The 53,007-nt window shown below is 38.8% G+C and carries 63 protein-coding genes; 48 read left to right on the top strand and 15 right to left on the bottom strand.

The window, feature by feature from the left end:
* Positions 1-503: 503 nt before the first annotated feature.
* The 3 genes from rhuM to K0A91_RS05955 are packed head-to-tail and all read left to right on the top strand — an operon-like array spanning position 504 to position 3,094.
* Positions 504-1,376, top strand: a complete 873-nt coding sequence (gene rhuM / locus K0A91_RS05965; protein WP_295008965.1) for a RhuM family protein — start codon at positions 504-506, stop codon at positions 1,374-1,376.
* The gene (locus tag K0A91_RS05960; RefSeq protein ID WP_295008963.1) at positions 1,366-2,370 is read left to right on the top strand and encodes a virulence RhuM family protein; all 1,005 of its coding nucleotides are present in this window, start codon (positions 1,366-1,368) and stop codon (positions 2,368-2,370) included. Before rhuM ends, K0A91_RS05960 begins: the two co-directional genes overlap by 11 nt.
* Positions 2,371-2,383: 13 nt before the next feature.
* The gene (locus K0A91_RS05955; RefSeq protein WP_295008961.1) at positions 2,384-3,094 is read left to right on the top strand and encodes a Sir2 family NAD-dependent protein deacetylase; all 711 of its coding nucleotides are present in this window, start codon (positions 2,384-2,386) and stop codon (positions 3,092-3,094) included.
* Here K0A91_RS05955 and K0A91_RS05950 read toward each other — a convergent pair.
* A complete protein-coding gene (locus tag K0A91_RS05950; protein WP_295008959.1) occupies positions 3,091-3,366 on the bottom strand; it encodes a helix-turn-helix transcriptional regulator in 276 nt (91 codons plus the stop codon). The genes K0A91_RS05955 and K0A91_RS05950 overlap by 4 nt on opposite strands.
* 274 nt (positions 3,367-3,640) lie before the next feature.
* On the opposite strand from K0A91_RS05950, the gene K0A91_RS05945 reads away from it, so the two are divergent.
* Both K0A91_RS05945 and K0A91_RS05940 read left to right on the top strand, forming a co-directional pair.
* Entirely contained in the window at positions 3,641-4,531 is an 891-nt protein-coding gene (locus K0A91_RS05945) for a GGDEF domain-containing protein (protein WP_295008958.1), read from the top strand.
* Between the two features lie 99 nt (positions 4,532-4,630).
* Positions 4,631-4,864, top strand: a complete 234-nt coding sequence (locus K0A91_RS05940; protein WP_295008956.1) for a hypothetical protein — start codon at positions 4,631-4,633, stop codon at positions 4,862-4,864.
* Here K0A91_RS05940 and K0A91_RS05935 read toward each other — a convergent pair.
* Complete coding sequence (locus K0A91_RS05935; protein WP_295008954.1) at positions 4,861-6,096, bottom strand: dicarboxylate/amino acid:cation symporter; 1,236 nt, start codon at positions 6,094-6,096, stop codon at positions 4,861-4,863. The genes K0A91_RS05940 and K0A91_RS05935 overlap by 4 nt on opposite strands.
* Positions 6,093-6,986, bottom strand: coding sequence for a tRNA (adenosine(37)-N6)-dimethylallyltransferase MiaA (gene miaA, locus K0A91_RS05930; RefSeq protein ID WP_295008952.1), 894 nt, complete (start codon positions 6,984-6,986; stop codon positions 6,093-6,095). Before miaA ends, K0A91_RS05935 begins: the two co-directional genes overlap by 4 nt.
* Positions 6,987-7,053: 67 nt before the next feature.
* Between miaA and mqnP the strand changes: the two genes are divergently transcribed.
* The 18 genes from mqnP to argS all read left to right on the top strand — a co-directional run bounded on the left by mqnP (position 7,054) and on the right by argS (position 22,261).
* Positions 7,054-7,914, top strand: coding sequence for a menaquinone biosynthesis prenyltransferase MqnP (gene mqnP, locus K0A91_RS05925; protein WP_295008950.1), 861 nt, complete (start codon positions 7,054-7,056; stop codon positions 7,912-7,914).
* Positions 7,911-8,432, top strand: coding sequence for a hypothetical protein (locus tag K0A91_RS05920; protein ID WP_295008948.1), 522 nt, complete (start codon positions 7,911-7,913; stop codon positions 8,430-8,432). The genes mqnP and K0A91_RS05920 overlap by 4 nt, the downstream gene beginning before the upstream one ends.
* Entirely contained in the window at positions 8,429-8,953 is a 525-nt protein-coding gene (locus K0A91_RS05915) for a hypothetical protein (RefSeq protein ID WP_295008946.1), read from the top strand. The genes K0A91_RS05920 and K0A91_RS05915 overlap by 4 nt, the downstream gene beginning before the upstream one ends.
* A gap of 4 nt (positions 8,954-8,957) precedes the next feature.
* Positions 8,958-10,121, top strand: a complete 1,164-nt coding sequence (locus K0A91_RS05910) for an FtsW/RodA/SpoVE family cell cycle protein (protein ID WP_295008944.1) — start codon at positions 8,958-8,960, stop codon at positions 10,119-10,121.
* 21 nt (positions 10,122-10,142) lie between these two features.
* Positions 10,143-11,165, top strand: a complete 1,023-nt coding sequence (gene murG, locus K0A91_RS05905; RefSeq protein WP_295008942.1) for an undecaprenyldiphospho-muramoylpentapeptide beta-N-acetylglucosaminyltransferase — start codon at positions 10,143-10,145, stop codon at positions 11,163-11,165.
* Complete coding sequence (locus K0A91_RS05900; protein WP_295008941.1) at positions 11,158-11,766, top strand: DedA family protein; 609 nt, start codon at positions 11,158-11,160, stop codon at positions 11,764-11,766. Before murG ends, K0A91_RS05900 begins: the two co-directional genes overlap by 8 nt.
* Entirely contained in the window at positions 11,763-12,230 is a 468-nt protein-coding gene (locus K0A91_RS05895) for a DUF420 domain-containing protein (RefSeq protein WP_295008939.1), read from the top strand. The genes K0A91_RS05900 and K0A91_RS05895 overlap by 4 nt, the downstream gene beginning before the upstream one ends.
* 27 nt (positions 12,231-12,257) lie before the next feature.
* The gene (locus tag K0A91_RS05890; protein ID WP_295008938.1) at positions 12,258-12,848 is read left to right on the top strand and encodes a cytochrome b/b6 domain-containing protein; all 591 of its coding nucleotides are present in this window, start codon (positions 12,258-12,260) and stop codon (positions 12,846-12,848) included.
* 16 nt (positions 12,849-12,864) lie between these two features.
* Positions 12,865-13,335: a thioredoxin-dependent thiol peroxidase gene (gene bcp / locus K0A91_RS05885; protein ID WP_295008936.1), complete on the top strand. Its 471-nt coding sequence runs from the start codon at positions 12,865-12,867 to the stop codon at positions 13,333-13,335.
* Positions 13,336-13,669: 334 nt separating this feature from the next.
* On the top strand, positions 13,670-14,449 hold the full coding sequence (gene rpsB / locus K0A91_RS05880) for a 30S ribosomal protein S2 (protein WP_295008935.1): 780 nt from the start codon (positions 13,670-13,672) through the stop codon (positions 14,447-14,449).
* A gap of 2 nt (positions 14,450-14,451) precedes the next feature.
* Positions 14,452-15,504, top strand: coding sequence for a translation elongation factor Ts (gene tsf / locus K0A91_RS05875; protein ID WP_295008934.1), 1,053 nt, complete (start codon positions 14,452-14,454; stop codon positions 15,502-15,504).
* Between the two features lie 89 nt (positions 15,505-15,593).
* Positions 15,594-16,790 carry an FAD-dependent oxidoreductase gene (locus tag K0A91_RS05870; RefSeq protein WP_295008932.1) on the top strand — a complete coding sequence of 399 codons (1,197 nt, stop codon included), beginning with the start codon at positions 15,594-15,596 and terminating at the stop codon, positions 16,788-16,790.
* Positions 16,791-16,808: 18 nt separating this feature from the next.
* A complete protein-coding gene (locus tag K0A91_RS05865) occupies positions 16,809-17,453 on the top strand; it encodes an ABC transporter ATP-binding protein (RefSeq protein WP_295008930.1) in 645 nt (214 codons plus the stop codon).
* A 21-nt stretch (positions 17,454-17,474) separates the two neighbouring features.
* Complete coding sequence (gene fliR / locus K0A91_RS05860; RefSeq protein WP_295008968.1) at positions 17,475-18,239, top strand: flagellar biosynthetic protein FliR; 765 nt, start codon at positions 17,475-17,477, stop codon at positions 18,237-18,239.
* Between the two features lie 48 nt (positions 18,240-18,287).
* Positions 18,288-19,733: a hypothetical protein gene (locus K0A91_RS05855; protein WP_295008929.1), complete on the top strand. Its 1,446-nt coding sequence runs from the start codon at positions 18,288-18,290 to the stop codon at positions 19,731-19,733.
* Positions 19,733-20,353, top strand: a complete 621-nt coding sequence (gmk, locus tag K0A91_RS05850; RefSeq protein WP_295008928.1) for a guanylate kinase — start codon at positions 19,733-19,735, stop codon at positions 20,351-20,353. Before K0A91_RS05855 ends, gmk begins: the two co-directional genes overlap by 1 nt.
* Before the next feature lie 63 nt (positions 20,354-20,416).
* Complete coding sequence (locus K0A91_RS05845; RefSeq protein WP_295008926.1) at positions 20,417-20,662, top strand: twin-arginine translocase TatA/TatE family subunit; 246 nt, start codon at positions 20,417-20,419, stop codon at positions 20,660-20,662.
* A gap of 3 nt (positions 20,663-20,665) precedes the next feature.
* Positions 20,666-22,261, top strand: a complete 1,596-nt coding sequence (gene argS / locus K0A91_RS05840) for an arginine--tRNA ligase (protein ID WP_295008924.1) — start codon at positions 20,666-20,668, stop codon at positions 22,259-22,261.
* A 1-nt stretch (position 22,262) separates the two neighbouring features.
* Here the strand turns inward: argS and K0A91_RS05835 are convergent, their stop codons facing one another.
* Positions 22,263-22,943 carry a L,D-transpeptidase family protein gene (locus K0A91_RS05835; RefSeq protein WP_295008922.1) on the bottom strand — a complete coding sequence of 227 codons (681 nt, stop codon included), beginning with the start codon at positions 22,941-22,943 and terminating at the stop codon, positions 22,263-22,265.
* A 64-nt stretch (positions 22,944-23,007) separates the two neighbouring features.
* On the opposite strand from K0A91_RS05835, the gene K0A91_RS05830 reads away from it, so the two are divergent.
* On the top strand, positions 23,008-23,631 hold the full coding sequence (locus tag K0A91_RS05830) for an acyl-CoA acyltransferase (RefSeq protein ID WP_295008921.1): 624 nt from the start codon (positions 23,008-23,010) through the stop codon (positions 23,629-23,631).
* Here K0A91_RS05830 and K0A91_RS05825 read toward each other — a convergent pair.
* Positions 23,614-23,871 (bottom strand): hypothetical protein, encoded by a 258-nt coding sequence (locus K0A91_RS05825; protein ID WP_295008920.1) that lies wholly within the window; start codon positions 23,869-23,871, stop codon positions 23,614-23,616. The two genes, K0A91_RS05830 and K0A91_RS05825, sit on opposite strands and share 18 nt — an antisense overlap.
* A 1-nt stretch (position 23,872) precedes the next feature.
* On the opposite strand from K0A91_RS05825, the gene K0A91_RS05820 reads away from it, so the two are divergent.
* Entirely contained in the window at positions 23,873-25,015 is a 1,143-nt protein-coding gene (locus tag K0A91_RS05820; protein ID WP_295008919.1) for a Na+/H+ antiporter NhaC family protein, read from the top strand.
* Here K0A91_RS05820 and K0A91_RS05815 read toward each other — a convergent pair.
* Positions 25,004-25,747 (bottom strand): 3'-5' exonuclease, encoded by a 744-nt coding sequence (locus K0A91_RS05815; protein WP_295008918.1) that lies wholly within the window; start codon positions 25,745-25,747, stop codon positions 25,004-25,006. The genes K0A91_RS05820 and K0A91_RS05815 overlap by 12 nt on opposite strands.
* Before the next feature lie 115 nt (positions 25,748-25,862).
* On the bottom strand, positions 25,863-26,240 hold the full coding sequence (locus K0A91_RS05810; protein WP_295008916.1) for a hypothetical protein: 378 nt from the start codon (positions 26,238-26,240) through the stop codon (positions 25,863-25,865).
* An 86-nt stretch (positions 26,241-26,326) separates the two neighbouring features.
* Here K0A91_RS05810 and K0A91_RS05805 point away from each other — a divergent pair, with 86 nt between their 5' ends.
* The 9 genes from K0A91_RS05805 (at position 26,327) to K0A91_RS05765 (ending at position 32,670) form a co-directional block, all read left to right on the top strand.
* Positions 26,327-26,992, top strand: a complete 666-nt coding sequence (locus K0A91_RS05805; RefSeq protein WP_295008914.1) for a peptidoglycan recognition family protein — start codon at positions 26,327-26,329, stop codon at positions 26,990-26,992.
* Positions 26,976-28,118, top strand: coding sequence for a DUF819 family protein (locus K0A91_RS05800; RefSeq protein WP_295008913.1), 1,143 nt, complete (start codon positions 26,976-26,978; stop codon positions 28,116-28,118). The genes K0A91_RS05805 and K0A91_RS05800 overlap by 17 nt, the downstream gene beginning before the upstream one ends.
* Before the next feature lie 54 nt (positions 28,119-28,172).
* Positions 28,173-28,415 (top strand): CopG family transcriptional regulator, encoded by a 243-nt coding sequence (locus K0A91_RS05795; RefSeq protein ID WP_295008912.1) that lies wholly within the window; start codon positions 28,173-28,175, stop codon positions 28,413-28,415.
* Entirely contained in the window at positions 28,393-28,752 is a 360-nt protein-coding gene (locus K0A91_RS05790) for a type II toxin-antitoxin system PemK/MazF family toxin (protein WP_295008910.1), read from the top strand. The genes K0A91_RS05795 and K0A91_RS05790 overlap by 23 nt, the downstream gene beginning before the upstream one ends.
* Entirely contained in the window at positions 28,752-29,765 is a 1,014-nt protein-coding gene (locus tag K0A91_RS05785; protein WP_295008909.1) for a virulence RhuM family protein, read from the top strand. The genes K0A91_RS05790 and K0A91_RS05785 overlap by 1 nt, the downstream gene beginning before the upstream one ends.
* Positions 29,766-30,016: 251 nt before the next feature.
* Complete coding sequence (locus tag K0A91_RS05780; RefSeq protein WP_295008908.1) at positions 30,017-30,415, top strand: outer membrane protein assembly factor BamE; 399 nt, start codon at positions 30,017-30,019, stop codon at positions 30,413-30,415.
* Between the two features lie 46 nt (positions 30,416-30,461).
* Positions 30,462-30,944, top strand: coding sequence for a hypothetical protein (locus K0A91_RS05775; protein ID WP_295008906.1), 483 nt, complete (start codon positions 30,462-30,464; stop codon positions 30,942-30,944).
* Between the two features lie 491 nt (positions 30,945-31,435).
* Entirely contained in the window at positions 31,436-31,612 is a 177-nt protein-coding gene (locus K0A91_RS05770; protein WP_295008905.1) for a hypothetical protein, read from the top strand.
* A gap of 20 nt (positions 31,613-31,632) precedes the next feature.
* Positions 31,633-32,670, top strand: coding sequence for a dipeptide epimerase (locus tag K0A91_RS05765; RefSeq protein ID WP_295008904.1), 1,038 nt, complete (start codon positions 31,633-31,635; stop codon positions 32,668-32,670).
* Here K0A91_RS05765 and K0A91_RS05760 read toward each other — a convergent pair.
* Both K0A91_RS05760 and nhaA read right to left on the bottom strand, forming a co-directional pair.
* The gene (locus tag K0A91_RS05760) at positions 32,660-33,769 is read right to left on the bottom strand and encodes a multiheme c-type cytochrome (RefSeq protein WP_295008903.1); all 1,110 of its coding nucleotides are present in this window, start codon (positions 33,767-33,769) and stop codon (positions 32,660-32,662) included. The two genes, K0A91_RS05765 and K0A91_RS05760, sit on opposite strands and share 11 nt — an antisense overlap.
* A gap of 36 nt (positions 33,770-33,805) precedes the next feature.
* On the bottom strand, positions 33,806-35,146 hold the full coding sequence (nhaA, locus tag K0A91_RS05755; protein ID WP_295008901.1) for a Na+/H+ antiporter NhaA: 1,341 nt from the start codon (positions 35,144-35,146) through the stop codon (positions 33,806-33,808).
* 66 nt (positions 35,147-35,212) lie between these two features.
* Between nhaA and K0A91_RS05750 the strand changes: the two genes are divergently transcribed.
* The 3 genes from K0A91_RS05750 to K0A91_RS05740 are packed head-to-tail and all read left to right on the top strand — an operon-like array spanning position 35,213 to position 38,475.
* On the top strand, positions 35,213-36,385 hold the full coding sequence (locus tag K0A91_RS05750; protein ID WP_295008899.1) for a hypothetical protein: 1,173 nt from the start codon (positions 35,213-35,215) through the stop codon (positions 36,383-36,385).
* Positions 36,382-37,377 carry a MoxR family ATPase gene (locus K0A91_RS05745; protein ID WP_295008898.1) on the top strand — a complete coding sequence of 332 codons (996 nt, stop codon included), beginning with the start codon at positions 36,382-36,384 and terminating at the stop codon, positions 37,375-37,377. The genes K0A91_RS05750 and K0A91_RS05745 overlap by 4 nt, the downstream gene beginning before the upstream one ends.
* Positions 37,378-37,380: 3 nt before the next feature.
* Complete coding sequence (locus K0A91_RS05740) at positions 37,381-38,475, top strand: VWA-like domain-containing protein (RefSeq protein ID WP_295008896.1); 1,095 nt, start codon at positions 37,381-37,383, stop codon at positions 38,473-38,475.
* Here K0A91_RS05740 and K0A91_RS05735 read toward each other — a convergent pair.
* Positions 38,472-39,716 (bottom strand): diguanylate cyclase, encoded by a 1,245-nt coding sequence (locus tag K0A91_RS05735; RefSeq protein WP_295008894.1) that lies wholly within the window; start codon positions 39,714-39,716, stop codon positions 38,472-38,474. The genes K0A91_RS05740 and K0A91_RS05735 overlap by 4 nt on opposite strands.
* A 49-nt stretch (positions 39,717-39,765) precedes the next feature.
* Between K0A91_RS05735 and K0A91_RS05730 the strand changes: the two genes are divergently transcribed.
* Complete coding sequence (locus K0A91_RS05730) at positions 39,766-41,025, top strand: AAA family ATPase (protein WP_295008892.1); 1,260 nt, start codon at positions 39,766-39,768, stop codon at positions 41,023-41,025.
* On the opposite strand, the gene K0A91_RS05725 is transcribed toward K0A91_RS05730, so the two are convergent.
* Together K0A91_RS05725 and K0A91_RS05720 are read right to left on the bottom strand one after the other, a co-directional pair.
* Positions 41,020-42,930, bottom strand: a complete 1,911-nt coding sequence (locus K0A91_RS05725) for an HD domain-containing phosphohydrolase (RefSeq protein ID WP_295008890.1) — start codon at positions 42,928-42,930, stop codon at positions 41,020-41,022. The genes K0A91_RS05730 and K0A91_RS05725 overlap by 6 nt on opposite strands.
* A 159-nt stretch (positions 42,931-43,089) precedes the next feature.
* Positions 43,090-43,686, bottom strand: coding sequence for a peroxiredoxin (locus K0A91_RS05720; protein ID WP_295008888.1), 597 nt, complete (start codon positions 43,684-43,686; stop codon positions 43,090-43,092).
* 121 nt (positions 43,687-43,807) lie between these two features.
* Between K0A91_RS05720 and metK the strand changes: the two genes are divergently transcribed.
* The 7 genes from metK to K0A91_RS05685 all read left to right on the top strand — a co-directional run bounded on the left by metK (position 43,808) and on the right by K0A91_RS05685 (position 48,628).
* A complete protein-coding gene (metK, locus tag K0A91_RS05715) occupies positions 43,808-44,983 on the top strand; it encodes a methionine adenosyltransferase (protein WP_295008886.1) in 1,176 nt (391 codons plus the stop codon).
* Between the two features lie 150 nt (positions 44,984-45,133).
* Entirely contained in the window at positions 45,134-45,418 is a 285-nt protein-coding gene (locus K0A91_RS05710; RefSeq protein ID WP_295008884.1) for a 4Fe-4S dicluster domain-containing protein, read from the top strand.
* A gap of 142 nt (positions 45,419-45,560) precedes the next feature.
* The gene (ndk, locus tag K0A91_RS05705) at positions 45,561-45,974 is read left to right on the top strand and encodes a nucleoside-diphosphate kinase (RefSeq protein WP_295008882.1); all 414 of its coding nucleotides are present in this window, start codon (positions 45,561-45,563) and stop codon (positions 45,972-45,974) included.
* 9 nt (positions 45,975-45,983) lie between these two features.
* Positions 45,984-46,364, top strand: coding sequence for a hypothetical protein (locus tag K0A91_RS05700; protein ID WP_295008881.1), 381 nt, complete (start codon positions 45,984-45,986; stop codon positions 46,362-46,364).
* Positions 46,365-46,475: 111 nt separating this feature from the next.
* Entirely contained in the window at positions 46,476-46,625 is a 150-nt protein-coding gene (gene rpmF, locus K0A91_RS05695; RefSeq protein ID WP_294880190.1) for a 50S ribosomal protein L32, read from the top strand.
* Between the two features lie 3 nt (positions 46,626-46,628).
* Entirely contained in the window at positions 46,629-47,627 is a 999-nt protein-coding gene (plsX, locus tag K0A91_RS05690) for a phosphate acyltransferase PlsX (protein ID WP_295008879.1), read from the top strand.
* Positions 47,627-48,628, top strand: a complete 1,002-nt coding sequence (locus K0A91_RS05685) for a beta-ketoacyl-ACP synthase III (RefSeq protein WP_295008877.1) — start codon at positions 47,627-47,629, stop codon at positions 48,626-48,628. The genes plsX and K0A91_RS05685 overlap by 1 nt, the downstream gene beginning before the upstream one ends.
* 276 nt (positions 48,629-48,904) lie before the next feature.
* Here K0A91_RS05685 and K0A91_RS05680 read toward each other — a convergent pair whose 3' ends face one another.
* Positions 48,905-49,270: an HIT domain-containing protein gene (locus tag K0A91_RS05680; protein WP_295008875.1), complete on the bottom strand. Its 366-nt coding sequence runs from the start codon at positions 49,268-49,270 to the stop codon at positions 48,905-48,907.
* Positions 49,271-49,375: 105 nt separating this feature from the next.
* On the opposite strand from K0A91_RS05680, the gene K0A91_RS05675 reads away from it, so the two are divergent.
* Entirely contained in the window at positions 49,376-49,675 is a 300-nt protein-coding gene (locus tag K0A91_RS05675; RefSeq protein ID WP_295008873.1) for a monooxygenase, read from the top strand.
* Between the two features lie 26 nt (positions 49,676-49,701).
* Here K0A91_RS05675 and K0A91_RS05670 read toward each other — a convergent pair whose 3' ends face one another.
* Both K0A91_RS05670 and K0A91_RS05665 read right to left on the bottom strand, forming a co-directional pair.
* Entirely contained in the window at positions 49,702-50,103 is a 402-nt protein-coding gene (locus tag K0A91_RS05670; protein WP_295008871.1) for a response regulator, read from the bottom strand.
* A 166-nt stretch (positions 50,104-50,269) separates the two neighbouring features.
* Complete coding sequence (locus K0A91_RS05665; protein ID WP_295008869.1) at positions 50,270-51,844, bottom strand: DEAD/DEAH box helicase; 1,575 nt, start codon at positions 51,842-51,844, stop codon at positions 50,270-50,272.
* Positions 51,845-52,105: 261 nt separating this feature from the next.
* On the opposite strand from K0A91_RS05665, the gene K0A91_RS05660 reads away from it, so the two are divergent.
* Positions 52,106-52,318, top strand: coding sequence for a hypothetical protein (locus K0A91_RS05660; protein ID WP_295008867.1), 213 nt, complete (start codon positions 52,106-52,108; stop codon positions 52,316-52,318).
* Positions 52,315-52,698, top strand: coding sequence for a DoxX family protein (locus K0A91_RS05655; RefSeq protein ID WP_295008866.1), 384 nt, complete (start codon positions 52,315-52,317; stop codon positions 52,696-52,698). Before K0A91_RS05660 ends, K0A91_RS05655 begins: the two co-directional genes overlap by 4 nt.
* Positions 52,699-53,007: the final 309 nt, after the last annotated feature.

The raw sequence follows: 53,007 nt of genomic DNA, 5'->3' as shown, positions 1-53,007 counted from the left end.
TTAAACTTAAGTGTCGGTTTTTACTCCAAAGTGTCCGAATCATTTCCGACACCACTGTCCGATTAGAACCGACATCACTGTCCGAACTCAACCGACATTAGTGTCCGATTTGAACCGTTTTTTGCAGTTTATGATTTTAACAATGATGAAATTTTTAAAGATATTAATAAGTGGTCTCAATAAATAAAAGATATAAAGGCATTAAAAATTAAGGTCTGATGGAGAAAAACAGATGGCAAAAGTTTTGATTTTAAGCGGTGCGGGAATAAGCGCTGAGTCGGGAATGGATAAAGCGGGTCAGAGTTTCACTTTTTACTACATATAGAAAAAATCATTGCAAAATGTCATATTTTTAAATGAATTTTTATTTTTACGCCATGATAAATAAAAGTATCTAGGATTGGTTATGCATAAAATATCAGTTATTAATGAAGAGACTATAAAAAAACTATTTCTACATGTCGTAAGTTTTGATGAGAACGGGAATAAAAGGAACAAAGTAAATGGATAAACTAAATAAATCAGATTTGATTATTTATAATGACGGTGAGCTTGAGCTTGATGTGTCTGTTAAAAATGATACGGTATGGCTCAATAGACATCAAATTTCAGAGCTATTCGGTAGAGATGTAAAAACCATAGGGAAGCATATCGGCAATGTATTTAGTGATGGGGAACTTGAAAAGTTTTCAGTTGTCGCAAATTTTGCGACAACTGCTCATGATGGCAAAACATACAATGTTGAATACTATAGTTTGGATGTCATTATTTCAGTGGGCTATCGGGTAAAATCGCAAAAAGGGGTACAGTTCAGACAATGGGCAACAAAAGTACTCAAAAATTACATTACCGACGGATATGTAATAAACTCCGAAAAAATAACAAACCAAAGATTTAAAGAGCTTGAAAATGAGGTGGTGCTTTTAAAGTCAAAAGTAGAAAATATCTCAAATTCACTTGAAAGCACAACGCTAAAACAAAAACAAGGAATACTTTTTGACGGGCAGATGTATGATGCCTATATTTTTGTGAACGATTTGTTAAAAAGTGCAAAAGATGAAGTGGTTATTATAGATAACTACATAGACGATACGGTTTTTACACTCTTTAGTAAATACCAAAATTTAAAGATAAAAATCTACACTCAGAGCATTTCAAAACAGCTGCGTTTGGATTTTCAAAAATACAATTCCCAGTATCAAAATATAGAACTATATGAGTTCAAAAAAGCTCACGACAGATTTTTGATACTTGATGAAAAAGAGATTTACCACATAGGAACAAGTCTCAAAGACCTCGGCAAAAAGTGGTTTGCATTTTCTAAGTTTGAGATGGAAGCTTTGGAGATTTTACAGAGGTTGAAGCATGAAAAATAAAATGAACTCACAATCAAACATCCTCATCTACCAAACCGAAGACGGGCAGACCAAAATCCAAACACGACTTGAAGATGAAACTGTTTGGATAAATATAGACCAAATGGCAGAACTTTTTCAAAAAAGCCGCTCAACAATTAATGAACATATTTTAAATATTTATAAAGAAGCTGAGCTTGAAAAAGATGAGAGCATGAGAAAAATCGGAAATTCCGATTTTTCTACAAAACCTACTAACTTCTACAACCTAGATGTCATCATCTCCATAGGCTACAGAGTAAAATCGCTTCAAGGTACGAAGTTCCGTCAATGGGCAACAGCACGGCTCAAAGAGTACATCATCAAAGGTTTTACTATGAATGATGAACTCTTGAAACAAGCAGGTGGCGGAAACTATTTTGAAGAACTTTTAGAACGCATCCGAGATATACGAAGCAGTGAGAAAGTATTTTGGAGAAAGGTACTAGACATCTATGCCACAAGTATAGACTACGACCCAAAAGCGGAGAGTTCTATGCTCTTTTTTCAAACGGTGCAGAACAAAATGCACTGGGCAGTTCATGGCAACACGGCAGCGGAGATAGTTTATCAAAGAGCAGACAGCACAAAGCCAAATATTGGGCTTACCAACTTTAAAGGCAGCAAACCAACAAAACAAGAAGCAGAGATAGCCAAAAACTATCTGAATGTTGATGAACTAACTCTTTTAAATCGTATGGTAACGGCATATATAGAGATGGCAGAGATTCAAGCGATGAGTAAAACCCCGATGTACATGAAAGACTGGATAGCAAGATTGGATGATTTTTTGAAAATGACGGGTAAAGATATACTCTCTCACGCTGGCACAATCAGCCATGAAAAAGCTATAGAAAAGGTAAATAAAGAGTACATGTCATACAAAGAAAAAACAAAAAATGAACTCTCAAAAGTAGAAGAAGATTTTATAGAGCATTTAGAGGCTACGGCGAAGATGTTAAAAATTAAGGTCTGACGGAGAAAAACAGATGGCAAAAGTTTTGATTTTAAGCGGTGCGGGGATAAGTGCTGAGTCGGGCATAAGTACATTTAGGGACAGCGGCGGGCTTTGGGATGAGTACGATGTCAGCGTTGTTTGCAACTACGACAGCATGCAAAAGCACGAAGATGCAACCATAGAGTTTTACGACAAAAGAAGAGCGGAGCTAGAGAGCAAAGAGCCAAACTACGCACACAAAAGAGTAGCCGAGCTAAAGAACATGTACAAAAAAGAGATAGCGGTTATTACTCAAAACGTGGACAATCTTTTTGAAAAAGCAGGGCTTAAATCCGAGGATGTTATTCATCTGCACGGTTTTTTGACACAGCTTAGATGTCAAAACTCAAACTGCGGAAAAGTTTTTGACATAGGTTATAAAAATCAAAATGAGTTTAACGGCGGAAGATGTCTTACATGTAACTCAAAACTTAGACCAAACATCGTCTTTTTCGGCGAAGCAGCGCCCATGTATGAGGAGCTAAACAGACATATTCAGGATTGTGAGCTTTTCGTCGTCATCGGCACAAGCGGCAATGTCATTGGGGTAAATACAATGGCGCAGTTTGCTACAAGGTCGATTTTAAACAACTATGAGCCTAGCAGTGCCATAGATGATGCCTACTTCTCAAAAGTGCTCTACAAAAAAGCGACCGAAGCCGTTGATGAGATATTGCAGGAGATAGAGAGTTTTTTAAGTTAGGGATCTTCTTTTATAGTACTGATACCGTTAAAAAACTCTAAAATATCAACATTGAGTGCGACCGCTATTTTATATATATGCTCTAGGTTAAAATGGTGATTATCTTTTAGATTTTCGCATTTACTGTAAAATGATATTGATCTAAGACCCATCTCTAAGACCAAATCAAGCTGAGGCTTATTTCTCTGTTTTCTTATTGCTCTGACATTTTCAGAGACTGTTTTATAGAAATCTCTTAGTTCTTCTTCATCGGTTATGGAAAGTTTTTTCATTTCAACTACTTTTTAACGTTAATATTAAACTTTTTAAGTTTACAAATATATAATTACAACTGGCTAGAATTATAATATTTTATAATCATAGATAACAATATTATATATAGTATTACTATATATAGTATATTTTACATGAAAGGAGATTGCAAGGGTGATTACAGAGACAGCTTTACTTTTATTGATTATATTAGTTTTATATTTATTACAAAAAAGTAAATTTTACAGTAATAGTTTGAATAATAGATTACGTCACCAGTTACAAAACAATTTATTGTTAGATGCGGTAGGTTATGGTGTCTACACTGTTGATAACAATGGAAACTGCTTATCCATAAATGAGACTGCTCTTGAGATGTTAGATATGCTAAAACACGAGGTCTTAGGTAGAAGCGTTGAGACTATGTTTTATGATGGTGCATTAAAAAATCACACATATGCAAAAGAGACATGCCCGGTATCTAAAACTATAAAAGATAAAAAAAAGAGAGTTGTAAAAAAGCAAATTACTAAAAAAGATGGAACTTCAATCCATCTTAGCCTTAGCATCTCCCCTTTTGAAGACGATGGAGCTGTAGTTGTCTTTAAAGATATTAGTACGGAAGTCGCAATGCTGCAAGAGTTAAATCAAAGGAATGTTGAACTTGACAGACTTGCTACTACGGATGGATTGAGCGGTTTGTATAATAGAAGATATTTCGATGATAATCTGCAGATTGAATATGACAGAGCATCGAGGGGTGGTACCAGTTTTACATTGGGTATATGCGATATAGATAATTTTAAATTGTATAACGATAACTATGGTCATATAAAAGGAGATGAGGCAATACGCTCCGTAGCCAATGTTTTAAAACAGACTTTCAACCGACAAACAGATATTGTAGCTAGATATGGAGGAGAGGAGTTTGTTTTCATTTTGATTGTAACACCTAAAGATAGTGCGTTAAAGCTTGTTCAAAAAGCAAAAAAAGATATAGAGGAACTGAATATAGAACATTCGTTTAGTGATATATCAAAATTTATAACTATGAGTTTTGGTGTTGTTCATGTGGATATATTAAGAAGAGAAATTGCTGTTCGAGAGCTGTTAAATATTGCTGATTCGGCTCTATATAAAAGTAAAAAAAACGTAAAGAATACGATTACTTTTGAGAATGTATAGAAGATAGTATAAGTTCTTCCAAATCCTCAAGCGGCGCGCTGATGATATTTTCAAACTGAGTGCGGTTGAACGTCTGCTGTCTCTTTGCAAGCTGCGTCCATGTACGAGGAGCTAAACAGACATATTCAGGATTGCGAACTCTTTGTCGTTATCGGCACAAGTGGCAATGTCATAGGCGTAAACACAATGGCGCAGTTTGCTACAAGGTCGATTTTAAACAACTATGAGCCAAGCGTTGCCATAAACGACGCCTACTTCTCAAAAGTGCTTTACAAAAAAGCGATCGAAGCCGTTGATGAGATAGCGAAGGAGATAAAAGTTTTTTTAAATTAAGAGGCGGTGCTTGAGAGCGTGCGGCCTCTTTTTTCATACTCATCGACAATCTTTGTCACAACCAAATCAGAAGTGACATTTAGCGAAGTTCTGCACATATCTAAAATTCTATCCACCGCGACAATCAGGGCGATATACTCAACAGGCAAACCAACTTGATTTAAAATAACAACCAGCATAACCAAAGAGGCACTAGGCAGTGCTGCAACACCTATACTCAAAGCTACAACGGTAACTCCAAGCAAAACCTGCTCGCCAAAAGCAAGCTCCACACCTGCAAGATTTGCGATGTATAGTACTGCAACACAGAGATATGCAGCCGTTCCGTCCATAGAAACTGTAGCACCCAAAGGCAGAACAAAAGAGGCAGTTTTTCCATCTACTCCACCCATCTCTTTAACTACTTTCATAGACACGGGAAGTGTAGCCGCTGAAGAAGCGGTTGAAAATGCCATAATGGAAGCTTCTCGTACGTCTGAGAGATAGCGGTAAGGATTGACTTTCGCCAAGTATGCCAAGAGTGCGGGAAGAGTAATGAGCGCGTGAAAAACGATGACACCAACAACTACCAGCATGTATTTCCACAAGCCCAAAACAACATCTATTCCCTGCTGGGCTATGACGTAAGAGATTAGACTAAAAACGCCGATGGGTGTCAGAAGAATAATCCACCCTGCTATTTTCAACATGGCGCCATTTAGTGCTGAGAAAAAATCAAACATAGATTTTTGCTCACTTGGTTTTAGGTAAAGCGAAGCAACTCCAAGCAGTATTGCAAACACTATGATTTGCATCATAGAGCCCTCGCTCAGAGCTGAAAAAATATTTGTCGGGATAAAACTAAGCACCATAGCCGAGAGAGAAAAAGGCTCTATCGCGGCTGCTTTTTCATAGCTAAGTCCTGCACTCTCTACACTTTCTCCCACTGAAAAAATATTCATAGCAACAATAGCCGCCAAAACTGCCAGAGATGTTGTAAAGATGTAGAGCAGAAGTGTTTTAAGAGCGATTTTTTTGAGATGCTCCAGAGAGCCAAGCCCTATAATGGCCGTAAAAATGCTTGCAAAAACGAGCGGAACAACCAGCATTTTTAAAAACGAAATAAATATAGAACCTATGATTTTTTGCTCCAAAGCCAGCTCTGGGAAGAAAACTCCAAAAAGCGCGCCAGAGAGAATGGCAAGAAGAACCAAACTGTTTGTGGTTGTATATTTTTTTACTCTCTTTATCAACTTATACCCCAGATTTGCTTATTTGAGAACTCTTCAAGCGGCGCGCTGATGATATTTTCAAACTGAGTGCGGTTGAACGTCTGCTGTCTCTTTGCAAGCTGCGCCGTGTGAGTTGAGATATTTCCAATCATCTGCTCAAGTGTCACTTTGCCATCAAGATACTCCAAAACTTCCACTATCCCGATGGAGTTCATGGAGTGAGGAAGCCTTGTGTAGCGCTGCTCTAGTCGGCAAACTTCATCTATTAAACCAGACTCAACCATCTTTAGAGTGCGTTTTTTAATCCTCTCTTTTAAAACTTCTCTCTCAACTTCTATATTGTAGATAGGGAGGTTTTCTATTGTCGGTTTTGGAGGATTTAGCCTAAACCATTCGCTTGGAGGAAGCCCAGAAGCCTCATAAATAAGGAGCGCTTTTTCTATTCTGTATCTGTCGGATGGCGATATGTTTTTCACATACTCTTTGTCCAAGTTATATAAAATCTCCCAACACCCGTGCAAATCTTTGAGTTTTTTTTCTACATGTAAAGATATCTCTTTGGTTATTTTTGGAATCTCTGAAAGCCCGCTAACGAGCGATTTTAGGTAAAAAGATGTGCCTCCGACGATGATGAGGTTCTTTTTATTTTTTTTACATGTAGAAATTACATCTTTGTATAGATTTATAAAAATATCAACGCTGAAGTACTCATCAGGATTAAGCAGGTCTATGCCGAAGTGTTTAACCTCTCTTAGCTCTGCTTTAGAGGGTTTGGCGGATACTATGTCAATCTCTTTGTATATGCTTAGTGAATCTATGGAGAGAATGTAGGCATCTATTTTTTTGGCGATTTTAGTTGCTAAATCACTTTTTCCTGATGCTGTAGGACCTATAAGTGCGAGTTGAGTCATGGCAAAATTATAGCAATTTTAAATCAACTTTGGGTAAAATCAAACAAAAATAATTCTAAGGTTTAATTTGAAGCGATATATAAACAAACTCAGAGATTTTAATGAACTAGTGATGTTTGAACACTCTATTTTTTCGCTTCCTTTTATCTTTATAGCCATGGTAGTCGCAGCCGATGGATGGTTCGGCACAATGCTCCTTGTTTTAGGCGTTTTTGCAGCAATCAGTGCCAGAAATTTCGCGATGGGGCTTAACAGATTTGCCGACAGAGACATTGACGCGCAAAATCCAAGAACACTCTCAAGACCAAATGTTGACGGAAGACTTGATGCAGGCTCGATTCTCATATTTACCGCTGTTAACGCTTTTGTTTTTGTTGGGGCTGCATATTTGATAAACCCGCTTGCTTTTGCTCTAAGCTTTCCTATCCTTCTTGTTTTGGGCAGCTACTCCTACTTCAAGAGATTTTCATCGCTTGCACACGTTGTTTTGGGCATATCGTTGGGACTTGCCCCGATAGCGGGAGTTGTTGCGGTAAGTGCCGAGATAACACCGTGGTCGGTTATGTTAAGTCTTGGCGTAATATTTTGGGTGGCTGGGTTTGACCTATTGTACTCATTACAGGATATGGAGTTTGACAAAGAGAGAGGACTGCACTCAATCCCTTCAAAATACGGCGCGGATGTTACGCTTAAAATCTCCGCTTTTTTTCACCTGCTTACGATAATATTTTGGTTTTTGTTCGTATGGGTTGCGGGGCTTGGCATATTTGCCTACAGCGCGGTTATGCTCAGCGCTTTTATGCTTGGGTATGAGCACTATCTGGTAAGAAAAGATTTTACAAAAATTGACCGCGCCTTTTTTACGGTAAACGGCTATCTCGGCATTGCATTTTTTATCCTGATTGTTTTGGAAAAGGTTTTGTTATGAGCGTAAGATTAGTAAAAGCACCGATTGAAATAGTTTTTAGCTTCGCTGCAGCAGATAAAGAGGCTTATATAAGAGAGTATCAGCAGTTAAGCGAGAGTGATGACGACCCTATAAGTCAGTGGCTCAAAATTGCTCGCGCAAAAGGCGAGACATCAGATACAGACCCGGTTTTGTTAAACCTTATGGTTGAGCTTCACAGAAAAGTAGACGCACTGGAGCGCTTTTTGAAAAATGAGGAGCCAAAGAGAGTATCTCTTGCAAGCAGTGCCGAGATAGAGTCCATAGGTTTTGAGCATTTTAAACTCTCTGAGGAGCTCTTGCAAGAGGGCGCGGAGTATTACGGCAGAGTTATGATGCCTGTGCACCCAAAGAGAGATGTGGCAGTTTTTTTTACCGCTTTGGACAAATCGCTTGCCAAAATCACAAAGATGCATGAGCGCGACGAGAGAGAGTGGAGCGTATATCTGACGGCAAGAGAGAGGGTTCTTATCCGTGAAGCAAAAGAGGCTAAAGAATGAATCTTAATCTTGAAGCTATAAACGTAGAGTATCTAGTGGTTGCGATGGCAGCTATGATTTTGTATCTTATCTACTACGTATTTACAAAAGATTCAGAGTATAACAAAAATATCCGCGCCGTTGCAACGGTCGCAGAAGAGCTAAACAGAGAGATTTTTTACCTCAAAAAAAAGCTTGGTGATACTCAGATTAGCATCAAAAAAAATAGCTCAAGAATGACCGATGAGGAGATTTATCAAGAGGTCGAGAGAACCGTTTATGACATGGTAAAGCCGATTTCACTCTCGCTTAAGAGACTAGAAGAGAGCGTGCAAAGGATAGATGAGCATATAGACGCAAGAATCTCATCGCTTGAGAGCGGAGTAAAACAGATATCTATCCCTGCGTCAATCCACGGAAACGATGACGAAAAAATCATATCGCGCTACAAGCAGGGAATCACTCTTGAAAACATCTCAAAAGAGCTCCATTTATCTAAAGCAGAAGTTGAATTTGTACTAAAAATCAACAAAATAAAGTAACTCAGTGGCAGATAGACAACTCTTTACCCTCGTATCGGTTCTTATCGGCATCAGTGTAGTTCTGATATATTCGCTCTCGGCATATATCACACTGCTTTTTGAAGTAAACCAGTTCCACTTTGCTTTGAGACAGGCTGTTTTTGGATTTTTAAGCATATTTATCATCTGGCTTTTGGCTCAGGGAGATCCCGATAAACATCTTACCCCGATAGGATTTACTCTCTTTATCGGCTCAACGATACTTATGATAGCCATGCCGTTTTTGCCGGAGTTTTTGGTCTCTGCGGTTGGCGGAGCAAAGAGATGGATAAAGCTTTTTGGTTTTTCTTTCGCGCCGGTTGAATTTTTTAAAATCGGCTTTGTATATTTCTTGGCATGGAGCTTTTCGAGAAAACTTGGGCATCACGGCGGCATGGGCGTAAAAGAGGAATATATCCGTTTTGCACCTTACGGCATCGTTTTTATAGGAGCGATGTTTGTTATCGCCTTTGTTCAAAATGACTTAGGTCAAGTTGTGGTATTAGGGCTTACCCTGCTTTTTATGCTTATGTTTGCGGGAAGTAGTTTTAGGTTCTTCTTGACGCTTCTGATAGGAGCAGTGCTTTTCTTCCTGTTTTTTATATTTACCGCAGAGCATAGAATCTTGCGTATAAAATCTTGGTGGGCTTTGGCGCAGAACAATATTCTGGAGATTTTCCCCGAGTCAATCGCCGCACAGCTAAGAGTTCCCACAGAGGTTGAGCCTTACCAGATAGGACACTCCTTAAATGCAATCCACAACGGCGGCTTATTCGGCGCGGGAGTCTCAAACGGAACTTTTAAACTTGGATTTTTGAGCGAGGTTCATACTGACTTTGTTTTGGCTGGACTTGCCGAGGAGTTTGGCTTTATCGGTGTTTTAGTTGTCGTAACACTATTTATATGGATGTTGCAGAGAATTTTCAAGATTGCAAACCGCGCAAAAGATTCAAAGACATATCTTTTTTGTTTGGGAGTAGGTCTTCTTCTGGCTTTTGCATTTTTGGTAAATGCGTACGGTATCAGCGGTATCACGCCTATCAAGGGTATTTCCGTTCCATTTTTAAGTTATGGAGGTTCCTCTATTTTGGCAGCTTCCATCGGGATAGGTATGGTTCTTATGGTCTCTAAAAAAGTGAAAATGAAGTAACATGCACAAATTGGAAAAAAGATGAAAATCTGCATAACGGGCGGCGGAACAGGCGGACATTTGGTAATTGCGGAGGCTTTGGTCGAAGCTGCCGTGCAAGAGGGACATGAGGCTATTTTTATAGGTTCAAAGAGCGGACAGGATAGAAAATATTTTGAAAGTCACAGCACATTCAGCCATGTCTATTTTTTAGATACTACGGGGGTTGTAAACCAAAGAGGGCTTAGTAAGCTAAAGGCTCTTTGGCTTGTAACAAAAGCTTTTTTTGCCTCAAGAAAAATACTGAAAAAACACAAGATTGAGGCGACTTACAGCGTAGGAGGATTCTCTGCAGCTCCTGCTTCTTTTGCGAGCTTGAGCAGATTCATCCCTCTTTTTATACATGAGCAAAATGCAGTTGAGGGAAGACTTAACTCACTTTTAAAACCCTTTGCCAAGAGGTTTATATCTGCTTATGACAAAAATTCTGCCATAAAAGGTTATCCTCTAAAAGATGAGTTTTTCAACGCTAAGAGAGTTAGAGAGAAGATAAAAACCGTTATTTTTTTAGGCGGCTCGCAGGGTGCTAAAGCGATAAATGATTTGGCTCTAAGTGTCGCATGTGAGCTTCAAGCCAGAGGCATAAAAATCATCCATCAAGCTGGAGAGCGTGATTTTGAGCGCGTAAAACAGGAGTATGAAAATCTACATGTAGAAGCTGAACTTTACGCTTTTACAAAAGAGATGCCATCACTAATGTCAAAGGCCGATTTGGCCGTTAGCCGCTCAGGTGCAAGCACGCTGTGGGAGCTTTGCGCAAACGGTCTGCCTGCGCTTTTTGTTCCCTTTCCTCATGCCGCATCAGACCACCAATACTATAACGCAAGGTTTATAGTCGAGAACAACATGGGCTGGTGTGAGCGCGAGTCTGAGGATTTAAAGGCGAAACTTCTATTGCTCTTAGATGAAAATCTAAAAGAAAAAAGCAGCGCACTTATAAAACACTCAAGCAAGGATGTGGCAAAGAAGATGATTTTAGACGTAGCAGAGGTTTTAAATGCTTAGAGAGCTTGCCGCCGATTTGGTTGAGTTAATATTTGAGTGGGGATATTTTGGGATATTTGTACTTATGACGATAGAGAGCTCTTTTATCCCCTTTCCAAGCGAGATAGTTCTTATCCCCGCGGGTTATTTGGCATCAAAAGGCGAGATGAGCATAGGGCTGGTAATGGCAAGCGGTCTTGGCGGTTCAATGACGGGAGCGTTTATAAACTACTACCTAGCACTGCTTCTTGGTAGAAAAATTCTCAGCAAGTACGGGAAATATTTTTTTATAAACGAAAATGCCATAGAGAAGATGGACAGCTATTTTGAAAAACATGGTCATATCTCTACTTTTATCGGAAGATTAATACCGGGAATCCGTCAGCTTATCTCCATCCCTGCGGGTCTAGCTCGCATGAATTTGGCGGTTTTTTCTATATATACGGCGTTGGGTGCTGGAATCTGGGCTTTTATTTTGGTGATACTGGGCTATGCAATCGGAGAAAATCAGGAGCTCATAGATACATACTTAAAACAGATAACTGTCACGGTGCTCCTTACTTTGGTTTTATTGGCTTCGTGGTATGCTTATATTCAAAAACAAAAAAAGGTTAAAGAATGAGTAGTGATTTGGGATATATGTTTGAAGCAGGTTTTTTTGGAACGCGTGCACCGCTGTTTATGGATATAGTGACGCTAATAGTTGCTCTTTTGCCGTTTATCGTGGCTTTTGCAATCTCATTTGCAGTAAAGAAGCGCTATCGTACCCACTCATACCTTCAGATTGTTATATTTGCTTTTTCGGTAATAGTGCTCTCTTACTTTGAGTACGGAGTAAGAGTCGGTGGCGGATTTTCAGCATTTATGCAAGAGAGCGGAGTCTCATACAGCTATGCTCTTATAGTTCTTGTTGCTCATATAATTATTGCGGTAATCACGGTCGTATTATGGGGAATAGCTATTTTTGGAGCAAAGAAGTTGTTGCAATCAGGCAGGCACAGAAAAATGGGTCTTATCACATTTACAGGAGTTGTTCTTACATCGTTGACTGGAATTTGGGTCTATTGTTTGATGTTTATATATTAAGCCACTTGCAAAATATAAAATAAATCAATGGAGTTTAAGATGAGGTACACGAGAAGTTTTAGAATTTGGCACTGGCTGAATGCGATAGTTATTTTAGGACTTGTTGCAACGGTACTGCTAAGAAAAGGTTTTTTGAGTTATAGAACAAACTCTGAAATTATAATGACCAAACTCTCAGAGATGGGTGTTGATATCTTCAAAGAGGATGCAGTAGTAATAGCAAAGGCTATACGCGCTCCAATGTGGGAGTGGCATATAATATTTGGCTACGCTCTTGCTTTTTTGGTTGTTTACAGAATCGCTCTAATGTTTTTCGATAAAAGCAAAAGAGACTCTTTTGCCTCTTTAGAGCTGCATAAAAAGGGCGTGAAGATATCCTATTATATTTTGTATGCTGCTCTTGTTTTTATGACACTGAGCGGTTTTTCAATCTACCTCAAAGAGGAGTTGGTTTTGGCAGAGGAAACCGTAAAAAGCATAAAAGAGCTGCATGAGCTGGTCTATAACTACTTTTTAATATTTATACCGCTTCATATCGCGGGAGTAGTGGTTGCAGATATAAGAGACGAGCATGGAATTACATCAACTATGATAAACGGAAAAACAAAAGAGAATTAATTTACAAAGGAATTAAATGGTTCAATTAGAGAGCATGGCGCCGGACTTTTGTCTGCCAAACCAGGATGATGTCGAGATATGTTTAAGAGATTTGAGGGGGAAGTGGATAGTTCTCTACTTCTACCCAAAAGATAACACTCCTGGGTGTACAACCGAGGCATGTGATTTTAGCGAAGCTGCACCCGATTTTAGCACTCTAAATGCAGTGATAATCGGAGTAAGTGCAGACAGCACTGCAAAACACCGTGATTTTATAGATAAAAAAGATTTGAGTATTACTCTTCTTAGTGATGAGAGCACTTCAATGATGCAGGAGTACGGCGTGTGGGCTTTGAAGAAAAATTACGGCAAAGAGTATATGGGTATTGTACGCTCGACTCTGATTATAAATCCAGAGGGTGTTATAAAAGCTATCTGGAAAAACGTTAAAGTAAAAGAGCACGCAAGAGTTGTAAAAGAGAAGCTAGAAGCGCTTCAAGCACTTTAGGTAAAGCTGCTTGAAGTTTTAACATGTAGAAATATCTATATGTTAAATTTATTAATATCTGTAGTGGATGTAGAGACGGATGTCCTGAACTTTGTCTACACACATTGAAGCATAGATAACAGCCGTGATACACAAGAGTGCATAAAGAAAGGTTGGCTTAATTTTTTTTTGAGTATAATTCGCGGATTTTTCATGTGCTTTTTTGCATCTGAAAATATTCACAGGTATGCGCCATAAAATCAGTGCAACTCCTCTTTTTAGAGGATAATTGCTCGGCGATACTAAAGCATAACTGATTAAATTCTGGCTGAAAAATGCCCTTAAAGGACCTTAGATGGTAACTATGAAAGACCTATTGGAGTGCGGTGTACACTTCGGACACCAAACACGCCGTTGGAATCCAAAAATGAAAAAATACATTTTCGGTGTTCGTAAAAATATCTATATTATAGATTTACAAAAAACTCTTCGTTACTTCCGTAACACTTACCAAATCGTTGTAGATGCGGCGCATGAGGGTAAAACAGTTCTTTTCGTTGGAACAAAAAAACAGGCTCGCGCTTCAGTTAGAGACGCTGCAATCGCTTGTGGAATGCCATACGTTGACAATAGATGGCTAGGCGGTATGCTTACAAACTTCCCAACTATTCAAAAGTCAATCCGTAAACTTGATGTTATTTCTGAAATGCAAGAGAATGGTCAAATAGATCTTTTAACTAAGAAAGAAGCTCTAATGCTTATTCGTCAAAAAGAGAAGTTAGAGATATATTTCGGCGGTATCCGCAATATGAAAAAACTTCCTGACATGCTTTTTGTTATGGATGCAGTTAAAGAGCACATTGCTGTTTTAGAAGCTCGTTGTTTAGGTATTCCTATTGTTGCTCCGCTTGACACAAACTGTGACCCTGACTTAATCACATACCCAATTCCTGGAAACGATGATGCTATCCGTTCTATCCAACTTTTCTGTCGCGAAATGACAGAAGCTATTAACGAAGGTAAAGCGTTAAGAAGCGGTGGAAGAGATGATGCTCAATCTGAAGAAGCAGAAGAATCTGCAGCTGTAGATGTTGATGCACTACAAGTAGAAGATTTCCAAACAGAGGAAGTGTAATTATGGAAGTTACAGCGGCAATGGTAAAAGATTTGCGCGCATCTACTAATGCGCCAATGATGGATTGTAAAAAAGCTTTGGTTGAATGTAACGGAGATATGGAAAAAGCAACTGCTTGGTTAAAAGAGAGAGGTATCGCTCAATCAGCTAAAAAAGCTGACAGAGTTGCGGCTGAGGGACTTGTAGGTCTTAAAATTGCTGATGATTTCTCTAAAGCTACTGTAGTTGAGATTAACTCTGAGACAGACTTTGTTGCTCAAAACGAGGGTTTCAAAAACCTAGTTCTAAAAACAACTGAAGAGGTATATTCTACTTCTCCTGCTGATGTAGAGAGCCTAAAAGCAACTGCATTTGGAACATACTTTAGCGAAGCAGTTATAAAAATCGGCGAGAAGATAGAACTTCGCCGTTTTAACACAATCAAAGCTGATGATGAGACAGTTGCAGTTAACGGTTATGTTCACTCAAACAACCGCATCGCTGTAATTATAGCTGCTAAGTGTGACAGCAAAAAAACTGCTGAAGCGCTTAGAGGAATGCTTAAAAACGTTGCAATGCACGCATCTGCAATGAAGCCAAAAACTCTATCTTATAAAGATTTTGATATGGATTTCGTAACATCTGAGACAATCGGAAGAATCGAAGCTATAAAAAAAGAGAATGAAGAGCTTTCTCGTCTTAAAAAACCACTTATAAATGTACCTAAGTACATCTCTATGGCTCAATTAACAGACGATGTTTTGGCGCAAGCTGAAGCTGATATCAAAGATGCTCTAAAATCTCAAGGCAAGCCGGAAGCTATCTGGGATAAAATAATTCCTGGGCAACTTGCTCGTTTTATTGATGACAACACAACTCTTGACAAAGAGCTTGCACTGTTAGATCAAACTTATGTACTAAACGACAAACTGACAGTTGCTCAGGCTGTTGAAGCTGCTGCTAAAGAAGCAGGCGGCACGGCTGAAATCATCGATTTCGTTCGCCTTGAAGTAGGCGAGGGGATTGAGAAGAAAGCTGACGACTTCGCTGCAGAAGTCGCTGCTCAAATGGGTTAAGGATCTTTCCTTAACCTTTTCTACACCTCTTTATACTAATCCAATTCAAAAATGATATAATTTTTCCAAAAAAACCGCAAAGGTTCGTTATGGGCAAACATAAAATCATTGTTATCGGCGGCGGGTACGGCGGACTTCGCACCGTTGAAAAGCTTGCAAAAACCCCTCAAAACGAGATACTTCTTTTAGATAAAAATTCATACCATTTTACCCAGACCGAAGTTTATGACCTAATAGCAAACGAGGAAGATTTCGCACAGGTTACGGTTGACCTTTTTACATTTTGCAGCGGCTTTGATGACAATGTAACTTTCTTAAAACAAGAAGTAAATAATATTGATTTTAAAAACAGAAAAGTTATTACCACGGTACAGAGATTTAGCTATGACTACTTAGTGATTGCCGTAGGAGCGCGAACAAAATTCGTGGAAGATGTTATAGGACTACGTACCCATGCACACGGCATTAAGTCACTGCACCGTGCCATGTATTTTAAGCAAAAATTTGAAATATCGCTTTTTAAAAGAGTAGAGGAGAGCGGGACAAGCTGTAAGCCGATAAATATTATTGTAGCGGGTGGCGGACTTAGCGGAGTGGAGATTGCTGCTCAGATGGCATCGTTTTCAAAAGAGTTTTATCGTAAAAATAATTTTATATGCAGAAAATTAAACATAGTTCTTATCAATGCAAACGAACATGTGCTTTACGGGCTTGACAAAGTGTTGGTAGAAAAAACTGAAGTGAGATTAAAAGAGCTTGAGATAAGAGTTAAAAATCAAAGAAAAGTTGTTGAGATTACACAAAACAGCGTGAGACTCAACAGCGGTGAAGTAATGGAAATGGACTTTATGATATTTACCGGCGGGATAGAGCCAAATGCTCTGGTACAAAACTTGACACTTGAAAAAAACAGAGCAGGCTACATTGTATCAAACGAATATCTGCAGGCTGAGGGCTACAGTGATGTATTTGCAATCGGCGACTGCACGACCATATTTCACGATGGCAAAATTTTGGCTCCAACTGCCGACACTGCTGAACAGATGGCCGATATATGTGCTAAAAACATAACTAATCTTATAGCCTCAAAGCCTCTGCTTGAGCATAAAATAAACTCAAGAGGCATCTTAATTGCCCTTGGCAGACGTTATGCAGTAGCTAAAATATTCGGCATCTATCTCGGCGGTTATTTTGCATATATAATTAAAAAAAGCGTAGAGAAGATTTATGAAAAAAAATTAGAGATACGCTCGCGAAGAGGGTGCAAAAAGATATTTTCTAGTTAAATTGGCTATAATCCTTTTATGAATTTACTATCTGCACAAAATTTATCACACACTTTTGATTATCAGCTCTTTTGCAATATTTCGCTTGATTTGCAAGAGGGCGATTCAATCGCAATTATTGGAGTAAGCGGAAGCGGAAAATCAACCCTGCTTAACATTCTCTCTACACTTCTGAAGCCTGATGAGGGCACTGTATCTATCTTTGGCGAGGATGTGGCAAAGATGAGCAAAAAAAAGCTCTCTCAGATAAAAAGAGATGAGCTTGGGCTTGTTTTTCAATCGCACTATCTTTTTAAAGGTTTTACATGTATGGAAAATCTTGAAGTTGCAGCCATCCTCTCAAACCAAGAAGTTGATGGAGAGCTTTTAAAAAGATTGAAAATAGATGAGACTCTCAATCAAAAAGTGACCGAACTCTCAGGCGGACAGCAGCAAAGGGTCTCTATCGCCAGAGTTCTTACCAAACAGCCGCGTCTGCTTTTTGTTGACGAGCCTACAGGCAATCTCGACAAATCGACTGCAAACGAGGTTATGGATATCTTTTTTGAGTATATCTCTAAACGTAATGCAGGCATGATTCTGGTCACCCACGATGAAGATCTTGCGCACAGATGCCATAAGGTTTACAAACTCACAAACAAAGAGCTAGTAAGAGTTAACTGATTTTAAAATAGGAATTTTGTGATGGGCTGGACAGAGGTTTTTAGTGAAACTTACATAGTTGGGTTTATTCTTCTTTTTTTCAGATTTGGTGCACTATTTATGGCGGTACCTATATTTTCCCACAACAGTATACCGGCAAGCACAAAAGCAGCAATGGCGTTTTTTTTCACCATTGTTTTTTACCCCTCCATGCCACCTCTTGATATACCGATTACTACTCCGAGTATAATTTTGGCGATACTCAGCGAGCTCCTTTTTGGTTTGGCGATAGGGACGATTTTGCAGCTTGCATTTAACGCTATAACATTTGCCGGCGGGCAGATTTCCTTTATGATGGGTTTTTCCTTGGCAAGTGCCATTGACCCGCAGTCTGGCATATCAATGCCGATAATCTCGCAGTTTTTGTCACTTATGGCGCTTATGATGCTATTTGCGGTGGATTTGCACCACTGGATGCTGCTCTTTATCGATGGCTCCCTGCAGAATATACCGCTCGGCGGATTTATAATGAGTGAAAATCTTTTTAACTACATTATTAAAGCAACATCAAATATGTTTTTGGTCGGCTTTATGATTGCATTTCCTATAATTGCGCTCTCATGGCTGGCTGATGTTATATTTGGTATGTTAATGAAGACCATGCCGCAGTTCAATCTTTTGGTTATCGGCTTTCCTATAAAAATTATGGTCTCTTTCGCCGTACTAATTGCAACATTTGTCGCTACCATGCTGATTTTAAAAGGGCAGATGCTAGAGGCATTTAACTTTTTAGAGATGTTTTTTTAGTTTTTTTTGATACAATAATGTCAAAAGAGCCTCCGAAGGGAAAGCGTAATGAAAATATTACTTCTAAACAATAATCCGGTAGTTAATAAACTAGTAACTTTAAGCGTACAAAAGACCTCAGATGAGTTAAACACGGCAGGCAACATAGAGGCGATAGAGCCTAAAGATTATGATCTTTTGATTCTAGATGACGCTCTTTACAGCGAAGATGCGATGGCGGAAATTGAGAGCAAAATCAGATACAAAGAGTCACTATATATATGTGCAAAAGATGCCAAAGTTGCAGATGGATTTAGCAGAACTCTAAGAAAGCCTTTTCTTCCTACAGACCTTGTTGAGATGCTTATATCTTTGTCAAAAATAGTTGACACTATTGAGCTTGACAAAGTGTGTGAAGCTCATGATTTTTGCGAATTGGAAGAGCCTAACGGCAGCTCTGAATCTTTTAATGAGATAGATAGCTTTGAAAGTTTTGATGAGCTTGATGATTTAGGTAGCCTTGATGAGCTTGATGAAGAGAGAGATGAAGAGCTTGAAGATTTAGGGCACTTAGAAGATGATGAGCTTGAAGTAGATGGTATATTAGACAAAGAGGAACTTCAAGAGGTTCAAAATCTTTTAGAAGAGACCGAGATGGAAGATTTGAGTTTAGAAGACGATGAGCTTGGAGAAGATTTCAATTTCGATGAGAGTAGTTTAGAGCTTGAGAGCCTTGAAGAGACAAACGAGCAAGAGAGCGAAGCAGAAGAGACTCTAGACGAAGAGCTGAACTTCCATGAGCATGAGTTTGACAAAGAGAGCGCAGAAGATGATTTAGGTTTTGACGACAGCGATTTGGAGCTTGAAAGTCTTGAAGAAACAGCTACTCAAAAGATCGAAACTAAAGAAGAAGCGCTTGATGAGACATTTGCAGAAGCAGACGAGAGCGAAGAAGGGTTAGGCTTAGACGATAGAGACTTGGCGCTTGATGAAGATTTAGAGCTTGGCGATGATTTAGAACTTGATGAAGAGACAGAGTTTAGCGATGATATAGGGCTGCAGGATGAGGAAGTTTTAGAAAAACCAAAAGTCCAAGAGGGCTCTGATGAGCTTGAAGATTTGGCATCTCAGATTGAGAGCGCAGTGCAAGCGCTTAGCGATGAAGACCTCCAGACGGAAGTTGATGAGGATTTGCTCTTAAATATCGGTTCGCTTACAAGCAGGGATTTAAAACTTGCAATCGGCGAAGAGGTAAATGATGAAGAATCAAACAAAGAAGAGTTTGACGAACCCGAACCAATTAATGAGGCAGAAGAAGAGTCTGATGAAGATGAGTTGACAGAAGATGAGTTCACCAAAGATGACGAACAGGTTGAAAACGAAAAAGAGCAAGAGAGCGGTAATGAAGGCGTTGAAGCTCTCAAAAAGCTATTAAAAGCACTATCAAACGAAGATGTTGCTGCATCGCTAAAAGGGATGAAGATAAATATTAATATAACGCTGGGCGATAAGTAGTGAATAATAAAACAGGAGCTATTTTAGTTCTCTCTGGTCCTAGCGGGGCAGGGAAGAGCTCTTTACTAAATGAAATAATCGATGACATAGGTGAGTGTTACTTCTCCATCTCAACAACGACGCGTCCCATTAGAGAGGGCGAAATAGACGGCGTTCACTACCATTTTATCAGCGAAGCTGAGTTCAAAAAAGATATCGAAGAAGAGTTTTTTTTAGAGTATGCGTTTGTTCACGGCAACTATTATGGAACATCGATTAAACCTGTAAAAGAGGCGCTTAGTGCTGGCAAATTGGTTCTTTTTGATATCGACGTACAAGGAAATGCCGTAGTTACAAACAGACTTGGGGATATAACCACCTCTGTTTTTATTACGCCTCCGACACTCTCAGAGCTTAAAAATCGTCTAGAATCTAGAAAAACTGATTCGCAAGATGTAATTGAGCGCCGCATTGAGATGGCAAAAAAAGAGATTCAGAGAATAAGCGAGTATGATTTTTTAGTAGTAAATGACAATCTCCAAGAAGCAGCAAATACGCTAAGAATTATAGCAAGCGCGGCAAGAGTTAAAATTCCAGGCAACGAAATAAACGATTTTGTCAGAGGCTGGGAAGATATATAGCAATAAGAGTAGTTACAGCTAATTTGGCTATAATTTCTGACTTAAATTACAAAAGGAATAAATATGGGAATGCCTGGTGGACAAGAGTTATTAATAATTTTAGCAATCGTGGTTTTGCTATTTGGTGCGAAAAAAATACCTGAACTTGCAAAGGGAATCGGCAAAGGAATTAAAAACTTTAAAGCTGAAATGAAAAACGATGATGATGAAACAGAGACTAAAGTTGCATCATCTGAGGCTCCTAAAAAAGTAGAAGCCGATAAAGAAGTTGCTTCAAAAGAAGCTCCAAAAACTACAGAACAAGCGTAACTTTTGAAACAACGAGTATCGGCGCTTTTGCGCGAAAAGTTTGGTCGTGAAGTTGTTTTAGAAAAGCCACGGGAGCGCTCTTTTGGTCACTTTGCAACCCCTATTGCTTTCTCTTTGGCAAAGGAGCTAAAGCAGTCTCCTGCAAAAATCGCCGATGAGCTTGCATCCTCTTTCCATGAATCTGAAATATTTAGCAGTGTTGACCCCGTAAAAGGTTATCTCAATTTTCGTCTTAGTGAAAATTTCTTAAACGAATACGGGGCATGGGCGCTTCAAAACCCTTCTGAGTTTGCAAAGCAAGAGAAAAAAGAGAAGATTCTTTTAGAATTTGTAAGTGCAAATCCGACAGGACCGCTTCATATCGGGCACGCAAGAGGCGCAGTTTACGGAGATACTCTTTATAGATTGGCAAAACATCTGGGCTATGATATTACGGCAGAGTATTATGTAAATGATGCCGGAAACCAGATAGATTTGCTTGGTCTCTCCATCCAACTTTACGGACGTGAAAATATACTGGGTGAGAGTGTTGAGTATCCGCAGAGTTACTATCGCGGCGAATATCTCGCACCTTTGGCTCAAAAAGCCGTAGAGAAATTCGGTATAGAGATTTTAAGTGATGAATCTCGCCAAAAAGAGCTCGCCCTTTGGGCAAAAGACGGCGTTATGGAGATTATCAAAAAAGATTTGGCAGATACAAACATCTTTTTTGACACTTTTGTTTATGAATCCTCTCTTTATTACGACTGGGAGAGAGTTGTGGCAAAGATGGGCGATAGCGTATATAAAAAAGATGATAAGCTATACATTGCTTCTTCCCTAAAAGGCGATGATGCAGATAGAGTAGTTGTTCGTGAAGATGGACGTCCTACCTATCTTGCAGGCGATATCGTTTACCATAACCAAAAATTTGAACGCGGATATGACCACTATATAAATATCTGGGGAGCCGACCACCATGGCTATATCCCAAGAGTAAAAGCTGCTGTTGAGTTTTTGGGTTATGATAGCTCAAAGCTTGAAGTTGGGCTCTCTCAAATGGTTAGTCTCTTAAAAGACGGCGAGCCTTATAAGATGAGCAAGCGAGCCGGCAACGTAATTCTTATGAGTGATATCGTAGAGGAGATTGGCTCTGATGCACTGAGATTTATTTTTGCTTCAAAAAAGAGTGACACTGCGTTGGAGTTTGACCTAGCTGAGTTTAAAAAGCAGGATAGTTCAAACCCTATTTTTTACATTCAGTACGCACATGCCAGAATAAAAACTATTATCTCAAAAAGCGATTTGAGCGAAGATGAGATAATGTCTGCAAGCCTGAAAAATTTAGATGAGAATGCAGATATCTTGATGTTTGATGCGCTTTTATTGCCCGAAATCGTAGATGACGCATTTTCTACAAGACAGGTTCAAAAACTGCCTGAATATTTAAAGTCGCTTGCAGCTTCGCTTCATAAATTTTACTACGATTGTAGAATTCTAGGAACTGAGGATGAGGCAAAACTTCTAAAACTTCTGATGTTGGTTGCATTATCCCTTAGAACAGGGCTCTCTTTGATGGGAATTACTGCAAAAGATTATATGAGCAAAGAAGAGGAGTAGATTACTCTTTTAGCTCTGGATAAAGCTTTAAAACTTCATCCAGCTGCTCTTTTGTAGCCTGTATCAAAATCGGGTTTTTCTCCCTATCAAGCCAAGACGCTATTTTTTTAATATCCGAGAGACTCATAGATGTGCATCCTGCCGTCGGTGAACCTTTTGATTTTTCTACATGTATAAATATGCAAGAGCCAGCTTCTTTCTTCTGCTCTTTGTTATGTCCTACTACGATTCCAAGTTCATATTGGGCATCTTCTCTTCTCATCTCTTCAAAACTCTTAGGTAGAATCTCAGGTTTTTTTATAATCTGATTGTAAAATTGTGAGTCAGAGTCATCTACACAGATTAAATCTTTTGTAGCATGAAGATACGGCATCTTAAAATCTAAATCTTTTTTATAGCCAAAAAGAGCATCAAGAGTAAAAACTCCTATCGGCGTCTTTTTGTCCCCCTCTCTCTTTATCGGCGTATCTTTTGTGTGTGAAAGCTCTATTTTACCGAGTCCAAAGCCCAGACCGTTATTGCCAAGGTTTACTTCTATCGGCCCGATTATTTTTTTGTTATCCTCAAAACACTCAAGAACTGCTCTAGTGGAATTATAACCATCGCCAACGACCAATATTGTCTGCTGTGCGGCGAAAAGAAAGATTTGACAAATTGTAATAATTAAGAAACTTTTTACCATAAAGTATGTTACTATTACCAAAATATGAAACAGTTTAATTTTTTTAAAAAATGGAAAAAGATTTATGGGTATTAACATTAGAAAAGCTACTAGCACTGACGGACCGTTCTTAGCACAGATGATTTTACAGAGCACTAGAGCTGACAAAAAAATCGGTATATATGATTTGATTTTTAAAACAACGAGTGATGAGCAGATTTTAAAACATTTAGAAAAACTTACAAATACAACATCAAAATCAAACTGCCACTATAGTAATTTTTTAATAGCTGAAATTGACGGAAAAAGCGTAGGTTCGCTTGCGAGCTATGAGCCAAGACTCGTTACAAGAGAGACTTTTTTAGCAGCACTTGAAGAGATTGGAGTGAACGGCGAAGAGGGCGAATATCTGGGACTTATGGATATTTGCGGCTTTCCTCTAAACAGCAGAACTCTTATTTTTGACTACATGGAAGAGCTAGAGGGTTTTATGGACGTTGGAATTTTAAAAGAGCTTATGCACAAAAGCCTTCTTGCGGCTAGACTAAAGGGTTACCGTATTGCGCAGACAATCGTTGAAATAGGCTCGTTAGAGACTCTGCTTTATTACAAAAAACTTGGATTTAAAGAGGTCAAACAAAAAGAGTGCGACCCTTATAAAGAGATTTTCGGCAGACCTGGTTTAGTTCTGCTATCTATAGAGTTTTGATGGGATTAACATAGAACTCTCTGCACTCTCCATTCTTCCATCCCTGCTTGCTATCATCGTAGCGCTATATACAAAGAATGTCATGCTCTCGCTTTTTGGCGGTATAGTGTTGGGCGCTTTTATTTTAAATGATTTTGTTTTTTTATCATCAACCGAGTCTATTTTTTTACTCTCAAAATCTCTGCTAAGTGAAGCTTGGATATTAAAGACGCTTGCATTCGCCGTATTGGTTGGAAGCATAATGGCTGTTATTGAGAAGTCTGGCGGAATTGAGGGGTTTGTAGATTTTATGCAGCACAGGCTCTCTTTGGTAAACTCCCCGCGCGCTGCACTGATGCTTAGCTATATTATCGGGCTATTTATTTTTATAGAATCAATAATAACTTCTCTAATCGCAGGTGCGGTCGGCAAGCCCTTTTGCAACAAATACAAGATACCCAGTGCAAAGCTTGCCTTTGTTTGTGACTCAACAGCTGCTCCCGTTAGTTCGCTTATTATCATAAACGGATGGGGAGCGCTTCTTCTTGGACTAATTACGACTCAAATATCGCTTGGCGTTATATATGTTGATGCGATGGATATTTTAATAGAGTCGGTTTTATACAATTTTTATTCGATGGCAGCGCTTGTTGTTATCTTTTTGTTTATATGGTTCAGCATAGATATAGGCGCAATGAAACGCGCAAAGCATATGCCGAAAAATGAAGAGGTTATAAGCCTTAAAAGTGCTAGCATGTACTATATGGTTGCTCCGATTATCTTGATGATTATTTTGGTTTTTTTCTTTTTGTATATAACCGGTGATGGAGATATATTAAAAGGGAGTGGTTCTAGTGCTATATTTTACACGATGCTAACTACGCTTATATTTACTCTCTTTTATTTTGTCGGCACAAAAAACATGAGCTTAAAAGAGTGGAGCGAAGCGGCACTGAGAGGGGCACTGAAACTCTCTCCAATCGCGCTGATACTTCTTCTTGCTTTTGGTATAGGAGATATTACGACACAACTAAAAACAGGGCACTATCTTGCTTCTTTATTGAATGAAAATCTAAGCGTTTATCTTTTGGCGGCCGTTATATTTTTTATTGCTTCGCTTATTTCTCTCTCTACAGGGACAAGTTGGGGAACGTTTAGCATAATGATTCCCATAGCTATTCCAATGGCGGCTGCAATGGATGCAAATATGGCGCTGTGTATTGGTGCGGCTATCTCTGGAGGTGTTTTTGGAGACCACTCTTCACCGATTTCAGATACAACTATCATATCTGCTATGGCGAGTGATTGCGACCTTGTGGAGCATACAAGCACTCAGATGCCATACGTCTTTATAAGCTGGGGCATCGCTTTTGTGCTGTTTGTGCTGTTTGGATTATTTTCCTAAAGCCACGTTTATGGAGTATTTCATATCTTCGTCAAGATTCTCCATACCGCTTAGCATCCATCTAAGATAAGTGGCGTCGCTTGCGGCTACCTCTTGAAGTGTTTTGCCTTTATACTTTCCGAAGTTAAATGATTTTATCAAAATAGGCGTTGCTGTTAAATCAACCATCTTCTCAACCGGATTTTCAGTTGGAAATTGCGCTAAGACAAGCTCTTTGAGCTTGCTCAAGAAGAGTTTTAAAACCAATACGTCACCAATTGCGTCATGTGCTTTTACTACGATTTTTAACTCATCAGCCTCTTGAAGCTCATCATTGTAGAGCCCCATTTTATAGCGGAAGTACTGGAGTCTGTGGGCCTCTTCGTCAGGAAGAAGATGTTTTGCGACTCTAAGGGTGTCGATAACTTTCATCTGCGTTTTAAAACCCTCTTTCTCAAGCATTGCTATATCAAAAGGAGCGTTATGTATGATGATGTAGTTCTCGTTTGTGTTTAGCTCTTGAAGCCTTTTGAACGACTCACTCTCTTTACATGTAGGTTTTCCCTCAAGCATATCCGGAGTGATTCCGTGAACTTCCATCGCGGCAAAGTTTATTGGAACGTCCGTGCTGAAAAACTCATTTTGAACTTCAATCTCTTTTGCGCCTAAAACCATAAAGCCAAGCTGAATAACCCTGTCTCTATCACCTGTTCCCGTTGTTTCTGTATCTAAAAGAATATATTTTTTTGCCAAATTTCTACCTTTTGTTCTGTCTTTATTGGTAATGTTCAAATTATCTGCCGCTCATGCGGCAAGCTTTAGTGCCACAGCGGTTAGCGTAGCCAAAGAAATTACTTTCTTTGGCGTTTTAAAATAGAAAGCAGTCTAACATATATTCCCTTTGTGCATGCAAATACTCTTCGCTAAGCTCTATTTTTATACTTTCATTTCCGATTTTATAGCAGCAAAACTGGACAAATTTAAGCTGCGTCTTCTCTTTGTTAAACTCAAAATTTCTGATAGCCAGAGGTTCGTTCAGCTCTTCGAGGAGGTCTTGAATATAGTTTATTGATGCTTCTGAGGGCTGAAGGTTTAGAAGTTTGTAAAATATGGGAATCTTTATCTCCATCTCAAACTCCTCATCCAGAGAAATGTGGGTGTTATATATGCCGCGTGCAAGCTTTAGAGCATCAAGGCTCAGGGGCTCCGCGAGTAGGTTATGTTTTATAATTTCATCTGGGTTCATAACTGCTATATTATATGGATAACCATTAAAAGTATATAAAATTTATTGTAAGATACTGCGCTTAAATAATTTTTGAGGCATCTTAAATGAAGAGATTTTTCTTATCGCTCCTTTTTCTTCCCATCTATCTTTTTGCGCTAAAAATAGAGCAAACGCCCATAGAGTTTTCTAAAGTCAGAGTTGAGCTTACAAAAGAGTATATAAAAACACACTACAATCTTGATGTAAAAGATATCAAAATTGTTCCTAAAATGGTTGTTGTGCATCATACAGCAATAGATGATTTTTCGGATTCACTTTCACGTTTCAAAGCTGAAGCTCTGCCTAGCGACAGACCTGACATAAAAGGGGGCGGCGCGCTTAACGTATCTACTCACTTTATGGTTGAGCGTGATGGAACTATTCATCAACTTATGCCGCTTGATTTTATGGCTCGACATGTCATAGGACTGAACTACAACTCTATCGGCATAGAGAATGTCGGAGGTCAAAACTCTAAGGACAACCTCACAAAAGAGCAGTTGGAGGCAAATATTTTTCTTGTAAAAGAGCTTAAAAAACGTTTTGATACTATAGAGTACGTTATCGGTCATTACGAGTACAGATGTTTTGAGGGGAGCGAACTTTGGCTTGAAGTAGATGACGGCTACAGAACATTTAAAGATGACCCGTCAGTACGTTTTATGAATGAGTTACGAGCAAATATTGAGGGCTTTAAAGTAGCGCCTTGCGCAAATGAGACAAATGATTAGTTCTCCTCTTATCTACATCTCGTTACTCGCACTTTTAGTCGCGTTGATAACTCTCGCAGAGCAAAAAACCAGATTTAAAATCTTCAAGTTTATTCCTGCCGTCGTGATGATATATATAGTGAGTATGATTTTAGCTTCATTTGGCGTATTTGAGCAGAATGAAGAAATAGATGACATATACTCAAACGCAAAAAAGAACCTGCTTCCCGCCATGCTTTTTTTGATTCTGCTGCAGATTGATTTTAGACACTTCGCAAAGCTTGGAAGATCACTTCTCATCTCATATTTTTTAGCGCTTTTTTCCCTCTCTTTGGGCTTTATTGCCGTATCTGCGGTTTTTAATTTCGGCACCGAAATGGCATCAGCTTTTGGAGCATTGAGCGGCAGCTGGATGGGCGGCGTTGCAAACATGATAGCGGTGGGTTCGGCACTGAATGTTTCACAAGAGGCTTTTGGGTACGCGCTGATAGTTGACAGTGTAAACTATACTCTTTGGATAATGTTTTTGCTTTTTTTAGTCCCGTTTGCCTACAGGTTCAATAGCTTTACTTCTTCACATGAACAGATGGTAAAACTGAGTGAAATAGGGTGCGCATGTACCATCGGAGCAAAGAGATACTGGCTTTTGATACTTTTGGCAATACTCGTCGCGTTCACGGTAAATCTTATAGCCTCAATCGGATTTGTCGTTCTAAACTACACTACGACAACGGTTATTTTGGCGACTATACTCGGCGTTGCAGGCTCGTTTACAAGGCTAAAACAGATAAGCGGCTCAAGCGAAGTGGCAACATCTATGCTCTATATCCTAGTAGCGCTTATAGGCTCAAAGGCGCTGTTTGAGAACTTCAGCAATGTCGGAGTTTATGTTCTTGCAGGATTTTGTATCTTAGTTATTCATGCGCTTATCATGGTCGCTGGTGCCAAGATATTCAGACTTGACCTCTTCAGCATTGCCATCGCTTCACTCTCAAACATCGGCGGAGTAGCATCTGCCTCTATTCTTGCTGCGGCGTATAACAAATCTCTTGTCGGAGTCGGAGTTTTGATGGCGATTATGGGGTATCTGATAGGAACTTTCGGAGGTTTGGCGGTGGGTAATATTTTGGTTTGGATTGCTGGTTAAGGCTTAAAGGTAATACAAAGAGTAATATTTATATAATACTTAAAAGGAGTATTTATGCATACGATAACACTTAAAGCAGATGATAATTTTTTTACGATGCTAAATGAAATGGCAACGACATTCGGCACTTCAAGAAGTGAGCTTATCAGAAACGCAGTTATAAACTACAAAGAAACTTTAGAAAAAGAGAAGCTAAAACAACAGATAAAAAAGGCATCTTTAAAGGTGAGAAAAGAGTCCAAAAAAGCAGCAAATGAGTTTGAAGGTACATTGAGTGACGGGCTTGGCAATGTTTAAAAAAGGCGAAATCTACTTAGCGAATCTCAACCCCAAAAAAGGCAATGAAGTCGGTAAACTCCGCCCGATTCTTATCTACCAAACAGATATGTTAAACGAGATAGCACATCCTACAACTACTGTTTTACCTCTATCTACACACCTCATAGATGAGAGCTACCCTCTAAGATTTAGAGTAACAAAAAGAGACAAACTTGACTCTTCTAACGAAATACTCTGCGACCAAATAAGAACGATAGACAATCAAAGAATCATAAACGAAAAACTTACCGTATTAAGTGATGATGAGATGGAGCAAGTCGATAAGCAAATGAAAATTGTGTTGGGGATGGTATGATGCTAGTAGCGGTAGAGAGTCATAAAATGAGCCAAATGCTTATTTATCAAAATGAAAACGGTGATATAAAAGTAGATGTGCGGTTTGAAGATAACTCTATTTGGTTATCTCAAGCTCAAATTTGTGAACTTTTTGGTAAAGTAAAATCAACTATAAGTGAACATATAAAAAATATTTTCGATGAAGAAGAACTAGCTCCAAGTTCAACTGTTCGGAATTTCCGAAGAGTTCAAATTGAAGGAAATAGAGAAGTTTCAAGAGATGTTGAATACTACAATCTTGATATGATTATCGCTGTTGGGTTTCGTGTTAAATCTGCTCAAGGTACAAAGTTTAGGATTTGGGCAACTGGGAAGTTAAATGAGTACATCACAAAAGGTTTTGTGCTTAATGATGAGAGGTTTAAAAGCGGTTCAAATATGAACTATTTTGATGAACTCCAAAAACGACTAAGAGAAATACGATTATCTGAGAGGTTTTTTTATCAAAAAATCAAAGATATTTATATGACAAGCATAGACTACAATCCAAAAGATGAAAAAACGATAGAGTTTTTTAAAATCATCCAAAACAAACTTCTTTGGGCAGTATCCGAGCAAACAGCAGCAGAACTTGTACACAATAGAATTGATATGAGTTTACCGCTTCTTGGAATGCAGTCGTTTGATAAAGAAGGCAAAAGCATCACAAAAAAAGATGTCAGCATTGCTAAAAATTATTTAAAAGAAGAGGAGATAAAACTCCTTGGGCTTTTAGTAGAACAATATTTGGCATTTGCCGAAACGATGGCAATGCAACAAAAGCCGATGACTATGAAAGAGTGGTGTGAACGACTTGATGTTATCATCTCGCTAAATGGTAGAGAACTACTTACTCATGCAGGGAAAATCAGCCATCAAATTGCTCTTAAAAAATCAAATCAAGAATATGAAAAATATAAAATAGCCAAAAAAGGAAATCAAAAGTCAGAGAGCCTCAAAGAGCTTGAAGATGATATAAAGAGGCTCAAATGAGTGGTTGATTTGAGTGATTTGAAGTGCAGAGTTATTACGGAAGATAAAAGTGTTTCTTTGGATTTTGAAAGTAAAACTCTGACCCGCTTGAATTATCTAGAATTTATTAAAAATGTAGGGTAAAGTAACAAGCAGAGGTGGAAATTAATTAGGCTAAAAAATTGTCTTGATTTTTCAGGCCATTATAGTATTTTTTTGTATAATATTTAATTCATATTTTTTATGAATTAAATTCAAATTGGAGTAATAAAATGCTAAAAAAAATAACTGCATCATCGATGCTAGTTGCAACTTTAGTTTTAAGTAGTGGATGTGCTGTAAAGACAGGCAATGAGAACTTAGGCACAATGGAAAAGAGTGAGCTTGATACAAAAATTGTAAAAGGCAAATCTACAAAACAAGACATAAAAGCACTTTTAGGTGATCCAGACAGAACGGATTTCGACAATAATTCTTTAGAAAAATGGACATATGCTCACACTAGAAAAGACTTGAAACTTGTAAGTTATGTTCCAGTTGCAAATTGGTTTGTTGCAGGCACAAATGATACTACCAAATCATTAGTTATAGTTTTTGAAGAAAATGGTGTTGTAAAAAACTTTATCACATCTGACGCAAAAGGTGAAACTAAAGGTGGATTATTCCAGTAAATATATATGCTCGATACAAATCGGGTTATATAAAAAAGGAAAAAATATGAAAAAAATTGTACTTGGAATTTCCTTATTGATAGCAGCAATGACATGTAATGCTGGTGATTCAAAGTTTATTCAGTTTGCATTAAAGCAGGCGCACGATAGGGGATTTATGGGATGTGATGCAGCAATCACGTCAGCTTTTGAAAATGCTGGTGGTGATGATATACGTGTCAATACTCAATTGTTTGATGATACCAAGAATGATTCTCTAAAGCTTACCGCAACTTATGGAAGTAAGGGTGATTCTGTTTTTCTAGAAGTAGAACTTAGAACACATGCTGGCAAGTGTTTTATGACTAAAACGTCAGTCATTACATCTACTAAATCATGTACTGCGTATGCTAGTGAGATGAAGGCTTTTGAATTTGTAGCAGAGACAGCTGATTATGTTTGGACGCAAAACAAAGGTGGGGTTATAATGTTGTTGAAGCCACTAAACGGTGGTTGTATAACAACCTTTCAACGAGGTAACTATTTTTAATATTGCCTTACAAAGCGGGTCAGAGTTTTACTTTTTACTAAAACTATGTTACGCTGCAATCGGGTAAAAAGTAAGTAAGTTAAATCATGCCAAGACCCCAAAGAATAGAGCAAACGGTTTTTACCATATTGTTAATCGTGGTATTGCTAAGTACACTGTTTTTTATGAAGATGATGACTTTAAAAAATTTCCTGAAATCGTACAAGAGGTAAGTGAAGAGTATGGATTTGAGATATTTTCATTTACCTCTTATGAACAACCATTATCATTTGCTGATGAAAATCGCCAATCAAAATCTTTCACTCTCATTACAAAAAATCAACTCACGATATGGCATGTATTTTAACCGTAAATACAAACGAGTCGGTCCTCTTTGCAGGGAAGATTTAAGTCTTGGTATGTGAGCTAGACGAACATGAGTTAAACAACATAGAGAAACTCTACAATGCAAAAGCAAAGAGATTACATATGATTAAGTAAGGAGTAGTTTAGTGATAGAATACGCTCTTAAATATGCAGATTTTGATGACATAAAGCTTTGTTTGGAACTCTTTAGCAAAAGGGAAGTAAAAGTAGTCTGGGAAAAAACTATGCAAAATGACAAAAGCTTTATCAAAACAAATCTTATAGTTGTAAGGGTGTTTTTTTGGTATGGATATGGAGAGTGATTATTTTAAAGAGGTAAAAAATGCAAGATTTGAAAGTATTAAAAATCACAACCCAAGTAAAACAGATAGAACTAAAAACTCCATTCAAAACTGCCTTGCGGGAGACTTCGGAGGTAGAGCTTATAAGAGTACATGTAGAAGATGAAAACGGACACGTAGGCATCGGTGAAGCGCCCGCTACAAAGGCTATTACGGGTGAAGATATAGAGATAATTTTAAACTCCGTTGAGAGCGTAAGAGAGCAGTTTTTGCACCTTACATGTAAAGAGGCTTTAGAGATTTTGCACTCAACATGTAGCATCGGCTCAAGTGCCAAAGCGGCACTTGATATGGCATTTATATCTCTACATGTCAAACAAAAAAACCGCGCTCTGGCGGAGCATTTTTGCATAGAGGATTTTACGCCTATAAAAACGGATGTGACTATCAGCCTCAACTCTGCGGATGTTATGCTAGAGGACGCGAAAAAGGCGTATGACGCTGACATATCAATACTCAAAGTAAAAGTCGGCAGCGATATTTTACATGCGGTGGATGTTATAAGAAAAATCGCAAACTTTCTGCCGCAAGCTGAGGTTTTAGTCGATGCAAATCAGGCATGGAGTTTTGAGGATTCGCACTTTTTTATAAGCAATATGTTTGATGCAAAAATAGAACTTATAGAGCAGCCCGTTGTCGCTTCTGACTTGGAGAGTCTAAAAAAAATAACAGAGCTCTCACACATTCCCATCTTGGCAGATGAAGCGGTTTTCACTCTTGAAGATGTCAAAAAGGTCATGGAGTCAAAGAGTGCCGACATGATAAATATAAAGCTTATGAAGTGCGGCGGGGTTACAAAAGCCGTGGAGATTTTGGAGTATGCAAGAGAGAAAAACATTGCATGTATGCTCGGCTCTATGCTTGAGGGACCTTACTCCATAAACATTGCCTTGTATCTGGCGTTTGCCTATCGTGATGTTGTGAAGTATGTCGATTTGGACAGCCCTTTGCTTTACAAAGAGCCATCAAGCGAGTTGGACTTTCTCTTTAACGGCTGCGAGATTTCATTTAAAAAGTGAAGCTCTCCTTTTTAAAGATTTTAAACTCTTTTGCTGCTTCTTCATTCTCAAGTCCTAAAGATTTAAGAGCTTTTGGATTTACCAAGAACCAGCCTAAAACTACATTTACCTTGTCGCCTTTTTGAAGTTTAAACTCGCGTTTTACCTCTCTTTTTTCATTTGCTTGAATCATGGTGTCTTTAAGCGTAGTATCCGCTGCCCACGGCATTGCAGGTTTGCCGTCTTTTCCTATCACTCTTACAAAAACCTCTTTTTCAAGCTCTATGGTTTTGCCCTCTCTCAGCACGTTTATCTTTAAAACAGCCACACGCATAGGATGAAGTAAAAGCGCATGTGAGCTTCTGTTGTCGACATTTACTATAAAATGGTCTATATTTCTAAGAATCGATATATTCACATATTTGCTTAACATGTCAGAGTTGTAGTGTGCTCCTGCAAAACCGTGGAAAGAGTGTGTTTTTGTCTCTATGATGGAGGAAAAGCTTCCATCTACTTTTGGCATATGACAGCTTACGCAGTTTGACTGGCTCATCTCATCATTTACGTTTGTTGAACAGAGATTTAGTCCTGCTTTGTTGAGGTTATGCGAATGACATCCGACACAGACATTTCCATTTTTAAAGTTCTCGTTCTCATCGGTTATGATTTTATGATATGGAGAATCAAGTGAACTTCTTGTTGAGCCGTAGTAGCTCCCTTTCTCTTTTGAGATAATGTTCGTGTTGCTCTGTTTATGTTTTTCTATGCCCTCTATGCGGTGGCAGTATGCACAGCTGATGGCTTCTTGATGAGTTGCATTTGCCGGGTCGGGCATAGCCTTTGCACCTTTTGTAAGCATCTTGTCTAAGTTATCCGCAGCAGGAGAGTGGCATTTGCCGCAAGAGTACTGAGAGAGTTTCGTATTATGCGGATGTTTATCCCACACGGCTTTGTGGACCGGGTCTTTGTCGGGTGTCGCATTTGCATGCATAGAACCGTAATACTCTTTATAGATTTTAGGGTGGCACGCTTGACACTCTTGACTTGAAGCAAACTCATGAACGCCGTCGTTTGCGAAGAGAATGATAGTTAGAGATAAAAACAGAAATAATTTTTTCATAATGTATCCTTTTTGAATGAGGGTCAAATTATAACACTATTTGTTTGAAGAACTTGCTATATATCTAAGCCATACAAATCCAAAAAGACCGGCAAACAATGAGGCTGCTAAAATTCCTATTTTTGCTTGAAATATAAGTTCGCTGTTCCCTAAAAAAGCAAGTTCAGCTACGAAAATAGACATAGTAAAACCTATGCCTCCTAAAAATGAGACGCCAAATATCTGGCTCATGGTCGTGTTCTGCGGAAGTGTTGCAATTTTGAGCTTTATTGCAAGCCATGAGAGACCCGCAATACCAACTATTTTTCCGCCTATAAGACCAAAAATAATACCTAAAGATACAGGCTGCATTATGCTTTGATTTATTGATGAGAAGTCTATAGAGATGCCTGCATTTGCCAAAGCAAAGAGAGGAATAACCAATAAACTCACCGGCAGATGAAGCCCATGCTCAAGCCTTGAAGCTGGGGTTCCTACTGCATCTATGGTATCTTTTATGTTTTGAAGAATGGCTTTTTGCTTCTCATGCATCATATGATCAGTCGCAATTGGGTAGCTGTCATACTCATGAAGCAGTCTGCTTGTATGCTCTGCAAAGGTTATAGGTACGTACTTGGGCCTTGATGGAATAGACATAGCCGCAATAACCCCGGCTATTGTCGCGTGTACTCCAGATTCGAGCATAAAGTACCACATTAGAAGACCGACTATGAAGTATGGCAGTACTGCATGTATGCCAAAGCGATTAAGAACCATCATTCCAAAGAAAGCTCCGAGCGCTAAAACAAGCCAGAACATATGTATCTCATTTGTGTAAAAAAGAGCTATAACAACGACTGCCCCAAGGTCATCAACGATTGCTAAAGCAACTAAAAAAGTAACTAGTGAAGTGGGCACTCTTTTGCCTAGAAGCACCAGCGCGCTGATGGCAAAAGCGATATCGGTTGCCATAGGTATTCCCCATCCTCTTACACTATCTAAGCCTCCGTTTATACTTAGGTATATAAGAGCAGGTATGACCATTCCGCCAATTGCCGCAATTATCGGGAGGATAGCGACTTTTATATCTGAGAGCTCGCCTACGGTTATATTTCTTTTAATCTCTAGTCCGATAATAAAGAAAAAGATGGCCATAAGTCCGTCGTTTATCCAGTGATGGATGGATTGAGAGAGCTTCCAAGAGCCTACTTCGAGGTTGATATATGTATGAAAAAAGTGCTCGTAGCTACTTGCTATGGGGGAGTTTGCCAATACTAACGCCACTACGGTCATTATCATAAGTATGAGACCGGTAGTGGTTTGTGCGTGTATAAACTCTTCAAAAGGAGTTGCTACTTTTTTAAATACCTTTTCCCAAGGGGCGTACAATTTTTTCATAAAAATCCTTTTCTTTGTTGTCGGGCATTATATCAAATGAGTGTAACCAATGATATAATCTGCTTTATGAATTTAAAAGAATTAAAAGATAAAACAGTGTTGCTTTTTGGCAAAAGCCGTGCATTTAGCAGCGATGAGTTTGAGTCTCAGATGAGATTTCACAAGATAGGCATAGCAAAAGAGTATAGTGAGAACGTGGCAGTTGTCGTTGAGGGAAAGATGATGACTCCCTATGAGCAAAATGCGAGCAGTGCGCTATATGAGCAGTATGGAACGGCACTAGAGTTTGTCTCCATAGACGTTTTGGAAAAAGAGCTTGCATCTCACATAGATGCAGATACGCTTTTGATGAGCTTAAAACTCAGCCACGATAAAGAGAGACTCAAGAGCTTTTTAAAAAATTCCATGATTAGTGATGCTCTTTTTTTTAGGCTTCTAAAGATGTACAAATGGGGCGGAGAAGATTTTTTTGAAAATGATGACAACCGTGATGTGAGTGCGGCGCTTATTTTAAGATTTTACGAAAATATAGAGCGAAACCACAATGTCCAATACGCAACAACAGGCTTTATACATCTTGTTTCGCAGACAAAAAATACGCAACTTCTAAAAGCTATTTCACTGCTTGAGCCGATAAAACAGAATCCTAAAATTCAAGTTGCAATTGCTATGAGTATTTATTGCGATGACGAGATGCAGGAGTTCTTTTTCAAAACCAACAATCCCGATGTGCTAGAGGCTCTCTCACAAAACAAAAATTTAAAACGAGAGTTAATAGAAGAGTTTTTAAAAGATGAAAAACTGGGAAGAAATGTAGCTCAAAATATAGAGTTGAGTGATGAACTTTTTGAACTTTTTAAAGCAAACAAAATTGGCTTGGCACTCAATGAGAGCTTGACTCCAAAGATGCAAAAAGAGCTGTTAAATTATAACGATGAGAAGATTTTGTATGCTCTGGCACTTAATAACAACATAGATGAGGAGATTTTAAATCTGCTTTTAGAGAGTGCAAATGAAGAGATAAAATCGGCTCTGTATGAAAACAGAAAAACAGCTGTAGCGATACTCGAAGAAGCCTATAAAGAGGGCAAATATCTTAAAGAGATAGCAAAAAATGAGAACACTCCTGTGGAGATTTTGTATCAGCTCCAGCTTGATTCAAGATTTGCAAGAGCCGTAAAAGAGAACGCGTCGTTTGGAAGACATATACAACAAGAAAATATAGGATGGGAAGTGTGAGAGCAACAAGTTTAATAACTACTATAAAATCTCTGGTAGAGCAGAGGGTTCCGACATTTTTATGGGGTGCACCGGGGATTGGAAAATCATCTATAGTCAATCAGATTGCTTTTGAAATGGGCATCGGTTTTATTGATTTAAGGCTCGCTCTTATGGACCCTACCGACCTAAAAGGTATCCCGTTTTATGACAAAGAGTCGCACACCGCACTTTGGGCGCCTCCGGCTTTTTTGCCTAAGAGCGGTGAGGGAGTTTTGTTTTTGGATGAGTTAAACTCCGCTCCTCCGAGTGTTCAAGCCTCCGCGTATCAGCTTATACTTGACAGAAAAGTAGGAGAGTATGAACTTCCAGATGGCTGGGCGATAGTAGCTGCTGGAAACCGTGAGGGGGACAGGGGTGTTACTTACCGCATGCCAAGTCCTCTGGCAAACAGATTTGTTCACTTTGAGATGGAAGTAGATGTCCAAGATTGGCGTCTTTGGGCATACAAAAAAGGGCTTGATGAGAGAGTAATCTCCTACATCTCATATAGAAGTGAGCATCTGTTCACTTTTGATGCAAAGAGCGATATAAAAAGCTTCGCAACTCCTAGAAGCTGGGAGTATGTGGACAAGATACTAAAAAGTACGATTACAAAAGAGTTGCTTTTGGACACTATAAGCGGAGCCGTGGGGCGTGACGTTGCAGTCTCTTTTTTGGCGTTTGCAAAGGTTGCACTCAGACTGCCGGATATTGAAGCTATCTTAAATGGCAGCAGCCGCGAATACAGCGATGAGGTGGATGTTCTTTATGCACTGAGTACGGGACTTGTGAGCGGATATTTGAAAAATGAAAACGAAGAGAGGCTGGAAAATATTCTAAGATATACGCTTGAATTAAAGAGTGAATTTGCGGTAATGATAGTTCAGGATTTGCAAAGAGGCGGTGTCAGAATGGAGCACTCTGATACATTCAAAGAGTGGGTCAAGAAGTTTTCTTATCTTCTTGGATAGCAGATGTCGCTAGAACATAAAATCTCTCAGGCAAAAGCCAAACTTTTAGTAGATTATCCACTCTTTGGAACAATCGCTTCAAAGCTGGAACTGGTAAAAAATGACGACATACAGAGCTTTAAGAGCAACGGCATAAAGCTTGAGTATAACAGCGACTTTTTAGAGAGGCTTACATCCGCAGAGATGGAGTTCGTCTTCGCAAACGGAGCGATGCATGCTTCACTTACACATGAGAGCAGAAAAAATGGCAGAAGCGGCTGGCTTTGGCAGATGGCAACGGACTATGCCATAAACGACATGTTGGTTGAAAACAACCTTGTGCGTCCAGATGAAGCCCACTACTCAAAGCGTTTCAGCGGTCTTTATGCCGAAGAGATTTACGCCTTTCTTCAAGAGGATATTCTTCGTGACGAGCTTGAGTACGAGGCTGATGATATTGACGATATACAGAACCAAAACTCCTCAGAGGAGCAGGTTTTTGAGGAGCAGCTATATGATGAGTTTGCAAAGGCGGTCTTTGAAGAGGAGATAAAAAATGGTGAAGCTCCAAGCTCTATAGAGAGATTTTTTAAACCTACATGTAATGGAAAAATAAACTGGAGAGATGAGCTAAAAGCCGCGTTAGAGCGGTTTCACAAAGATGATTATACGCTGCTTCCTCCAAGCAAAAAATTTCTACACATGAACTTATATATTCCCTCATCTGTGAGTCAGAGATTTAACCTTGTCATTGCGATTGATACTTCAGGTTCAGTCGATGAGAAACTTTTAGGAGAGTTTTTAAACGAGTTTAATTTTCTCACAAATACCATTTCAAACTACCAGATAGAGCTGCTTTTATGCGATGATAAAATAGTTCTGCATAAAACTTTTTATAGTGGCGATATTTTAGAGGTCGAGATAAAAGGCGGCGGCGCGACTGACTTTAGACCGGTGTTTGAGTTTGCAGAGCGTGAGTTGGAGGATGTAAAACTGCTTATATATTTTAGCGATTTGGAGGGTGTTTTTCCAAAAGAGGAGCCAAATTACACCGTAAAATGGGTATCTCCAAAAGAGGCGGATGTGCCCTTTGGAGAGGTTATAATACTCAGAGATTAGTTGTGCACAATTCTGTTTCTACCGTTTTGCTTCGCTTCATAAATAAGCATATCCGCCTGATTTATGCTCTCTTCTAGCGTATCTTCATAGTTAATCACAACACCCGCAGAGATAGTAAATCTTATCTCTTCGCCTCTAGTTGAGGTCGTCACTGAGTTTTGCACTTTCTCTCTAAGTTTTTCAAAAATCTCAAGCGCTTTGTCGGAGGATACATTTTTAAGCGCCACGCAAAACTCCTCCCCGTTAAACCTTGAGACGATGTCGTTTTGACTCGTGTTTGCTCTTAAGATGTCTGCCACGCTGTTTATAGCCTTGTCGCCGTTCTCATGGCCGTATGTGTCGTTTATCTTCTTGAAATTGTCAATATCTATCATCGCAATCGCAAAACTTTCATTCTCTTTTAACGCTTTTTCAAAATAGCTCTGCATGTCGGCAAAAAAGTATCTTCTGTTATAAAGTCCTGTTAAAAAGTCTCGGTTGGCGTGGTTTGTTATGGCATGTATATTTTCAAGCGCTTCTATTGAGTTGTTTATGCGGCATGAAAACTCCTCTTTGGAGAATGGTTTTTTGATGTAGTCGTTTGCACCGTTTTTTAAAAAAAGAGCTGTTGTGTCGTCATCTAGGCTTGAGGAGATGGCGATGATGCTAAGGTCGTTTTTGGAGTATGTTTTTCTTATCTCAGAGGTTAGCTCAAGTCCGTTCATAACGGGCATATTGTAGTCTGTTAGTACCAGACTGATATTTTGGTTTGTCTCTAAAATCCCGACTGCCTCTTCGCCGTGAGCAACCGCAATCACTTTGTAAAACATATTTTCAAGCATATTTTGGAGCTGTTTTCTAAACACCAAAGAGTCGTCAACGACTAAAATTGTGTGATTTTGGTTTTTATGAAGCCTCGTAATCATCTGAATAACGTAGTTTACATCGTGTACGCCGCTCTTGTTGACATAGTCTATGATATTTTTTTTGAGCATATTGTTTCTGAAATCTTTGTCCACTTTTGCGCTTAGTATGATTACGCGGTTTTTATGCTCTATCGCATAGTCTACAATCTCGCCGTCTGGGGCATCTGGGAGATTTAAATCAAGAAGAGCCAAAAAATATTTGTATCTCTTAAAAAACAACTTTGCCTCGGACATGCTGTAAGCAACGTCTACTTCAAAATCAAGCTCTGTACTTAGTTTTTTTGCTATTAATTTTGCTAAGGTTTTATTATCTTCTACTACTAGTATTCTCTCCATGATTACGCAATATCCTCATAAATTTTTTGATATTATAGTATAATTTTTTATGGATTATTTGAAAGATATTATTGAAAAATTAAAAGCCAAAGAGAACGTTTTTCTAACCGGCGGAGCCGGTGTCGGGAAGACGACAATAACAAGAGATGTCATAAAGTTTTATGAGGAGGAGGCGAAAAAAGTCGCAAAGCTTGCCTCTACCGGAATGGCTGCAACACTTATAGGCGGGCAAACACTGCACAGTTTTTTGGATTTTGGAATCGCAGGAAATTTAAAAGAGCTTTCACTTAATGGCAAAATGGAGATTAGCAAAAAAGTTAAAAAGCTTGTCTCAAGCATGGATTTGATTGTTATAGATGAGATTTCCATGGTAAGCGATACTCTGCTTGATATGATAGAGCTAAGACTTAAACAGGCTGATTTTAAGGGTGCAGTTTTGGTTGTTGGAGATTTTCTTCAGCTTCCTCCGGTTGTACGCGGATATGCGGAGGTCAGGTTTGCGTTTGAGGGCGCTTCATGGGAGAGATTTGCATTTCACACCATAGAGCTCACACACATATACAGAACAGATGACAGAGATTTTATAGAACTTTTGTCACATGTAAGAGACGGCATTGTCGATGAAGATGTGCACAACTCTTTAAATGAGTTTATAAAACCTCTGCCGCAGGATTTGAGCGAATTTACATTTTTATTTGGAAAAAACAACTCCGCAGCACTTCATAATAAAAATCAGCTGGAGTTTGTTGATAGCGATCTGCATGTTAAAGAGGCTGGAATAATCCGACATGTAAAAAGTGTAAAAGAGCTTGAGATAGAGCGTTTTATGGATGATGCGAGGATTGAGAGAAAGCTGGAGTTAAAAGTGGGCGTTCCCGTTCTTTTTACAAGAAACTCTTGGAACTACTTTAACGGCGAGCGCGGAGTTGTGGTAAATATTGACGCAACCTATGTTTATGTGCAAAAAAGAGACGGCGTTGTTGTAAAGCTTGAGACTGTAGCTCAAAGCAAAGAGGTCTGGAAAGAGAAGAGTGTGGGCGGAAAAAAAGAGGTGCTCCAAGAGACTCTTTTTAGCATCTATCAGTATCCTATAAAGCTAGCATATGCAATAACAATCCACAAATCGCAAGGCATGTCTATTGTGGATTTGATAATAGAGACAAACGAAATTTTTGCCCCCTCGCAGTTTTATGTGGCGATTTCCAGAAGCTCAAACCCTAAACGTCTAAACTTAATCGCTCCAAAAAAGCAGTGGAGAGATATAGTTTTTGTAAATTATAAAGCTTTGGACTTTAGCAAGAGGTTATAGAACCTTTTTCAAATCATTATATGAGTTGATTTTATCTTTTTTAAGGTTGTAAACATTAAAGCTGAACTCAAGTTCTCTCTTTTGTGTAAACTGCCCGATTTCATCTTTTTGAGTTGTCATTTTAAACTCATCCTTTAATAGAACTATAAAATCATTTGCCCTTACTCTAAAAATCAAAGCATCATTAAATAGCTCGCGAAGGAGAGAAGCAAACTCTCTAAGAGCTTTGTCTCCCACCTCCCAGCCATATTTTTTATTGTATATGTCAAATTTATGCAAAGAGACTATAACCATCTGGTCATATCTAGCATGGTTATTGTTTCCTAAGAGGGTCGCCTCCAAAAATTTTATGTTATATAGCTCTGTAGCAGCGTCTTTATAGAAGTAGGCAAATCTTTGCTGCTCAATTGCCGTTATAGGATTTTGGTTTATCTCATCTGCTATCTCTAGGTCAGAGAGAGCCTTGAGCGCAGCCTTAACAACTTCTGGGTGATAATGTATTTTGCTCAGAGATTCTATCTCTATTAGCGCATCATGGACGCTTTTTTTATGTTTGTATATTCTGTTTGTGGTTATAGCGTCAAAAGCATCAGCAACCATCATAATTCTTGAGAGCGGCGGAATCTCATTGCCGATCAGTCCATCTGGATATCCGCCTCCGTCATATCTTTCATGATGATGTTTTATTATTTTTGTAACATCTCTAAACATTGGAACATCGCGAAGTATTTTATAACCGACAATTACATGCTCTTTTATTAGGTCATATTCAAGTTCCGAGAGTTTGTCCGGTTTTAGCAGAACCGAATCCGGTGTTGCGATTTTTCCGATATCGTGAAGTATCCCGGCTTTATATATCAATGCACACTCATCATCGCTATATCCCATCTCTCTTGCTATCATTGAAGAGTAGTTGGCAACACGTCCAGAGTGGCCTGCCGTATATGAGTCTCTTTGCTCTATCATTAAGACTAGCGCGTAGAGAATTTTTTGATAATCATTCACCTTCTCTTCCTCAAGCTGGCGGAATTTTTCGGTTTTCTCTATAACTTCTCTGGTTTTTTTATTTAACATGTATTTAAAAAATGTGACCGCTGTAATTAGCAGTACGACTATCGCAAGTATGATTATAAATGTTATGTATAGCCATGTCGGAATGTGAAAACTCTCTTTCTCTTTAAGCCATTTTTCGTTTGATTTGTAATAGATTGACTCTTTGTCGCTCTTTAGCTCTCTTAGATGCATATCAATTTTATCTATTATGGCTTGAGTGTTCTCAGAATTAGAAAAGGCAAACTTCAGTGCAGCAGGATTTACAAGAATGTCTGTATGCTTGAGGTCAAACTTGCTTTTGTTTAGCTCTGCGTAGTGTCTGTTGACCATTACCGCATCCGCCTTGCCTTTTAGCGTTGTGGAGAATGCTTCTTCATAACTCTCTGTAAGGATAAAAATAGGTTTTACATCAAATAGCTCAAAAATTTCTTTTATTTGTTCGTGCTGGATGCTGTTTTTAAGGAGCGCTATCTTCTTGTTGTCAAGATCTAAAATCGATGATATTTTGCTTTTTTTATTTGTTAGAATTATAGACCAATTTGAGAGAACAACCTCTTTTTGAAATCTGAAACGCTTCTCCCTCTCTTTGGAATATGCAACGTCTGGCATAATATCAAGCCTGCCATCTTCAAGCATCAAAAGGCACTCTCTCCATTCGCACTTTACGTAGTTGAGTCGCCAATTCTCTCTTTTTGCTATCTCGTTTAATATGTCGACAAAGAAGCCTGATGCTCTATTATTTTGGTTTAAAAATATTTTTGGGGGATTGTCGTAGACACCGACGCGAAACTCTTTCGTCTCATCGGCTGTGATTGTTGTAAGAAAAAATAGTATTGTAAATAATAATTTCATTTGACTATTTTACAACAATAATGAAAATTAGAGGAGTGGAAATTCTAGTATAGAGTAGGTTATTGAATGCCGTTTCTGTCTAGCTTTATATATGCTGCACATCTACCAAAGAGCCGCAGTGCAAACATGCAAGCACGGCTCGTTGGTTTTTAGAACTTATTATAGCTCGTTCGCATGTTTTGCAAGGTACTCTGCAACACCCTCTGTGCTCGCTTTCATACCCTCATCGCCTTTTACCCAACCTGCAGGACAAACTTCGCCGTGCTCGTCAGTAAACTGCATGGTGTCAACCATGCGAATCATCTCATCAATGTTCCTTCCAAGCGGAAGGTCGTTGATTACGGCGTGGCGAATAGTGCCTTTTGCGTCAATCAAGAACGAGCCGCGAAGAGCAACCGAGTTGCCAAAAAGAACATCGTAATCTTTAGAAATCTGCTTTGTCAAGTCTGCAACAAGGGGATACTTAATTCTGCCGATACCACCGCTATTTACAGGAGTCTCTCTCCAAGCAAAGTGTGAAAACTGGCTGTCAACTGAAACACCGATAATGTTTACGCCGCGGCTGTTGAAATCTTCAATTCTGTGTGAAAACGCAATAATTTCAGATGGACATACGAAAGTAAAATCTAGTGGATAAAAGAATAAAACTGTACCTTTTTCTCCAAAATTTTCTGATAATTTGAAATTATCTACTATTGAGCCGTCAGCTAAAACTGCTGTTGCAGTAAAATCCGGAGCCGGGTTTGTTACTAACATGTAAATGTCCTTTTGGTTAATTTGCAAAATTTTAACATAAAGTATACTAATGAAAATCCAAGCAATAAAACTTACCGGCTTTTTTGATATACTTACGGTGATTTATAGATAAGGAAAATCGATGACAAAAGAAGCTTCTACTCTAAAAGAGTATATTTTTACTTCAGAGTCTGTAACAGAGGGGCATCCTGATAAGATGGCAGATCAGATTAGCGATGCAATTCTGGATTATATTATTGAACATGATACCTCTGCGCATGTTGCATGTGAGACTTTGGTATCAAACGGATTTTGTATAATAGCAGGCGAACTCAAAACTACGGCATACGCGCCGATGCAAGAGATAGTCCGCAAGGTTGTTCAAGAGATTGGCTATACGGACGCTACATACGGCTTTGATTACCGCTCTGCTGCGGTTTTAAATGCAGTTGGAGAGCAGTCGCCTGATATAAATCAGGGTGTAAACCAAGTTGACGGAGAGATTGGAGCGGGAGATCAAGGTCTAATGTTTGGTTATGCCTGCCGTGAAACTGATGTGCTTATGCCGCTTCCGATATATTTGGCTCACCGTCTGACTAAAAGATTGGCAGAAGTGCGCAAAGAGGGAATAATCCCATATCTTCGTCCTGATGGCAAAGCGCAAATCAGTGTCAAATACGTAGGGGACAAGCCCGTCTCCGTTGAGACTGTTGTTGTCTCTACGCAGCATGCTCCCGAGATTTCTCAAGAGAAAATTCACGAGGATGTAATCAGAGAGGTTATCAGGCATGTTATTCCTGCAGAACTTATGAGCGATAAAACAATCTTTCATATAAATCCTACAGGAAAATTTGTAATCGGCGGTCCTCAGGGAGATGCAGGGCTAACGGGGCGAAAAATCATAGTTGATACTTACGGCGGAAGCTGTCCTCACGGCGGCGGAGCATTTTCAGGTAAAGACCCGACCAAAGTTGACAGAAGCGCTGCTTATGCTGCAAGACATGTCGCAAAAAATCTGGTTGCAGCGGGCGCATGTGACAAGGTAACCATACAGGTCTCTTACGCGATAGGCATAGCTCAACCGACTTCTATAATGGTAAACACGCACTCGACTGCTATTGTGAATGAAGAAAAGATAGAGAAATGCGTTAAAGAACTGTTTGATTTGTCTCCAAAAGGTATTATAAAATCTCTGGATTTGCTTCGCCCCATTTACAGAAAAACTGCTGCTTACGGTCACTTTGGAAGAGAAGAGAGTGATTTTACATGGGAAAGAACAGACAGAGTCGATGATATTAAAAAGTACTTGGGACTTTAATAACTATTATCAATCTAATTTATAAAAGTTGGTTTTTTACCCATAAAGTGTAACAAAACTAGCTTATCGGAGTTTAACAGAAGATATTTTAGCTATCTTTAAAAATCTTCTGTTAAACTTACTTCGAAATATTAAAAACAGGAGAATCCTATGGCAGTAATTATTGGCGATACATGTATCAACTGCGGCGCTTGTATTGATGAGTGTCCAGTTGAGGCAATCGTAGATGAGGATGATAACCCAACAGGTGAGGAAACTTACTACGTATACGGTAATAAATGTGTAGAGTGTGTCGGTCATCATGACGAACCGGCTTGTGCTACTGCATGTCCTACAGAGGGATGTATTACTTGGGACGCTGTAGGCGAAAGCCCGGCACACCGTGAAGATATTCCAGAGAGCATGCGCGGAATCGGCAAGTCTATCGTAGATTAATCTACATCAATTCACAAAGCAGTTTTACGCTTTGTGATATCCACTTTAACATCTTTATCGGCAAATTTCTCTTTTTAACTTCAAATCAATTCTTTTTTGGGTACAATTCCACTCTAATTTTATATATTTAATAGGAGATTTGATGGAACGCACACTATCAATAATAAAACCAGATGCCGTTGCAAAAGGTGTTATCGGTAAAATTTTAGATCGTTTTGAGAGTAATGGTCTAAAAATAGCAGCAACAAGAAAGATGCAACTTTCTCGCGCAGATGCAGAAGCTTTTTACGCAGTTCACTCTGAGAGACCTTTCTTTGGTGATTTAGTTGATTTTATGATTAGCGGTCCAGTAGTTGTTTCTGTACTTGAGGGTGAAAATGCGCTAATAAAAAACCGCCAGCTTATGGGTGCTACTAATCCAAAAGAGGCTGAGGCAGGAACAATTCGTGCAGATTTTGCCGAAAACATAGATGCTAATGCAGTTCACGGAAGTGACTCTGCCGAGAATGCAGCTGTAGAAATTGCATTCTTTTTCTCTGAGAGAGAAATTTCTTAAGCAGACCTGTTGAAAGTATCTCTTAAAAAAGTCAACAAAACGCCGTTGGACTTTGAAGTTAAGTCTAATGAAATAACTTTTAAAGGTTATTTACAGTATGATGCCGACAAATTAATTTTGCTAAAAGCAGAGTTAAGTGGCAAAATTGATGCAGTTTGTGACATTTGTGCTAATGAGTTTATGCTTGATGTGGATGAGGATATAGAGTTTTTCATGTCAGATGGCATTTATCAAAAGAGTGAAGAGTCTCTTTTAGATGTTGTGGAAGCTTTAGATTCCATAGCCGACCTAGAAGAGTTGATGAACTCCGAAATTGAACTTATTAGAAGCGACTATATCAGCTGCCTTGATTGTAAGAAAAATGGTGCTTCTGAACAAGAAGTGTTTTAAGTAAGGTTTCTGCCTCGAAAGAGGCAAGACTAAAGTGCCATAGCGGCAGCGTAGCAAGATGGGGTTTGCTCATTTGCACTATAAACAAAACAAAAAAGAAAGGAATTTATTATGGCAGTACCAAAACGAAGAGTCTCTCATTCTCGCGCAGCGAAAAGAAGAACTCACTATAAGATCTCTCTAGCTCGTCCGGTTAAAGATAAAGACGGAACTTACAAGCTTCCACACCATATTAACCCAACGACTGGTGAGTATAAATAGTCAATGGTAAAGATTGCTATTGACGCAATGGGCGGGGACTTCGGTCCTAAGCCGATTATAGAAGGCTGTATTCAGGCTCTCAAACAAAAATTTTTCATTCCTATTCTTGTAGGTAAAAAATCAGAAATTTTACCTCTGTTACCAAAACGTTATAGAGATAAGATTTCCATAGTTGAAGCTGATGACGTTATATCAATGCATGATGCGGCTACTGATGCGCTAAAAAGAAGTGAAAGTTCGATTTATAAAGCTATAGAGCTTGTGAAAAATGGTGAAGCTCATGGTGTAGTTTCTGCTGGGCACAGTGGGGCAACTATGACTTTGGCAACTCTGAGACTTGGACGACTAAAAGGCGTTATGCGGCCTGCGCTTGTTGCACTTATGCCAACAAAAAGCGCTCGCAGATCCGTTATACTTGATGTCGGAGCAAATGTTGACTCAAAGCCTGAACATTTAGCGCAGTTTGCCGTAATGGGTGGCTGTTATGCCGAGGATATGTTTAAGATAGACAAACCTTCAATCGGTATGCTTGCAAACGGAGAAGAAGACTCAAAAGGCAATGAGCTTACAAAAGCTGCATTTAAACTTCTTGAGGAGTATAAAGGCTTTAAGGGAAATGTTGAAGGCAGTGATATTTTCAATGCAAGTTGCGATGTTATAGTCTGTGACGGTTTTGTCGGAAATCTTGTGCTTAAAGCTTCTGAGGGTGTTGCTTCTACAATCAGTGGACTGATTAAAGATTACATCAGAAAATCACCTATAGCAATTACGGGTGCGCTTCTTATGAGAAAAGTGTTTGTACTGCTTAAAAAACAGATGGATTATGCTGAAATCGGCGGTGCTCCGCTTATCGGTATTCAGGGTTGCGCAATAGTAAGCCATGGAAAAAGCAATCCAAAAGCAATTAAAAATGCAATTTTTCAGGCAATTCGCTATGTTGATACGGGCGTAAATGCGCACATAGTAGAAAGACTTGAAACGCTAAAAAACAAGGAAAAGTAATGGCATATGCTGCATTTCGCTCTATTGGAGCTTACGCTCCAAGCAAAGTACTCTCTAATGATGATCTTGCAAAAATGGTTGACACCTCGGATGAGTGGATAACTAAAAGAACAGGCATTAAAGAGCGTCGTATAGCAGCAAATGATGAGTTTACAAGCGATATGGGCGTAAAAGCCGCTAGATTGGCTATTGAGAGAAGCGGTCTTGATAAAAGTCAAATAGACATGATTATCTGCGCGACTATCTCGCCGGACTACTTCTGCATGCCATCTACCGCTACTATTATCAGCACAAAATTGGGGCTTGGAAATATAACTGCATTTGACATCTCTGCAGCTTGTACAGGCTTTGTTTACACCTTATCAATAGCAAAAGCTTTTATAGAATCTGGTATGAAAAAGAATGTTCTACTAATCGGTGCTGAAAAACTCTCATCCATAACCGACTACAGCGACAGAGGAACATGCATACTTTTTGGCGATGGGGCAGGTGCTGCTGTAATCAGCACTACAGATAACAAAGAAGAAGCAATTATAGATATTCATACTGGCTCAGACGGTGAATTTGCAGACTTGCTTATGTCGCCAAACGGCGGAAGCGGTTCTGCACACGATGCTCTGGAGCAGGAAGCTACAAGCTGTTATATGCAGATGAAAGGAAACGAAACTTTTAAAGTTGCCGTTAAAACTCTCACAAAAGATGTTATAGAGATTTTAAAAGAGAACAATATCCAAGCTTCTGATGTTAAACACTTTGTGCCGCATCAGGCAAATCTTAGAATTATAAAAGCCGTAGGCGATGCTTTAAAATTGGATGATAAGCAGGTTGTTTTAACTGTTGAGAAGTATGGAAATACTTCAGGCGCTTCTATTCCAATGGCGATAAATGATATTTATGAGAGTGGAAGATTGCAAGACGGCGAGCTAATGCTGCTTGATGCTTTTGGAGGGGGACTAACGTGGGGTTCGGCTCTAGTCCCATTCTCCCCAGTTAAAAAATAACTCTTCTAAAATGATACTTTTGTCCGATTTTAGCGTTGGGCTTTAGTTTTATTTTTCGTCATTTACAATAAGTAAACTCCTCAAAAAAAATTAAATCCCGCCTCAAACTAGAACAAAATTATCTATTTTATTTATACAGAAATTGCTTTGTAAAATCACATTCAAATATATTTTTAAAACAAGCTAAACGAACGATTCTGCAACCGAAGGGTCAAAATAGTTTTCTATTTTGGGGCACCCACGGCTAGACTCAAGTGAGTGAGCTTAGGTTAAAAATTATTTATGAAGAGCTTCTCTAACTCTTTTAAAAAACTCTTCCTCGTTCGGTAGATTCAACTTCGACTCTCTCACTTTTTCTCCCCACATCGGGTTTGGAAAGTAGCTGTCATTCTCAAATCGCGCCATTACATGTATATGAACTCTTGGAAGCATATTTGCAAAAGATGCCATATTTATTTTTTTGGGATTGTAATACTCTCTCATTTCATGCTCTATAACGTCAAAAACCTCCCAAAGTCTCGTGCGTAGCTCTTTTGGAACATCGCCTAGCTCTAAGAAAGGCTCTTTTGTGAAGATTTTCAGCCACGGAATTTCGCTCTGCTCTTTCTCAATATATAGTTCACTCTCTTCATAGATAATCATTTTTTCTCTTTTTTTGGCAAATTATATCAGATTTATTTGTATGACACCTCTTCATTTATGGCTATTTAGGTCTAAATTTGGTACTGTTTTGAAAAAGGAATAACAATGCTGCTTTTACAGATAGATTTCCCATATTATGGCCCGACAGGCGAAGAGATGGCGGAGGGATTTAAAGATTTGGCTCACTCGATTGCTAAGGAGGAGGGCTTGATTTGGAAGATTTGGACCGAGAACAGAGAGACAAAAGAGGCGGGCGGAATATACGTATTTGAAAATCTGCCTGCATTAGAGGCATATCTTGATATGCACACAAAAAGAGTTCAAAGTTTTGGTGTAACAGACATCAGATCAAGGATTTTTGATATTAACGAAAAGCTCTCTGCCATTACAAAAGCGCCTCTTTAGTTTTTTAAAACAGCAAGGGTCTTGTGCTACTCTCTTCTATCTTTTTTCTTAGAGTATCTACATAGGTTCTGAGGTATTGCATCTCGTTTTGGTAGCCTTTGCCTCATTTCTCTCTTAAAAAAGATATCCCTTGAAGCAATATCAATCTCTAAGTTGCGACAAACAATCTTCTCTAATATGTTCTCATCATTGCTTTCTGCCCTTACTCTTGCTATGGGTTCGTTGATAGAAAACGGCTTGGTAATATAGCCATCTGCTCCAAAATCAAGTGCGGCGATTATCTCTTTTTCGTCATGTCTCGCCGAGAGCAAGAGAATTGGAATCTTTGATATCTCTCTTATCTGTTTGATAAACTCTTTGCCGTCACCATCAGCCAGCCTCAAGTCTACAATAAGTAAATCAGGATTGTTTGTTAGAAAGAGCATCATTGCGCTCTTTTTGTTTTCACATGAGATACAATTAGACCGATACTCTCTGAAAGTTATCAATGAATTTGTAAAAATATCAAAACAGTATAAAGATTTTTGTATTAAGTGCAGAGACGGAGTTGTATATAACCAGAAAGAGATTTCGGGTTAATATTTGTAGCGGTTTTTAGTCTCTAGTTCTTGAGCGATTTCTATCTCCGCTTGGACGACTTCTTTCACCAGTAGAGCTGTTTCCGCGGTAACCGCCGCCGCTTGGACGAGAACTTCTTTCGCCGCTTCCTGAGCGATTTCTGTCTCCACTTCCCGAACGACTTCTTGTCCCTTTGTAACCGCCGCGACCGCCACTTCTATTATCGCCTCTTTTGCTAGCGCGATCAAGTATTGCTGCCAGTTTCTCAGCAGGAATACCGATACTATTTGGACCTTGGATAGTCTGTTTGTCAAGTATCATAGATACAAGTTTAAACATAATCGTCGCTTCATCGATATCCTCTTTTAACATATCAAGAACTTGGTGTGCCTCATCGTAAATCTTCTGCTCTTCGATTGTAGTAACAATAGTTTTTAAGTTTGTAGCTCTCAAGTCATTTTTACTTGGAACAAATGCGTGAGTTATAGTAGTTCCAACTTTTGTTTTAATACGTTGAAGCTCTTTAAATTCTAACGGAGTTAAAAGTGTGATAGCCTTTCCCTTAGTTCCTGCACGTCCAGTTCTACCAATACGGTGAACGTAAGACTCGGGATCAAAAGGGATATGGTAGTTGAAAACGTGAGAGATGTTGTCAACATGTATACCGCGAGCGGCAACGTCTGTAGCAACAAGAACTTTAACTCCGTTGTTTTTAAAACCTTTGATTACAGTCTCACGCTGGCGCTGTTCCATGTCTCCGTGAAGACCGTTTGCCAAATATCCTGCATTTGAAAGTACGTTTGAGAGTCTGTCTACTTCGCTTTTTGTTCTACAAAAAACTATTGACTTGCTGCACCCTTCTGAATCCATTAAACGGATGATTGCGTCATCTCTCTCATGCTCATCAATTACGTAGTACTCTTGGTTTATGTCCGTGTTTGTAGTTTCACCTTTTGTGATACTTATAAATTCAGGATTATCCAGAATTCTCTCTGCAAGAAGTTTGATTGGTTTTGGCATAGTAGCCGAGAAAAGAAGTGTTTGTCTGTTTGACGGAAGGTATGAGAAGATTTCGTTGATATCATCTAAAAATCCCATATCAAGCATCTCATCGGCTTCATCTAGAACAACAATACTAGGAGCAAAATTCTTTAAAAGATTCTTTTTAAGTATATCTAAAAGTCTACCTGGAGTTGCAACAACAACACTTGCCCCTCTCTCTATAAGGTCGATTTGTCTGTTGTAAGAACTGCCGCCGTAAACTGTAACGGTTCTAGCGCCTATGTTTCTTCCGTATTTGAAAAGCTCATCGCTAACCTGAGTTGCAAGTTCGCGAGTAGGAGTGATAACCAAAAGGCCGACACCATCATTTGGGTTTATGTTGTTTAATGCCGGAAGCCCGAAAGCCGCAGTTTTACCTGTACCAGTGTGGGCTTGTCCGACAATGTCGCGACCTGCTAATACAAACGGTATTGCTGCCGCTTGAATTGGACTTGGAACTTTAAAACCTGCATCTTTGACGCTTCTAAGTATCTCTTTTTTTAATCCTAAATCATCAAATGTGATTAACTTTTCTTCTGTTTCTATTTGTGTTTGTGCATTTTCTTGCATCGTTTTCCTTTAAATAGGAGCTGATACAAGCATGTCAAGTCTGACACGGCACCGTCCCCTAAAGTATTTAGCGAATTATATCCAAAAATATTCTCTTTTTGATTTAAATAAATTATATTGAGGATTACTTAAGTTTATATTGTGTAAAAAGTGTATGAAAAAATCTACATGTAGAAGTGCATTTTTGCAGTTTTAAAGAAACTATATTTTTAAATTTTTAGATATTATTATAAGCAAGAGAATAAGAGTGAGGGATGAATTATGCTAATAGAGACGCAGTACAGTTATGAAAAAAATTGGACATTAACAAACGAAGCGGAGCTGTTAAAGGTTATAACAGAGGAGATTGGCGATGCAGACCCTAAGGGCACGTTAAAGTATATAAAAGAGGTTGTAAAAACCGGCAAAGAGATAAGTGTGGGAAGTTGTAAATTTAGAGAAGAGAAAAAAAAGAAAGCAGAGGAAAAAAAATGATAGATGATACAGCAAAACTGATTTTAAGACTGAGTGTGGGGGTAATGGTTCTATTCCACGGTGTGGATAAGATAATCAACGGCATAGGCGGAGTGAAACATTTGAGTGTTAGTGCAGGACTTCCTGAGTTTTTGGCGTACGGCGTATATGTCGGCGAGGTTATAGTGCCGATTTTAATTCTGCTTGGAGCATACGCAAGAGTTGCCTCTTTAGTTTTGGCGTTTAACATGTGCGTTGCAATATTTTTGGCTTACGGAAGTTCGCTTTTTACCCTCGGCAAGCATGGCGCACCTGCTTTTGAACTTCCATTTTTATATCTTGTAATGTCGATCCTGATATTTATGTTCGGAAGCGGAAGATATGCACTTAATGCAAAATAGACTATTAAAAATCTATAATGTCTAAATAAGATAACCATCCTATAAAGAATAGCTTAAACCAATAGCTATTTTTTATAGACATAGATAATGTGTTTCATTATTTGAGTATTTAAAAAGCATAAATACTCAGATGATCAAATACAAAGGTATAAGCACTATAAAAAAGCTTATATTATTTGGTCGTGTTCCTTAAAAACTCATTGTTTTCACAAGTGTTAAAACTAACCGTTTTAATATCATTTAGAGATTAAAACTCTTTTAGAATTGTATGGTGTGTTGTATTTAAAAATTGAGTACATAATTGTTGCT

Source organism: Sulfurimonas sp. (assembly GCF_019429335.1).
Lineage (GTDB): Bacteria > Campylobacterota > Campylobacteria > Campylobacterales > Sulfurimonadaceae > Sulfurimonas.
This window is presented reverse-complemented; position numbering and strand designations above follow the sequence as displayed.

Coding starts and splice junctions, on each gene's coding strand:
- rhuM (WP_295008965.1), top strand. CDS start 504: ATGGATAAACTAAATAAATCAGATTTGATTATTTATAATGACGGTGAG.
- K0A91_RS05960 (WP_295008963.1), top strand. CDS start 1,366: ATGAAAAATAAAATGAACTCACAATCAAACATCCTCATCTACCAAACC.
- K0A91_RS05955 (WP_295008961.1), top strand. CDS start 2,384: ATGGCAAAAGTTTTGATTTTAAGCGGTGCGGGGATAAGTGCTGAGTCG.
- K0A91_RS05950 (WP_295008959.1), bottom strand. CDS start 3,366: ATGAAAAAACTTTCCATAACCGATGAAGAAGAACTAAGAGATTTCTAT.
- K0A91_RS05940 (WP_295008956.1), top strand. CDS start 4,631: ATGTACGAGGAGCTAAACAGACATATTCAGGATTGCGAACTCTTTGTC.
- miaA (WP_295008952.1), bottom strand. CDS start 6,986: ATGACTCAACTCGCACTTATAGGTCCTACAGCATCAGGAAAAAGTGAT.
- K0A91_RS05920 (WP_295008948.1), top strand. CDS start 7,911: ATGAGCGTAAGATTAGTAAAAGCACCGATTGAAATAGTTTTTAGCTTC.
- K0A91_RS05915 (WP_295008946.1), top strand. CDS start 8,429: ATGAATCTTAATCTTGAAGCTATAAACGTAGAGTATCTAGTGGTTGCG.
- murG (WP_295008942.1), top strand. CDS start 10,143: ATGAAAATCTGCATAACGGGCGGCGGAACAGGCGGACATTTGGTAATT.
- K0A91_RS05900 (WP_295008941.1), top strand. CDS start 11,158: ATGCTTAGAGAGCTTGCCGCCGATTTGGTTGAGTTAATATTTGAGTGG.
- K0A91_RS05895 (WP_295008939.1), top strand. CDS start 11,763: ATGAGTAGTGATTTGGGATATATGTTTGAAGCAGGTTTTTTTGGAACG.
- K0A91_RS05890 (WP_295008938.1), top strand. CDS start 12,258: ATGGAGTTTAAGATGAGGTACACGAGAAGTTTTAGAATTTGGCACTGG.
- bcp (WP_295008936.1), top strand. CDS start 12,865: ATGGTTCAATTAGAGAGCATGGCGCCGGACTTTTGTCTGCCAAACCAG.
- rpsB (WP_295008935.1), top strand. CDS start 13,670: ATGGTAACTATGAAAGACCTATTGGAGTGCGGTGTACACTTCGGACAC.
- tsf (WP_295008934.1), top strand. CDS start 14,452: ATGGAAGTTACAGCGGCAATGGTAAAAGATTTGCGCGCATCTACTAAT.
- K0A91_RS05870 (WP_295008932.1), top strand. CDS start 15,594: ATGGGCAAACATAAAATCATTGTTATCGGCGGCGGGTACGGCGGACTT.
- K0A91_RS05865 (WP_295008930.1), top strand. CDS start 16,809: ATGAATTTACTATCTGCACAAAATTTATCACACACTTTTGATTATCAG.
- fliR (WP_295008968.1), top strand. CDS start 17,475: ATGGGCTGGACAGAGGTTTTTAGTGAAACTTACATAGTTGGGTTTATT.
- K0A91_RS05855 (WP_295008929.1), top strand. CDS start 18,288: ATGAAAATATTACTTCTAAACAATAATCCGGTAGTTAATAAACTAGTA.
- K0A91_RS05845 (WP_295008926.1), top strand. CDS start 20,417: ATGGGAATGCCTGGTGGACAAGAGTTATTAATAATTTTAGCAATCGTG.
- K0A91_RS05835 (WP_295008922.1), bottom strand. CDS start 22,943: ATGGTAAAAAGTTTCTTAATTATTACAATTTGTCAAATCTTTCTTTTC.
- K0A91_RS05830 (WP_295008921.1), top strand. CDS start 23,008: ATGGGTATTAACATTAGAAAAGCTACTAGCACTGACGGACCGTTCTTA.
- K0A91_RS05825 (WP_295008920.1), bottom strand. CDS start 23,871: ATGCTTCCAACCAATACGGCGAATGCAAGCGTCTTTAATATCCAAGCT.
- K0A91_RS05820 (WP_295008919.1), top strand. CDS start 23,873: ATGGCTGTTATTGAGAAGTCTGGCGGAATTGAGGGGTTTGTAGATTTT.
- K0A91_RS05810 (WP_295008916.1), bottom strand. CDS start 26,240: ATGAACCCAGATGAAATTATAAAACATAACCTACTCGCGGAGCCCCTG.
- K0A91_RS05805 (WP_295008914.1), top strand. CDS start 26,327: ATGAAGAGATTTTTCTTATCGCTCCTTTTTCTTCCCATCTATCTTTTT.
- K0A91_RS05800 (WP_295008913.1), top strand. CDS start 26,976: ATGAGACAAATGATTAGTTCTCCTCTTATCTACATCTCGTTACTCGCA.
- K0A91_RS05795 (WP_295008912.1), top strand. CDS start 28,173: ATGCATACGATAACACTTAAAGCAGATGATAATTTTTTTACGATGCTA.
- K0A91_RS05785 (WP_295008909.1), top strand. CDS start 28,752: ATGCTAGTAGCGGTAGAGAGTCATAAAATGAGCCAAATGCTTATTTAT.
- K0A91_RS05780 (WP_295008908.1), top strand. CDS start 30,017: ATGCTAAAAAAAATAACTGCATCATCGATGCTAGTTGCAACTTTAGTT.
- K0A91_RS05775 (WP_295008906.1), top strand. CDS start 30,462: ATGAAAAAAATTGTACTTGGAATTTCCTTATTGATAGCAGCAATGACA.
- K0A91_RS05765 (WP_295008904.1), top strand. CDS start 31,633: ATGCAAGATTTGAAAGTATTAAAAATCACAACCCAAGTAAAACAGATA.
- K0A91_RS05760 (WP_295008903.1), bottom strand. CDS start 33,769: ATGAAAAAATTATTTCTGTTTTTATCTCTAACTATCATTCTCTTCGCA.
- nhaA (WP_295008901.1), bottom strand. CDS start 35,146: ATGAAAAAATTGTACGCCCCTTGGGAAAAGGTATTTAAAAAAGTAGCA.
- K0A91_RS05750 (WP_295008899.1), top strand. CDS start 35,213: ATGAATTTAAAAGAATTAAAAGATAAAACAGTGTTGCTTTTTGGCAAA.
- K0A91_RS05740 (WP_295008896.1), top strand. CDS start 37,381: ATGTCGCTAGAACATAAAATCTCTCAGGCAAAAGCCAAACTTTTAGTA.
- K0A91_RS05735 (WP_295008894.1), bottom strand. CDS start 39,716: ATGGAGAGAATACTAGTAGTAGAAGATAATAAAACCTTAGCAAAATTA.
- K0A91_RS05730 (WP_295008892.1), top strand. CDS start 39,766: ATGGATTATTTGAAAGATATTATTGAAAAATTAAAAGCCAAAGAGAAC.
- K0A91_RS05725 (WP_295008890.1), bottom strand. CDS start 42,930: ATGAAATTATTATTTACAATACTATTTTTTCTTACAACAATCACAGCC.
- K0A91_RS05720 (WP_295008888.1), bottom strand. CDS start 43,686: ATGTTAGTAACAAACCCGGCTCCGGATTTTACTGCAACAGCAGTTTTA.
- metK (WP_295008886.1), top strand. CDS start 43,808: ATGACAAAAGAAGCTTCTACTCTAAAAGAGTATATTTTTACTTCAGAG.
- K0A91_RS05710 (WP_295008884.1), top strand. CDS start 45,134: ATGGCAGTAATTATTGGCGATACATGTATCAACTGCGGCGCTTGTATT.
- ndk (WP_295008882.1), top strand. CDS start 45,561: ATGGAACGCACACTATCAATAATAAAACCAGATGCCGTTGCAAAAGGT.
- rpmF (WP_294880190.1), top strand. CDS start 46,476: ATGGCAGTACCAAAACGAAGAGTCTCTCATTCTCGCGCAGCGAAAAGA.
- plsX (WP_295008879.1), top strand. CDS start 46,629: ATGGTAAAGATTGCTATTGACGCAATGGGCGGGGACTTCGGTCCTAAG.
- K0A91_RS05685 (WP_295008877.1), top strand. CDS start 47,627: ATGGCATATGCTGCATTTCGCTCTATTGGAGCTTACGCTCCAAGCAAA.
- K0A91_RS05680 (WP_295008875.1), bottom strand. CDS start 49,270: ATGATTATCTATGAAGAGAGTGAACTATATATTGAGAAAGAGCAGAGC.
- K0A91_RS05675 (WP_295008873.1), top strand. CDS start 49,376: ATGCTGCTTTTACAGATAGATTTCCCATATTATGGCCCGACAGGCGAA.
- K0A91_RS05670 (WP_295008871.1), bottom strand. CDS start 50,103: ATGATGCTCTTTCTAACAAACAATCCTGATTTACTTATTGTAGACTTG.
- K0A91_RS05665 (WP_295008869.1), bottom strand. CDS start 51,844: ATGCAAGAAAATGCACAAACACAAATAGAAACAGAAGAAAAGTTAATC.
- K0A91_RS05660 (WP_295008867.1), top strand. CDS start 52,106: ATGCTAATAGAGACGCAGTACAGTTATGAAAAAAATTGGACATTAACA.
- K0A91_RS05655 (WP_295008866.1), top strand. CDS start 52,315: ATGATAGATGATACAGCAAAACTGATTTTAAGACTGAGTGTGGGGGTA.